Source organism: Enterococcus sp. C50 (genome assembly GCF_040887505.1).
Taxonomy (GTDB): domain Bacteria; phylum Bacillota; class Bacilli; order Lactobacillales; family Enterococcaceae; genus Enterococcus_B; species Enterococcus_B thailandicus.
This window is the reverse complement of the sequence record NZ_JBFOFW010000004.1, coordinates 115,344-173,014: the sequence shown is the minus strand read 5'-3', so window position 1 is coordinate 173,014 and position 57,671 is coordinate 115,344. Positions and strand designations below refer to the sequence as shown.

The 57,671-nt window shown below is 37.5% G+C and carries 59 protein-coding genes and 2 tRNA genes (2 of these 61 cut by a window edge); 57 read left to right on the top strand and 4 right to left on the bottom strand.

Annotation, left to right across the window (positions count from 1 at the left end):
- The 28 genes from tpiA to AB3I20_RS06995 all read left to right on the top strand — a co-directional run.
- Positions 1–547: the 3' portion of a triose-phosphate isomerase gene (gene tpiA / locus AB3I20_RS07130; protein ID WP_067483743.1), read on the top strand. The gene continues 209 nt to the left of window position 1, outside the view; the window shows 547 of its 756 coding nt (coding positions 210–756); the start codon falls outside the window, past its left edge; the stop codon is at positions 545–547.
- A 117-nt stretch (positions 548–664) separates the two neighbouring features.
- A complete protein-coding gene (gene eno / locus AB3I20_RS07125) occupies positions 665–1,963 on the top strand; it encodes a phosphopyruvate hydratase (protein WP_067483744.1) in 1,299 nt (432 codons plus the stop codon).
- A gap of 145 nt (positions 1,964–2,108) precedes the next feature.
- Entirely contained in the window at positions 2,109–2,468 is a 360-nt protein-coding gene (locus tag AB3I20_RS07120; RefSeq protein WP_067483746.1) for a DUF1304 domain-containing protein, read from the top strand.
- A gap of 153 nt (positions 2,469–2,621) precedes the next feature.
- Positions 2,622–3,593, top strand: coding sequence for an alpha/beta hydrolase (locus AB3I20_RS07115; protein ID WP_067484142.1), 972 nt, complete (start codon positions 2,622–2,624; stop codon positions 3,591–3,593).
- Positions 3,594–3,847: 254 nt separating this feature from the next.
- Positions 3,848–4,123 (top strand): (4Fe-4S)-binding protein, encoded by a 276-nt coding sequence (locus AB3I20_RS07110; protein ID WP_067483748.1) that lies wholly within the window; start codon positions 3,848–3,850, stop codon positions 4,121–4,123.
- A gap of 1 nt (position 4,124) precedes the next feature.
- Positions 4,125–4,400 carry a GNAT family N-acetyltransferase gene (locus AB3I20_RS07105; protein ID WP_067483750.1) on the top strand — a complete coding sequence of 92 codons (276 nt, stop codon included), beginning with the start codon at positions 4,125–4,127 and terminating at the stop codon, positions 4,398–4,400.
- Positions 4,401–4,865: 465 nt separating this feature from the next.
- On the top strand, positions 4,866–5,102 hold the full coding sequence (secG, locus tag AB3I20_RS07100) for a preprotein translocase subunit SecG (RefSeq protein ID WP_067483752.1): 237 nt from the start codon (positions 4,866–4,868) through the stop codon (positions 5,100–5,102).
- Between the two features lie 111 nt (positions 5,103–5,213).
- Positions 5,214–5,969 carry a carboxylesterase gene (locus AB3I20_RS07095; protein WP_067484143.1) on the top strand — a complete coding sequence of 252 codons (756 nt, stop codon included), beginning with the start codon at positions 5,214–5,216 and terminating at the stop codon, positions 5,967–5,969.
- Positions 5,966–8,326, top strand: coding sequence for a ribonuclease R (gene rnr / locus AB3I20_RS07090; protein WP_075491432.1), 2,361 nt, complete (start codon positions 5,966–5,968; stop codon positions 8,324–8,326). Before AB3I20_RS07095 ends, rnr begins: the two co-directional genes overlap by 4 nt.
- A gap of 20 nt (positions 8,327–8,346) precedes the next feature.
- Positions 8,347–8,811, top strand: a complete 465-nt coding sequence (smpB, locus tag AB3I20_RS07085; RefSeq protein WP_067483756.1) for an SsrA-binding protein SmpB — start codon at positions 8,347–8,349, stop codon at positions 8,809–8,811.
- 311 nt (positions 8,812–9,122) lie between these two features.
- A complete protein-coding gene (gene atpB / locus AB3I20_RS07080; RefSeq protein WP_067483758.1) occupies positions 9,123–9,842 on the top strand; it encodes a F0F1 ATP synthase subunit A in 720 nt (239 codons plus the stop codon).
- A 46-nt stretch (positions 9,843–9,888) separates the two neighbouring features.
- Positions 9,889–10,101 (top strand): ATP synthase F0 subunit C, encoded by a 213-nt coding sequence (gene atpE / locus AB3I20_RS07075; RefSeq protein ID WP_067483760.1) that lies wholly within the window; start codon positions 9,889–9,891, stop codon positions 10,099–10,101.
- 67 nt (positions 10,102–10,168) lie between these two features.
- Complete coding sequence (atpF, locus tag AB3I20_RS07070) at positions 10,169–10,693, top strand: F0F1 ATP synthase subunit B (RefSeq protein ID WP_067483762.1); 525 nt, start codon at positions 10,169–10,171, stop codon at positions 10,691–10,693.
- Positions 10,680–11,222 (top strand): ATP synthase F1 subunit delta, encoded by a 543-nt coding sequence (atpH, locus tag AB3I20_RS07065; protein ID WP_067483764.1) that lies wholly within the window; start codon positions 10,680–10,682, stop codon positions 11,220–11,222. The genes atpF and atpH overlap by 14 nt, the downstream gene beginning before the upstream one ends.
- Before the next feature lie 22 nt (positions 11,223–11,244).
- Positions 11,245–12,801, top strand: coding sequence for a F0F1 ATP synthase subunit alpha (gene atpA / locus AB3I20_RS07060; RefSeq protein ID WP_067483766.1), 1,557 nt, complete (start codon positions 11,245–11,247; stop codon positions 12,799–12,801).
- A 13-nt stretch (positions 12,802–12,814) separates the two neighbouring features.
- On the top strand, positions 12,815–13,717 hold the full coding sequence (locus tag AB3I20_RS07055; protein ID WP_067483768.1) for a F0F1 ATP synthase subunit gamma: 903 nt from the start codon (positions 12,815–12,817) through the stop codon (positions 13,715–13,717).
- Between the two features lie 22 nt (positions 13,718–13,739).
- A complete protein-coding gene (gene atpD / locus AB3I20_RS07050) occupies positions 13,740–15,146 on the top strand; it encodes a F0F1 ATP synthase subunit beta (protein ID WP_067483770.1) in 1,407 nt (468 codons plus the stop codon).
- 13 nt (positions 15,147–15,159) lie between these two features.
- A complete protein-coding gene (locus AB3I20_RS07045; protein WP_067483772.1) occupies positions 15,160–15,582 on the top strand; it encodes a F0F1 ATP synthase subunit epsilon in 423 nt (140 codons plus the stop codon).
- Between the two features lie 180 nt (positions 15,583–15,762).
- Entirely contained in the window at positions 15,763–15,996 is a 234-nt protein-coding gene (locus AB3I20_RS07040) for a DUF1146 family protein (RefSeq protein ID WP_368027145.1), read from the top strand.
- Between the two features lie 96 nt (positions 15,997–16,092).
- Positions 16,093–17,394 (top strand): UDP-N-acetylglucosamine 1-carboxyvinyltransferase, encoded by a 1,302-nt coding sequence (gene murA / locus AB3I20_RS07035; RefSeq protein ID WP_067483776.1) that lies wholly within the window; start codon positions 16,093–16,095, stop codon positions 17,392–17,394.
- A gap of 12 nt (positions 17,395–17,406) precedes the next feature.
- Complete coding sequence (locus AB3I20_RS07030; protein ID WP_067483778.1) at positions 17,407–17,583, top strand: DNA-directed RNA polymerase subunit beta; 177 nt, start codon at positions 17,407–17,409, stop codon at positions 17,581–17,583.
- A 70-nt stretch (positions 17,584–17,653) separates the two neighbouring features.
- On the top strand, positions 17,654–17,926 hold the full coding sequence (gene yidD, locus AB3I20_RS07025) for a membrane protein insertion efficiency factor YidD (protein ID WP_067483780.1): 273 nt from the start codon (positions 17,654–17,656) through the stop codon (positions 17,924–17,926).
- A 48-nt stretch (positions 17,927–17,974) separates the two neighbouring features.
- A complete protein-coding gene (locus AB3I20_RS07020) occupies positions 17,975–18,436 on the top strand; it encodes an N-acetyltransferase (protein ID WP_086270627.1) in 462 nt (153 codons plus the stop codon).
- A gap of 89 nt (positions 18,437–18,525) precedes the next feature.
- A complete protein-coding gene (locus AB3I20_RS07015; protein ID WP_368027130.1) occupies positions 18,526–19,410 on the top strand; it encodes an ROK family protein in 885 nt (294 codons plus the stop codon).
- Positions 19,411–19,510: 100 nt separating this feature from the next.
- Positions 19,511–19,747 (top strand): DUF2969 domain-containing protein, encoded by a 237-nt coding sequence (locus AB3I20_RS07010; RefSeq protein ID WP_172843719.1) that lies wholly within the window; start codon positions 19,511–19,513, stop codon positions 19,745–19,747.
- An 87-nt stretch (positions 19,748–19,834) separates the two neighbouring features.
- Positions 19,835–19,915 (top strand) — tRNA-Tyr (locus AB3I20_RS07005).
- Between the two features lie 9 nt (positions 19,916–19,924).
- Positions 19,925–19,996, top strand: a tRNA-Gln gene (locus AB3I20_RS07000).
- A 135-nt stretch (positions 19,997–20,131) separates the two neighbouring features.
- Positions 20,132–20,302, top strand: coding sequence for a hypothetical protein (locus AB3I20_RS06995; RefSeq protein WP_086270628.1), 171 nt, complete (start codon positions 20,132–20,134; stop codon positions 20,300–20,302).
- 51 nt (positions 20,303–20,353) lie between these two features.
- Here the strand turns inward: AB3I20_RS06995 and AB3I20_RS06990 are convergent, their stop codons facing one another.
- Positions 20,354–20,962, bottom strand: a complete 609-nt coding sequence (locus AB3I20_RS06990; RefSeq protein WP_067483786.1) for a TetR/AcrR family transcriptional regulator — start codon at positions 20,960–20,962, stop codon at positions 20,354–20,356.
- Positions 20,963–21,138: 176 nt separating this feature from the next.
- On the opposite strand from AB3I20_RS06990, the gene AB3I20_RS06985 reads away from it, so the two are divergent.
- Positions 21,139–25,380, top strand: coding sequence for an acyl-CoA dehydratase activase-related protein (locus tag AB3I20_RS06985; protein ID WP_368027129.1), 4,242 nt, complete (start codon positions 21,139–21,141; stop codon positions 25,378–25,380).
- 181 nt (positions 25,381–25,561) lie between these two features.
- The gene (locus tag AB3I20_RS06980) at positions 25,562–26,269 is read left to right on the top strand and encodes a GntR family transcriptional regulator (RefSeq protein ID WP_067483789.1); all 708 of its coding nucleotides are present in this window, start codon (positions 25,562–25,564) and stop codon (positions 26,267–26,269) included.
- A 44-nt stretch (positions 26,270–26,313) separates the two neighbouring features.
- Here AB3I20_RS06980 and AB3I20_RS06975 read toward each other — a convergent pair whose 3' ends face one another.
- Positions 26,314–26,961, bottom strand: coding sequence for a YigZ family protein (locus tag AB3I20_RS06975; RefSeq protein WP_067483791.1), 648 nt, complete (start codon positions 26,959–26,961; stop codon positions 26,314–26,316).
- A 131-nt stretch (positions 26,962–27,092) separates the two neighbouring features.
- On the opposite strand from AB3I20_RS06975, the gene AB3I20_RS06970 reads away from it, so the two are divergent.
- The 25 genes from AB3I20_RS06970 to AB3I20_RS06850 all read left to right on the top strand — a co-directional run bounded on the left by AB3I20_RS06970 (position 27,093) and on the right by AB3I20_RS06850 (position 51,412).
- Positions 27,093–27,380 carry a hypothetical protein gene (locus AB3I20_RS06970; RefSeq protein ID WP_067483793.1) on the top strand — a complete coding sequence of 96 codons (288 nt, stop codon included), beginning with the start codon at positions 27,093–27,095 and terminating at the stop codon, positions 27,378–27,380.
- A 107-nt stretch (positions 27,381–27,487) separates the two neighbouring features.
- Positions 27,488–27,811 (top strand): PTS sugar transporter subunit IIB, encoded by a 324-nt coding sequence (locus AB3I20_RS06965; RefSeq protein ID WP_067483795.1) that lies wholly within the window; start codon positions 27,488–27,490, stop codon positions 27,809–27,811.
- 88 nt (positions 27,812–27,899) lie between these two features.
- Positions 27,900–29,216 carry a DEAD/DEAH box helicase gene (locus tag AB3I20_RS06960; protein ID WP_368027128.1) on the top strand — a complete coding sequence of 439 codons (1,317 nt, stop codon included), beginning with the start codon at positions 27,900–27,902 and terminating at the stop codon, positions 29,214–29,216.
- 320 nt (positions 29,217–29,536) lie between these two features.
- The gene (locus AB3I20_RS06955) at positions 29,537–29,920 is read left to right on the top strand and encodes a ComF family protein (RefSeq protein ID WP_368027127.1); all 384 of its coding nucleotides are present in this window, start codon (positions 29,537–29,539) and stop codon (positions 29,918–29,920) included.
- 137 nt (positions 29,921–30,057) lie between these two features.
- Positions 30,058–30,612: a ribosome-associated translation inhibitor RaiA gene (raiA, locus tag AB3I20_RS06950; protein ID WP_067483801.1), complete on the top strand. Its 555-nt coding sequence runs from the start codon at positions 30,058–30,060 to the stop codon at positions 30,610–30,612.
- A gap of 207 nt (positions 30,613–30,819) precedes the next feature.
- On the top strand, positions 30,820–33,354 hold the full coding sequence (gene secA, locus AB3I20_RS06945) for a preprotein translocase subunit SecA (protein ID WP_071868689.1): 2,535 nt from the start codon (positions 30,820–30,822) through the stop codon (positions 33,352–33,354).
- A gap of 150 nt (positions 33,355–33,504) precedes the next feature.
- Positions 33,505–34,606, top strand: a protein-coding gene (gene prfB / locus AB3I20_RS06940) for a peptide chain release factor 2 (RefSeq protein WP_179189241.1) whose coding sequence is annotated in 2 segments (ribosomal slippage) — positions 33,505–33,576 and positions 33,578–34,606 — 1,101 coding nt in all. Because the reading frame shifts where the segments join, the coding sequence is not laid out codon by codon here.
- A 110-nt stretch (positions 34,607–34,716) separates the two neighbouring features.
- Entirely contained in the window at positions 34,717–35,403 is a 687-nt protein-coding gene (gene ftsE / locus AB3I20_RS06935; RefSeq protein ID WP_067483807.1) for a cell division ATP-binding protein FtsE, read from the top strand.
- Entirely contained in the window at positions 35,396–36,280 is an 885-nt protein-coding gene (gene ftsX / locus AB3I20_RS06930; RefSeq protein WP_067483808.1) for a permease-like cell division protein FtsX, read from the top strand. The genes ftsE and ftsX overlap by 8 nt, the downstream gene beginning before the upstream one ends.
- Positions 36,281–36,452: 172 nt before the next feature.
- Positions 36,453–37,901, top strand: coding sequence for a cardiolipin synthase (gene cls, locus AB3I20_RS06925; RefSeq protein WP_067483809.1), 1,449 nt, complete (start codon positions 36,453–36,455; stop codon positions 37,899–37,901).
- Between the two features lie 352 nt (positions 37,902–38,253).
- Positions 38,254–39,111 carry a phosphate ABC transporter substrate-binding protein PstS family protein gene (locus tag AB3I20_RS06920; RefSeq protein ID WP_067483810.1) on the top strand — a complete coding sequence of 286 codons (858 nt, stop codon included), beginning with the start codon at positions 38,254–38,256 and terminating at the stop codon, positions 39,109–39,111.
- 114 nt (positions 39,112–39,225) lie between these two features.
- Positions 39,226–40,146, top strand: a complete 921-nt coding sequence (pstC, locus tag AB3I20_RS06915) for a phosphate ABC transporter permease subunit PstC (RefSeq protein ID WP_067483811.1) — start codon at positions 39,226–39,228, stop codon at positions 40,144–40,146.
- A 1-nt stretch (position 40,147) separates the two neighbouring features.
- Positions 40,148–41,032, top strand: coding sequence for a phosphate ABC transporter permease PstA (gene pstA / locus AB3I20_RS06910; protein ID WP_067483814.1), 885 nt, complete (start codon positions 40,148–40,150; stop codon positions 41,030–41,032).
- A 15-nt stretch (positions 41,033–41,047) separates the two neighbouring features.
- Complete coding sequence (gene pstB, locus AB3I20_RS06905) at positions 41,048–41,854, top strand: phosphate ABC transporter ATP-binding protein PstB (protein WP_075491427.1); 807 nt, start codon at positions 41,048–41,050, stop codon at positions 41,852–41,854.
- Between the two features lie 15 nt (positions 41,855–41,869).
- A complete protein-coding gene (gene pstB / locus AB3I20_RS06900; protein ID WP_067483817.1) occupies positions 41,870–42,628 on the top strand; it encodes a phosphate ABC transporter ATP-binding protein PstB in 759 nt (252 codons plus the stop codon).
- Between the two features lie 12 nt (positions 42,629–42,640).
- Complete coding sequence (gene phoU, locus AB3I20_RS06895; RefSeq protein ID WP_067483819.1) at positions 42,641–43,318, top strand: phosphate signaling complex protein PhoU; 678 nt, start codon at positions 42,641–42,643, stop codon at positions 43,316–43,318.
- 517 nt (positions 43,319–43,835) lie between these two features.
- Complete coding sequence (liaX, locus tag AB3I20_RS06890; protein ID WP_067483821.1) at positions 43,836–45,407, top strand: daptomycin-sensing surface protein LiaX; 1,572 nt, start codon at positions 43,836–43,838, stop codon at positions 45,405–45,407.
- Between the two features lie 171 nt (positions 45,408–45,578).
- Positions 45,579–45,884, top strand: coding sequence for a PspC domain-containing protein (locus AB3I20_RS06885; protein ID WP_067483823.1), 306 nt, complete (start codon positions 45,579–45,581; stop codon positions 45,882–45,884).
- Positions 45,884–46,237, top strand: coding sequence for a phage holin family protein (locus AB3I20_RS06880; protein ID WP_067483825.1), 354 nt, complete (start codon positions 45,884–45,886; stop codon positions 46,235–46,237). Before AB3I20_RS06885 ends, AB3I20_RS06880 begins: the two co-directional genes overlap by 1 nt.
- Positions 46,238–46,440: 203 nt before the next feature.
- Entirely contained in the window at positions 46,441–47,376 is a 936-nt protein-coding gene (gene hprK / locus AB3I20_RS06875) for an HPr(Ser) kinase/phosphatase (protein WP_067483827.1), read from the top strand.
- Between the two features lie 18 nt (positions 47,377–47,394).
- Positions 47,395–48,228 (top strand): prolipoprotein diacylglyceryl transferase, encoded by an 834-nt coding sequence (lgt, locus tag AB3I20_RS06870; protein ID WP_071868691.1) that lies wholly within the window; start codon positions 47,395–47,397, stop codon positions 48,226–48,228.
- Between the two features lie 39 nt (positions 48,229–48,267).
- Positions 48,268–49,299: an NAD(P)H-dependent glycerol-3-phosphate dehydrogenase gene (locus tag AB3I20_RS06865; protein WP_368027125.1), complete on the top strand. Its 1,032-nt coding sequence runs from the start codon at positions 48,268–48,270 to the stop codon at positions 49,297–49,299.
- A 14-nt stretch (positions 49,300–49,313) separates the two neighbouring features.
- The gene (gene galU, locus AB3I20_RS06860; RefSeq protein WP_067483833.1) at positions 49,314–50,228 is read left to right on the top strand and encodes a UTP--glucose-1-phosphate uridylyltransferase GalU; all 915 of its coding nucleotides are present in this window, start codon (positions 49,314–49,316) and stop codon (positions 50,226–50,228) included.
- A 159-nt stretch (positions 50,229–50,387) separates the two neighbouring features.
- A complete protein-coding gene (locus AB3I20_RS06855; RefSeq protein ID WP_067483835.1) occupies positions 50,388–50,828 on the top strand; it encodes a DUF948 domain-containing protein in 441 nt (146 codons plus the stop codon).
- 2 nt (positions 50,829–50,830) lie between these two features.
- Entirely contained in the window at positions 50,831–51,412 is a 582-nt protein-coding gene (locus AB3I20_RS06850) for a YtxH domain-containing protein (RefSeq protein ID WP_071868692.1), read from the top strand.
- A gap of 467 nt (positions 51,413–51,879) precedes the next feature.
- On the opposite strand, the gene AB3I20_RS06845 is transcribed toward AB3I20_RS06850, so the two are convergent.
- Positions 51,880–52,983, bottom strand: coding sequence for an aminopeptidase P family protein (locus AB3I20_RS06845; protein ID WP_368027124.1), 1,104 nt, complete (start codon positions 52,981–52,983; stop codon positions 51,880–51,882).
- A gap of 210 nt (positions 52,984–53,193) precedes the next feature.
- Here AB3I20_RS06845 and ccpA point away from each other — a divergent pair, with 210 nt between their 5' ends.
- Positions 53,194–54,195 carry a catabolite control protein A gene (ccpA, locus tag AB3I20_RS06840; RefSeq protein ID WP_067483841.1) on the top strand — a complete coding sequence of 334 codons (1,002 nt, stop codon included), beginning with the start codon at positions 53,194–53,196 and terminating at the stop codon, positions 54,193–54,195.
- 475 nt (positions 54,196–54,670) lie between these two features.
- On the opposite strand, the gene AB3I20_RS06835 is transcribed toward ccpA, so the two are convergent.
- Positions 54,671–57,016 (bottom strand): transglycosylase domain-containing protein, encoded by a 2,346-nt coding sequence (locus AB3I20_RS06835; protein ID WP_075491423.1) that lies wholly within the window; start codon positions 57,014–57,016, stop codon positions 54,671–54,673.
- A gap of 245 nt (positions 57,017–57,261) precedes the next feature.
- On the opposite strand from AB3I20_RS06835, the gene AB3I20_RS06830 reads away from it, so the two are divergent.
- Positions 57,262–57,671 carry the start of a deoxyribonuclease IV gene (locus tag AB3I20_RS06830; RefSeq protein ID WP_067483845.1) on the top strand. Its footprint extends 484 nt past the window's final position, so 410 of the gene's 894 nt are visible here — the first part of the coding sequence; the start codon lies at positions 57,262–57,264; the stop codon falls past the right edge of the window.

The window sequence follows — 57,671 nt, the reverse complement described above, 5'->3', positions numbered from 1 at the left end:
CTCAGGTGCATTCACTGGTGAAACTTCACCAGCTGCATTAGCAGATCTTGGTGTTCAATATGTCATCATTGGTCACTCAGAACGTCGTGAATACTTCCATGAAACTGATGAAGATATCAACAAAAAAGCAAAAGCAATTTTTGCAAACGGCATGACACCTATCTTATGTTGTGGTGAAACTTTAGAAACATATGAAGCAGGAAAAACTGCTGAATGGATCGAAGGTCAAATCACTGAAGGTCTTAAAGACTTAACAGACGGTCAAGTAAGCAATATGGTAATTGCTTATGAACCAATCTGGGCAATCGGTACTGGTAAATCTGCTGATGCACAAATCGCTGATGAAATTTGTGGCGTTGTTCGTCAAACAGTTGAAAAATTATATGGTAAAGAAGTTTCAGAAGCTGTACGTATCCAATACGGTGGTTCTGTTAAACCAGAAAACATCGCTGAATACATGGCTAAAGAAAACGTTGATGGTGCTTTAGTTGGCGGAGCTAGCTTAGAAGCTGATTCATTCTTATCTTTATTAGACGCTGTAAAATAATTTTTGAAAATTTGTGAAAAAAAGCAATAAATGTTTGCACTTCATCACAAAATTAACTAAAATCGTATATGAGGGAAATCCCTTAGGATAAAAACAAACTCAAAGGAGAGACAAAACATGTCAATTATTACTGATGTTTACGCTCGCGAGATCTTAGACTCACGCGGTAACCCAACAATCGAAGTAGAAGTATACACAGAAAGCGGAGCTTTTGGCCGTGGAATGGTTCCTTCAGGTGCTTCAACTGGTGAATACGAAGCAGTTGAATTACGTGATGGCGACAAAGCTCGTTACGGTGGTAAAGGTGTTACTAAAGCTGTTGACAACGTAAACAACATCATTGCTGAAGCAATCATTGGCTACGATGTACGTGACCAAATGGCTATCGACAAAGCTATGATCGCTTTAGACGGAACTCCTAACAAAGGTAAATTAGGTGCGAACGCTATTTTAGGTGTATCTATTGCTGTTGCTCGTGCAGCTGCTGACTACCTAGAAGTACCTTTATACCACTACCTAGGCGGATTTAATACAAAAGTATTACCAACTCCAATGATGAACATCATCAATGGTGGATCACATGCTGATAACTCAATCGACTTCCAAGAATTCATGATTATGCCTGTAGGAGCTCCAACGTTTAAAGAAGCTCTACGTATGGGTGCTGAAGTATTCCACGCTTTAGCTGCAATCTTAAAAGGTCGCGGATTAGCAACTTCAGTTGGTGACGAAGGCGGATTTGCTCCTAACCTTGGTTCAAATGAAGAAGGTTTCGAAGTTATTATCGAAGCTATCGAAAAAGCTGGCTATGTACCTGGTAAAGACGTTGTTCTTGCTATGGATGCTGCTTCTTCAGAATTCTACGACAAAGAAAAAGGTGTTTACGTTTTAGCTGACTCAGGCGAAGGCGAAAAAACAACTGACGAAATGATCAAATTCTACGAAGAATTAGTTTCTAAATACCCAATCATCTCAATCGAAGATGGCCTAGACGAAAACGACTGGGACGGATTCAAGAAATTAACTGACGTATTAGGCGACAAAGTTCAATTAGTTGGTGACGACTTGTTCGTAACAAACACTCAAAAATTAGCTGAAGGTATCGAAAAAGGAATTGCTAACTCAATCCTTATCAAAGTTAACCAAATCGGTACTTTGACAGAAACTTTTGAAGCAATTGAAATGGCTAAAGAAGCTGGTTACACTGCAGTTGTATCTCACCGTTCTGGTGAAACAGAAGATTCAACAATCTCTGATATCGCTGTTGCGACAAACGCTGGCCAAATCAAAACTGGTTCTCTTTCACGTACTGACCGTATTGCTAAATACAATCAATTATTACGTATCGAAGACCAACTTGGTGAAGTTGCTGAATACAAAGGTTTGAAATCTTTCTACAACTTGAAAAATAAATAATTTTTATTAATTAACTATTTTTAGACGTGGGGCTTGCCCCACGTTTTTTTTTGTCCATAAAATACTAGGTAGTTAATTGTTTTACAAGCTGGTCGAATTTTTATATGATAAATAGCATCAATAAGTAGCTAAGGAGAGGAACAACATGCATCTTTTTTCAACGATCATCATCACATTAGTAGCAATCGAATTTTTTTATATTATGTATTTAGAGACGTTCGCAACGACATCAGCAACCACTGGACGAGTGTTTCATTTATCAAAAGAAGAATTAGCACGTCCGTCAGTAAATGTTTTATTCAAGAATCAAGGAATTTACAATGGATTGATTGGAGTAGGATTGCTTTATGCGACATATGTTTCTTCCGCAGGTAGTGAGTTAGCAAAGGTTTTGCTAGTCTATATTATTTTAGTGGCTTTGTATGGAAGCATAACGAGTGATAAAAAAATTATTATTACACAAGGCGGATTAGCGATTATTGCTTTTGTTTCACTCTTTTTTTAAGTTAAGTATTTAAAAATTCAACAGTTTTATTTATTAGAATGGTACAATAAAAATATAGTTTACTTGAATTTTCTTTAAAGAAAAAATCAGTCTTGGTTAATTGATTGCATAGTGAAAAATCAAGGATAGCTGAGTGGTGGAGGTGATTAATTGATTATTATGTTGTATTTTATTTTAGTAATCGTGATTCTTGCTATTATTTTTAATGTTATTTCTTATTCTTATGCAAAAAAGTTGATCACGGTTGGTGTACAACGAGGTCATAACTGGTATGAAACAACAGGACACCTCTTAATGGATCCTGCAGCGACTGAAATTGTCGAAGAAAAACGACAACAGTTAGAAGAAGCGGCAGAATCTTTTTGGCAAACAGGTGTAACAGAAACAATCAAAAGTCACGATGGATTAAAACTAACGGGAAAATGGTTTGTTACAGATCGAAGACAAAAAAATTGGGTGATTTGTATCCATGATTACCGAAGCACGGGCAAGCGTGACATGTCTTTTGTTGGGAAAAAATATGCAGAACAAGGGTTTAATGTTTTGATTCCAGATTTACGTGCCCATGGCGAAAGTGAAGGAGAAATCATCGGAATGGGCTGGTTGGATCGTCTGGATTTGATTGCTTGGATCAAGCAACTGATGAAAGAATATCCGGATGCTTCGATTGTTTTACATGGCGGTTCAATGGGCGCTTCGACGATTATGATGGCTAGTGGTGAGAAGCTGCCCTCTTCTGTGAAAGGCTTTATCTTGGATAGCGGGTATGTTTCTGTCTATGCAGAATTTCGTTATATGCTAAGCAAGTTAACTTCATTTCCAAAGTGGTTGATTATGAGATATGCAAATTCTTACGCCCAAAAATATGCTGGTTATTCTTTGAAACAAGCATCTGCTACACGCCAACTAGGTAGTAATCATTTACCACTATTAATTATCCATGGTGAACACGATTATTTTGTGCCTGTTGAAGCAGCTTACACTGTGCAAAATGCAACAGCGGGGGAAAAAGAATTACTATTGGTTCCAAATGCAGAGCATCTAGCGGCAGTATTGAATGAGCCAAAGACTTATTGGACTGTTGTGTTTTCTTTTATCAATGAACGAATTTTAGCTGGGCAATAAATCGTGTTGCATTCTTGAATGATGAGTTGTCAAACTACTAATTAATATAGAAGAAAAAATTCGCAAAGTTTCCTATAAGCAATTTATATTTATAGTGAACTCCAAGTCAAAGATCTGACGGAGTAGTTACGTGTGATTTATTAAAAAAGAATACTTTATCTGACTACTCCTGTTTGCGAGGATAAATAGTTGCTGGTTTGAAGAGAGATTGTTAGAATGAATTGTACAAAAACACAAGTTATTTTAGGGGTGGTATGATGGGGCAACAGGTGAACAATGAACATTTTTCAACCGAAGAAGAATTGTTTGAAGCTGGTTATCGAAAATATTCGGGTGAAAAGATAGACATTTTTTATAACAAAGAGATTTGTATCCACAGTGGAAATTGTGTTCGCGGGAATGCAGCTGTTTTTGAAGTTGGTCGCAGACCGTGGATCATGCCGGATAATGCAAGTGCTGATGAAAGTAGTCGCGTTATTCAAACATGTCCGAGTGGCGCATTGAAGTTTATTCGAAAGGATGAAGTGTAAAATGGAAATCAAAGAAGAAAAAAATCGTTTTGCTTTATACAATGATGAACAACAAGAAATTGGAGAAATGACTTGGTCTGATGCTGGACCAGATATCATGATTATTGATCATACATTTGTCGAACCTACTTATCGTGGACAAAAATTAGCGGAAAAATTAGTGAATAGCGGTGTTGAATTAGCTCGTCGCGAAGGTAAAAAAATTATTCCACTATGCCCATTTGCTAAAAAAGAATTTGATACAAAACCTGAATATGGAGATGTATTACGCAAATAAATAGAAACAAGTAGAAGAGTTACGTTTGACGTGACTCTTTTTTTTTGAATAGATTGTTGAAAGTCGATTTTCATGAGGAGTTTAAACGTATGGAGCTAGCGTTGGAAAGAAAACATTGCTATTTGCGATGAAACATTGGAAGATAAAGTTTTTCGATGTTTCCCAAAAAATTCTCGCAACAAGCCATAGATCAATAAAGTAATGGGAGCTATTTTATCAGACTGTTCACTAGTTTGTAGGAACGAGATGCTTTGCGCCATAATTTTATTCACGGTGTCACCAAAGCAACTTCGCAAAATGATTTATAATTGTTCAAAAATATGAAAAAATACTTTTATCAGTTGCTTCTTATTTTTTCGAAGCTTGAAGCTACAACCTTCTTTTATAACCTTATTTTGAATTTATTTTCATTCTATGGTAAAGTTAAAGAGATGATATTTTTCAAAGAAGGAGGAGCTGAAGCGTATGTATAATTTAATTTTAGGAATCGTAATTGCCTTATCAATCGTCATGATTATCGCAATTATGATGCAGCCAAGTAAACAAAATAGTGCAGCGAGCGCATTTACTGGTGGAGCGGATCAGTTGTTTGGGAAGCAAAAAGCACGTGGCTTCGAAGCCGTGATGCAACGAACAACTGCTGTGCTGGGAGCCGTTTGGATGATTTTATTATTTGTCCTAGCGTTTTTATCTTCAAACTAATCAAGAAACCTCTCGCCGATTTGCGAGGGGCTTTTTTTATTGGTGGAGCAGGTGAAAACGAGAAGTTTCTGAGTGCAACTATGTTAAAATGAAGAGCGAGAGGTGATTGAATTGAAAGGAAGTTTACCAAAATCATTTTATGCGGAGCATGGAGAGAAAGCTGTTTTACTTTTGCACGCATATTCAGGTAGCTCAAACGATGTCCGAATGCTTTGCCGTTTTTTAGAAAAAGCAAATTATACTGTTTATGCACCGATGTTTTCGGGACATGGAACGTTGAATCCAGAAGATATTTTACATCAAGACGCCACAACTTGGTGGGAAGATGCGAAAGCAGCACTCGCGTTTTTAAAAGCAAATGGCTTTCATGAGATTGCTGTTTTTGGTTTGTCTATGGGTGGTATTTTTGCGACAAGACTACTTGAAGAAGAAAATGTGATTGGAGGCGGCTTTTTCTGTTCACCAATTTCACCAGTAGAAACGAATGTACCAGAAAACTTTCTCATTTATGCACAACAAGTATTGAATATCGCAGGACTGTCAGAAACAGAAATTCAGCAACAACTTGAAATTTATCGTCCCTTAGTTAAGGAACAATTAACAGATATACAAGAACAAGCAGCTTATGCAAATGAAAAGCTGTCAAAAATTCAAGCACCAATGTTCCTAGCTCAAGCAGGTCAAGATGAAATGATTGATCCAATGGGTGTTTATGAAACGGCTCGTCGTTTGAATAAACAGCGAGTAACGCTTCAATGGTATCCAACCAGTAAGCATGTGATTACGGTTGGAAACGCTCGGCGGGAGTTAGAACGAGATGTCTTAGAATTTTTAGAGAAATTACCCTGGAATGAGGAAAATAAATGACAAAAGAAACAATTAAAGAAAAAATTATTTTTTTTATGGAAAGTAGCCGTAAAAAAAGCTTTTCAATGGAAGAAATTGCAGAAGGCTTAGGCTTTCAAAAAAGTGAAGACTTTAAATTATTAGTTCAAACAATTGCACAAATGGAAAGAGAGCAAAGCATCGTTTTTAATAAGAAAGGTAAAGTGAAATTACCATTACAACCATTATTGATTGAAGGAACGTTTCGTGGCAATGAACGTGGCTTTGGTTTTGTAACGATTGATCCCGAAGAAGATGACGTCTATATCCCGAAAGAATCAACTGGTTATGCAATGGACGGAGACACTGTAGCAATCGATATTATTAAAACAGCAGATACGGCACTTGATCGAGGAGCTGAAGGAAAGATTGTTGAAATCCGAAAACGTGGAACAACACAACTCGTTGGTGAGTTCGTTGCTTATTCACCTGAGGAAGAAGCAGAAACGGATCTTTATGGTGTCGTGATCCCTAAAGATAAAAAATTAACAAAGTTTAAGGTGTATGCAGCTGCAGAAGGAATCCGCCCAGTAGATGGAAGTATCGTGATTGTAGAATTGACCCATTACCCAGAAAATGGCTATGCTACTAGTTTAGAAGGAATTGTCAAACAAGTAATTGGCCATAAAAATGACCCTGGTATGGATATTTTATCAATCGTTGTAGCAAACGGAATTCCAACAAAATTTCCTGATGATGTAGTGGCAGAAGCAGATAAAGTTCCTGATCATATCAATGAAAAAGATTTGGTTGGTCGACGTGATTTACGGGATCAATTGATTGTAACGATTGATGGTGAAGATGCAAAGGACTTAGATGATGCAGTAACTGTTCGCAAACTAGCAAATGGAAATTACTTTTTAGGCGTTCATATTGCAGATGTTTCTTATTATGTAACACAAGGAAGCCAGCTTGATCGAGAAGCTTATGATCGTGGAACAAGTGTCTATTTGACTGACCGTGTGATCCCAATGATTCCACAACGATTGTCAAACGGAATTTGTTCATTAAACCCACATGTGCCAAGATTGACGATGAGTTGTGAAATGGAAATTGATTCAAGTGGGCATGTCGTGAGTCATGAGATTTTCCAAAGTGTTATTCAAACAACCGAACGAATGACTTATACTGCCGTGAATGAAATTTTAGAAGATGAAGAACCTGAAACAATGAAACGTTATAAACAATTAGTGCCAATGTTTCAAGCCATGAAAGAACTACACGAGATTTTAGAGAGTATGCGGATTCGCCGTGGGGCTATTTCTTTTGAAGATCGCGAAGCGAAAGTGTTAGTGAATCCAGAAGGACATCCATTGGATATTTTGCTGCGAACACGTGGTGTAGGGGAACGCTTGATTGAATCATTTATGCTTGCTGCCAATGAGACAGTGGCGCAACATTATCATGATCTTCATTTACCATTCATCTATCGAATTCATGAACAACCTAAGGAAGAAAAAATGCAACGCTTCTTTGACTTTGCTTCAGCATTAGGAATCCTAGTTAGAGGGACAAAAGGTACGATTACGCCGAAAGACTTGCAAAAAGTAATCGAAGATGTGGAAGAAAAGCCTGAATCTGCGGTAATTAATACGATGTTGTTACGAAGCATGCAACAAGCTCGTTATTCAGAAGAAAACTACGGTCATTATGGCTTAGCAGCAGAGTACTACACACACTTTACTTCACCAATTCGCCGTTATCCAGACTTGATTGTTCACCGTTTGATTCGTTCTTATGGTGAAGATCGTAGTGAAGAAAAACAAGCAATCTGGTCTGCAGAACTTCCAGACATTGCTGAACACAGCTCAAAAATGGAACGCCGAGCAGTGGAAGCAGAACGTGAAGTTGATGCAATGAAAAAAGCAGAATACATGATGGATAAAGTCGGGGAAGAGTTTGATGGGATCATTAGCTCAGTGGTAAAATTCGGTTTGTTTATTGAACTACCTAATACAATCGAAGGTCTGATCCACATCAATGACTTGAAACAAGACTATTTCCACTTTATTGAAAATCATTTAGCATTAGTCGGCGAACGAACGGGGCTAACATTTAAAATTGGGCAAAAGGTCCGCGTCAAAGTGGTCAAAGCAAGTCCAGAAGAACGAGCAGTTGATTTTGAGTTAGTTTCGGCAGAAGAAGTGCCTCAACTTGAACGACCAAAAGCAAAGCAAAAAGGGAAAGCATCAGGCAAACAAAATCAAAATCGTGGACGCAAAGCAGCTCCACGAAATAAAAAAGTAGGCGGGAAGAGAAATGACTTCCAGCCTGCTAAGAAAAAAGGAAAAGGTGGTAAAAAACCTTTCTATAAAGGAATTAAGAAAAAGAAAAAATAAGATAGTTTGGGGGAAGTAGAATGCCAAAAGGCGAGGGAAAATTAATTGCACAAAATAAGAAGGCTCGCCATGACTACTCGATTATTGACACGATGGAAGCAGGCATGGTTTTACAAGGGACTGAGATCAAATCGATTCGAAATAGCCGAATCAATCTAAAAGATGGATTCGTACGTGTTCGAAATGGCGAAGCCTTCCTATATAATGTCCACATCAGTCCGTATGAACAGGGAAATATTTTTAACCACGATCCGTTGCGGACACGCAAACTACTTTTGCACAAAAAACAAATTGCCCGACTAGTTGGTGAAACAAAAAATGCAGGGGTAACAATCGTCCCATTAAAAGTGTACATCAAGAATGGGTACGCCAAAGTTTTGATTGGTTTAGCTAAAGGGAAAAAGTCCTACGACAAACGAGAAGATTTGAAGCGTAAAGATGTCGATCGTCAAATTGATCGGACGTTGAAAAATTTCTCCAGATAATTTCAATATCCTTTTTCGCATATTCGGTGCTTTTACTTTTACTTAGTGATAAAATTTGGTAGCATTTAATCTGATAAAGCACGATTACTAAAGGTTTTCCTAGAAAATCACCATCATAATTTAAGTGAAAACTTCATCAAATTAGACTGAAACGAAAAAGTGTCTAATTTTCATGAAAATGTTTTGTATTTTCTGTTTCATGGTGGTATGATACCGATTGGTTATGATCAGATTTTTTCAGAGAAACCAAATGCGCACTTGAAAGTTATTTCATGTGAATTTCAGGGAAAAGAGAAAAGAGGTGAAATGAATTGGATGAACGCTCGCTAACGTTCCACATTGGACCTGTGTGGTTTGATGGTACTGTTTGTATGATGGTGTTATTGACTTGTCTAATCGTTTTCTTTCTAGTGTACTTCTTTACGCGTAACTTAAAGATGAAACCAACTGGAAAACAAAATGCGATTGAATGGGTAATAGATTTTAGTCGAGGAATCGTTACAGATAACTTGCCTAGAAAAGAACTAAGTAATTTCCATTTACTTGCATTTACCTTATTCTTATTTGTATTTATTGCAAATAATATCGGTCTAATGACAAAAATCGTATTACCAGATGAAACGACACTTTGGAAAAGCCCAACAGCTGACCCATTTGTGACATTGACCTTGGCATTTATGATGATTTTACTTACACATTTGTTTGGGGTAAAACGATTTGGGTTGAAAGGCTATTTTGTAAATTCATTCTTGAAACCGTATAGTTTCATGTTACCAATGAAGATCATTGAAGAATTTACAAACTTATTAACACTTGCTTTACGTCTTTATGGGAATATTTTTGCGGGGGAAGTTTTGCTAACCTTGATTGCAAAAATGATGACAAGTCTAGGGTGGCTATCCTTGCCATTAGCGATTCCATTAGAGATGATCTGGATTGCATTTTCATTGTTTATCGGAAGCATCCAAGCATTTGTCTTTGTCACTTTATCGATGGTTTATATGAGCCATAAGATTGAAGTAGAAGAGTAATATTTATTTAAGTAATTTACTATTTATTTTAGGAGGAAAAAATATTATGAATTATATCGCAGCAGCAATCGCAATTTTAGGGGCAGCAATCGGTGCCGGTTATGGTAATGGTAAGGTAATCTCAAAAACAATCGAATCAATGGCTCGCCAACCTGAAATGTCTGGTCAATTACGTACAACAATGTTTATTGGGGTAGCCTTAGTTGAAGCTGTTCCTATTCTTGGTGTGGTTATCGCTTTAATTCTAGTATTCATGTAGAAAGAAGTTAAGTACTATATTATTCTCATTGAAACTAGAGAGACCTCAAAGAAAGGAAGGCTAGCTTATGCTGAATCAATTGGCAATTGCAGAAGTTGGCAATCCGATGTTAGGTAATATCATCGTTGTCAGCGGCTCATTTTTGATCCTACTTGCTCTTTTAAAGCATTTTGCTTGGGGACCAATTAGTGAAATTTTGAAGAAACGTGAAGATAAGATCGCCAATGATTTAGATTCTGCAGAACAATCTCGCATCAACTCAGCGAAAATGGAACAAGAACGCGAACAACAATTGTTAGCTTCTCGCTCTGACGCAGCTGAAATTATTAAAAATGCGAAAGAAAGTGGAGAACTTAGCCGCCAAAATATTTTGAAGGATACACAAGATGAAGTTATTCGTCTAAAAAACAAAGCTAAATCGGATATCACGTTAGAACGTGACAATGCGTTAAACTCTGTTAAAGACGATGTTGCTGATCTTTCACTTCAAATTGCGGAAAAAATCTTGAATAAAGAATTATCTCCAGAAATGCATGAATCATTAATCAACCAATATATCGAAGGTCTAGGTTCTTCAAATGAAACTAGATAAATATACTGTCGGTAGACGCTATGGAAAAGCTTTGTTTGAACTGGCGATCGATTCAAACAAGAGTGAAGAAATCTATCAAGAACTGTTGAGCTTGCGTAAAATTTATGAAAAAGTCCCTGAATTAGGGGAAGTGCTCAGTGATGCTCGTTTAGAACCACATGAAAAACGACTTATCATGGATAAGTTGATTAGTGGCTATGACGGTGTTGTTAAGAACTTTTTAGAAGTGGTCTACAATTACAATCGGATGGATGATCTGTTGTTCATGATTGACGAATATGAACATCGTTATAATGAGAATAATGGATTATTACTTGGAACAGTAAAAACTGCCGTTCCTTTATCTGATGAACAGTTAAAAAAATTAGAACAGAATGTAGCAAAAACAATGAACTATCAAACAGTTGAATTAGAAACAATCGTTGATTCTTCTATTCTTGGTGGCGCAATTGTTGAAGCCGACCATCGAGTGATCGACGGCAGCATTCGGACGCAATTGGAAACAATGCGTAATCAATTAAATAGATAGTACAAAGAGGTAGGTGAATCGAATGGCCATCAAAGCAGAAGAAATTAGTGCCTTGATTAAAGAACAAATTGAAAATTATCAAAGCGTGCTTTCAGTTGAAGAAATTGGTACTGTCACATACGTCGGTGACGGGATTGCTCGTGCGCATGGATTGGAAAATGCAATGAGTGGTGAGTTGCTTGAATTTTCAAACGGCTCATACGGAATGGCGCAAAACTTAGAATCAAATGATGTAGGGATTATTATCCTTGGTGATTTCGAATCCATTCGTGAAGGTGATAAAGTAAAACGTACAGGTAAAATCATGGAAGTTCCAGTTGGAGATTCTTTGATTGGACGTGTCGTGAATCCTTTAGGTCAACCGATTGATGGACTAGGAGAAATCGTTACCGATAAAGCTCGTCCCGTAGAAGCAATGGCACCAGGTGTTATGCAACGTAAATCAGTTAATGAACCAATGCAAACAGGTCTAAAAGCAATCGATGCTTTAGTACCAATTGGTCGTGGTCAACGTGAATTAGTTATCGGTGACCGTAAAACAGGTAAAACATCCATTGCAATTGATACAATTATCAACCAAAAAGGGCAAGATATGATTTGTATCTACGTTGCGATTGGACAAAAAGATTCAACTGTACGTACACAAGTTGAAACATTGAAAAAATATGGCGCTATGGACTATACAATCGTAGTCAATGCGGGTGCTTCTCAACCAGCACCATTACTTTACATTGCACCTTATGCTGGTACAGCGATGGGTGAAGAATTCATGTATAACGGCAAACATGTTTTGATTATCTTTGATGATTTATCAAAACAAGCTGTTGCTTATCGTGAACTTTCACTACTACTACGCCGTCCGCCAGGTCGTGAAGCATATCCAGGGGATGTTTTCTACTTGCATTCACGTTTGCTAGAACGCGCAGCAAAATTAAGTGATGAATTAGGTGGCGGTTCAATGACTGCTTTGCCATTCGTTGAAACACAAGCAGGAGATATCTCTGCATATATTCCAACAAATGTTATTTCAATCACTGATGGACAAATTTTCTTAGAAAGTGATTTGTTCTACGCAGGAACACGTCCAGCCGTTGATGCTGGGTTATCTGTATCCCGTGTTGGTGGTTCTGCACAAATCAAAGCAATGAAAAAAGTTGCCGGAACGCTACGTCTTGACTTAGCAAGTTACCGTGAACTTGAAGCATTTACGCAATTTGGTTCAGATTTGGATGCAGCGACACAAGCTAAATTAAATCGTGGTCGTCGTACTGTAGAAATCTTGAAACAAAAATTACATGCACCACTTGCTGTAGAAAAACAAGTAGTCATTTTATATGCATTGACGCATGGTTTCCTAGACAGCATCCCAGTGGATAGCATTCTTGACTTTGAAAGTGAATTATTTGAATACTTGGATACAAATCATCCAAATATCTTTGAAATTATCCGTACAACACAAGATCTTCCAGAAGAAGATGAGTTGAACAGCGTAATCAAAGAATATAAAGACATTTTCTTAGCTTCTAAAGGTAGTACATCCTCGACAGAAGACAAATTGAAATCCATTCAAAATGCATAGTGAGGTGAGATGAATGGGTGCTTCACTAAATGAAATTAAGACACGTATTGCTTCAACGAAAAAAACAAGTCAAATTACGCGTGCCATGCAAATGGTTTCTGCTTCAAAGTTAACGAAGTCGGAAGCTTCATCTAAGAAGTTTCAGGTCTACGCGAACAAAGTGAGAGAAATCGTTACGCATTTAACAGCAACCCAATTAAGTGATATTGCTTCTTCAAACACAAATAATGACATTAATTATAACTCAATGTTGATTAGTCGCCCTGTTAAAAAGACAGGCTATATTGTCATCACAGCTGACGGTGGTTTAGTTGGCGGTTATAATAGTTCAATTTTGAAACAAACGATGTCTATTTTGGAAGAAGATCACCAATCATCCGACGAGTATGTGATGATTGCAATTGGTGGTACTGGCGCAGACTTTTTCAAAGCTCGTGGCATTGACCTTGCGTATGAATTACGTAACTTATCTGACCAACCAAGTTTTGACGAAGTTAGAAAAATCGTAAACATGGCTACAACAATGTATCAAAATGAAGTTTTTGACGAATTATATGTGTGCTATAACCACCATATAAATTCATTAACTAGTCAATTTCGTGTAGAAAAGATGTTACCAATCTCAGATTTAGATCCAGAAGAAGCAACAAGCTTTGAGCAAGAATATATTTTTGAACCTTCAAAAGAAAAAATCTTAGCTCAATTATTGCCTCAATATGCTGAAAGTTTGATTTATGGTGCGATTGTAGATGCTAAAACTGCCGAACACGCAGCAGGCATGACTGCAATGAAAACAGCAACTGATAATGCTGCAAACATTATTGATGACTTGACGGTTTCTTATAACCGTGCAAGACAAGGGGCTATTACCCAAGAAATTACCGAAATTGTTGCCGGAGCTTCGGCACTAGAATAGTATTGAGATTGGAGGAAAAAAGATGAGTTCAGGCAAGATTGTTCAAGTAATCGGTCCCGTTGTCGACGTGGAATTTTCTTTAGACCAATCCTTACCAGATATCAACAACGCTTTAGTTGTTTATAAAAAAGATGAGAAAAAATCAAAAGTTGTTCTTGAAGCAACCCTAGAACTAGGTGACGGTGTAATCCGTACGATTGCGATGGAATCAACAGACGGTTTACAAAGAGGGATGGAAGTTGTCGATACAGGCAAAGCAATCTCTGTTCCAGTTGGTAAAGAAACATTAGGTCGCGTATTCAACGTATTAGGGGATACAATTGATTTAGAAAAACCTTTCCCAGAAGATGCTGAAAGAAGCGAAATTCATAAAAAAGCACCTAATTTTGATGAATTAAGCACAAGTACTGAGATTTTAGAAACAGGGATCAAAGTTATTGACTTATTAGCTCCTTACCTTAAAGGTGGGAAAGTTGGTTTGTTCGGTGGTGCCGGTGTTGGTAAAACCGTACTGATCCAAGAATTGATCCACAATATCGCACAAGAACATGGTGGTATTTCTGTGTTTACCGGTGTTGGTGAACGTACACGTGAAGGGAACGACCTTTACTATGAAATGAAAGATTCTGGCGTTATTGAAAAAACAGCGATGGTGTTTGGACAAATGAATGAGCCACCAGGTGCGCGTATGCGTGTTGCCTTGACTGGTTTAACAATTGCTGAATACTTCCGTGATGTTGAAGGTCAAGACGTATTACTATTTATTGATAATATTTTCCGTTTCACACAAGCTGGTTCAGAAGTATCTGCCTTACTTGGCCGTATGCCTTCTGCCGTTGGTTACCAACCAACTTTAGCAACAGAAATGGGTCAATTACAAGAACGTATTACTTCAACGAAAAAAGGTTCAATCACTTCCATCCAAGCAATCTATGTACCAGCCGATGACTATACTGACCCTGCGCCAGCTACAACATTTGCTCACTTAGATGCAACGACCAACTTGGAACGTAAATTAACTGAACAAGGGATTTATCCAGCGGTAGATCCACTTGCATCATCTTCAAGTGCACTTGCACCGGAAATCGTTGGGGAAGAACACTATAAAGTCGCTACTGAAGTCCAACACGTTTTACAACGTTACCGTGAATTGCAAGATATCATTGCAATCTTAGGGATGGATGAATTATCTGATCAAGAAAAAGTTTTAGTTTCTCGTGCACGTCGAATTCAATTCTTCTTGTCACAAAACTTTAACGTTGCAGAACAATTTACTGGTCTTCCAGGATCATACGTTCCTGTTGAAGAAACAGTTAAAGGTTTCCGTGAAATCTTGGAAGGTAAATATGACGATCTTCCTGAAGAAGCATTCCGAAGCGTAGGTCGAATTGAAGATGTCGTTGAAAAAGCGAAAAAACTAGGCTACTAGAAAGGGGTGCCCCATGGATCAATTTTTAACAGTTAATGTGGTAACACCTGACGGCTTGGTCTATGATCACCATGCAGCAATTGTCGTTGCACGTACAACTGCTGGAGAATTGGGGATTTTACCGAAACATGCTCCAATTATCGTTCCTTTAGCCATTGATGAAGTTCGCATCAAAAGAACGGACTCTGATACGCACGTTGACTGGATTGCCGTTAACGGAGGAATCATGGAAGTTCGTGATAATCTAGTTTCAATCGTCGCAGATACTGCGGAACGTGAGCGCGATATTGATGTTTCTCGTGCTGAAAGAGCAAAACAACGAGCAGAACGCCAAATCGAAGAAGCAAAACAAAAAGAAGATACGAATGAATTGAAACGTGCAACTGTTGCATTACACCGTGCAATCAATCGGATTAATGTTTCTAAGCACACGTAGATTCAAATGAACTTATTTTTTGATAAAAACTGTGCCAAAGTCAGTCCTTGATTTTGGCACAGTTTTTTTAATTGCATTTATTTTATGTAAAAAAGGCACAGTTATTTTTCCTTTTAGAAAATTTATGGTATTATCGTTTTATTGAGTTTACAGTAAATAGATGCAAGAAAGGACGTTATGATGCAAGTCTATGGAATTGACGCGATTATTCGAATGGTGAGTCATTTAGCGTTTATTTATTTAGCTTTTTGGTCTTTGCGTTCTTTGCGTACAGAAACGTTTTTTAAATATATGCAGAATACTACGCAAATCAGAATGGTAATTGTCTTTTTTTCAATTTTTTTAGGATACACTGCCAGTAATTTTTTTCTAGAAATCATAGCGTTATGTCGGAATCTTTTTGTTAGTATCTAATTTCAAAAAAGGGTACTATTTTAAAAGAAGAAATGCTATAATAAAAAAGATTTTGAGTAAGAGTATGCTCATTGGAATTTTTTTGGGGGGAACAACATGGAAGAGATCATCGTACAAGGTGGCAATCAATTAACAGGAACTGTCAAAATTGAAGGAGCTAAAAATGCTGTATTACCAATTTTAGCTGCTAGTTTATTAGCGGAAGAAGGAACAACAACATTAACAAATGTTCCAATTCTTTCAGATGTATTTACAATGAATCAAGTGATTCGTCATTTGAATGTAGATGTTGACTTTGATGAAGATCAAAATCAAGTGACACTTAATGCGTCAAGACAATTAGAAATCGAAGCGCCTTATGAATATGTTAGTCAAATGCGCGCATCAATCGTTGTTATGGGCCCATTGTTAGCCAGAAATGGTCATGCAAAAGTGGCAATGCCTGGTGGCTGTGCCATTGGCAAACGCCCAATTGATTTGCATTTAAAAGGATTTCAAGCGCTAGGCGCAAAGATTATCCAAAAAAACGGTTATATCGAAGCAATCGCTGATGAATTGATTGGTAATACTATCTACCTAGACTTTCCAAGTGTAGGTGCAACACAAAATATCATGATGGCTGCTGTGAAAGCAAAAGGTACGACGATTATCGAAAACGTTGCTCGTGAACCCGAAATTGTTGACTTAGCAAATATCTTAAATAAAATGGGTGCCAATATTTATGGTGCTGGTACAGAAACAATGCGTATTGAAGGTGTGGAGCATTTACATGCAGTGACACATTCAATCGTTCAAGACCGTATTGAAGCAGGAACATTCATGGTCGCCGCAGCAATGACAGAAGGAAATGTTTTAATTGCTGATGCAATCTCTGAACACAATCGTCCTTTGATTTCTAAGTTAACAGAAATGGGTGCGACGATTACAGATGAAGAAGGCGGCGTTCGTGTTGTTGGACCAAAACATGTATTACCAACTGACGTGAAAACAATGCCTCATCCTGGCTTTCCAACAGATATGCAAGCACAAATGACAGCCATTCAAATGGTTGCTGAAGGCACAAGTGTCGTAACTGAAACAGTCTTTGAAAATCGTTTCCAACATTTAGAAGAAATGCGTCGTATGAATGCGCACGTTAAAATTGATGGGAATGTTGCAATGATTGAAGGGGCACATGAATTACAAGGTGCAGAAGTATATGCTACGGATCTACGTGCTGCTGCTGCGTTGATTTTAGCTGGATTAAAAGCAAATGGTGTGACACGTGTTCGTAATTTGAAATATTTAGATCGTGGCTATTATAATTTCCATTTGAAATTACAACAACTTGGTGCAAATGTTGAACGTGTTGAAATGGATCAAACACCAACAGAAAAAACTGCACAAACTATCGCTTAAGGACGTGTTTGAATGAGTAACCATCGTTATATTTTAGTCAGTTTGATGAAGATTTTAATTGTAATCATCTTACTTTTTCTTCTTTTTATTGCCGGTACAATGATTGGTTACGGCGTAATCGGTGGCGGAAATCCTTTCCGAGTTTTCCAACTTGATTTGTGGCTTCATATTCGAGACTTTTTTAACTGAGATCTAAGGGGGTGTGGCAAACTTTTGTCGCAGCTCCTTTTTACATAGAATGATTAGTGAGGCAGAGTAGATGAAAAAATTTCTGATTTATTTAGTAAGAGGCTATCAACGATTCATTTCGCCAGCATTTCCACCGAGCTGTCGGTATTATCCAACGTGTTCGAATTACATGATCCGTGCGATTCAAGTACATGGGGCTGTGAAAGGAACATTGATGGGAACAGCACGAATTTTACGTTGTCATCCTTTTGTAAGAGGGGGCATTGACTATGTGCCAAAGAACTTTAAATTAACAAGGAATACAGTCGACAAAGAACAGCCAGATTATGAAGGAAAAGAGTAAAAGGGAAAAGTTTACTCTTTTTTGTCGTTGAAAGGAGAAAGGTTACCGATGATCGAGCAATTAAAACCAAATGAACTTCCTTGGGATTTGCTATTGGATGCAGATCCTGAAAAAGAAAAAGTTCTTGCTTATCTTGAGCAAGGAGAAGGAATTGTTTGGAAAGATAATGGAGAAACGCTAGGGGTCTTGATTTTTGTCGCAACAAAAAACGAATTTGAAATCATGAATGTTGCAGTAGCACCACAAAGTCAGGGAAAAGGAATCGGTGGCTTATTATTAGAAGCTGCATTCCGACAAATCATTGAAGAGGTAGATAGCCAAACACAAATCATCATTCGTACAGGCAGCATTACTTCTGCTGCTCTACATTTGTATCAAAAGAAGGGCTTTAGCGAAATTTCCCGAGAAAAGGATTATTTTATCAAAAACTATGTAGAGCCCATTTATGAAGAAGGTATTCGATTAAGAGATCAAGTGACCTTAGCCAGAACGATTCAATCGCTTCGCTAGAATTCCCTAACCATTTACGGAAAAGGCTTTCAAAAATATAAGGATTGTTTTACAATATTTTTAGGAAGCAAAAAGGAGCGAAAATAGTTATGGGAATTCTTGTATTTGATTTTGGTGGTTCGGCAGTAAAATATGGTTATTGGAATGGCCATCAGTTAGAAGCAACCAACCAATTTCCAACACCTGGTACTTGGGAAGAAATGAAACAAAAATTAAGTGAAACATACCAAGCGTTTGCTGAAACAAACGCAATTGAAGGCATTGGTATCAGCGCTCCCGGTGTGGTTAACAGTGAGCATCAAATTATTGAGGGAATTAGTGCGATTCCTTATATTCACGGATTTAATATTTTTAAAGAATTAGAAGAATTATTTGGATTACCAATTACCATTGAAAATGATGCGAATTGTGCTGGAATGGCAGAATTTTATGAAGGTGCAGCGCGCAATTACCAAGATGTTGCATTTGTTGTTATTGGGACAGGAATTGGTGGTGCAATGTTTACGAAGGGACAAATGAACAAAGGTGCTCATCTTTATGGTGGCGAGTTCGGGATGATGTTTTTAGATGGTGATCAAACATTCAGCCGCTTAGGAACTGCTGTGCAGATGGCTTGGCGTTATTGTGAACGTTTAGGTTTAGACAAGATGACCTATTCTGGAAAAGAAGTATTTCAACTGGCTGAATCAGGTGATGTGATTGCACAAGAAGAAGTGGAAAAATTTTATGATTACTTGGCAAAAGGACTGTTCAGTATTCAGTTTTCATTTGATCCAGAAGTGATTGTGCTCGGTGGTGGGATCTCTGCAAAAGAGGGGCTGATTGACGAATTGAATCAACGTATTGAAAAATTAATGGACAAGTTGGATCTACACGATTTTGTTCCAGAAATCTTATTATGTGACTATCGAAATGATGCAAATTTAGTTGGCGCTGCTGCGAATTACTATGCTCGAAGTCAAAGAGAAGCATGAAAACGAAAAGAAATGAAACAAAAGAATGATTGTATGCCCTGTTGAGTAAACAGGGTATATTTTATTGTGGAGAGTATGCTAAAATAGGTGGGAGGTGAGAATGATGTCAAAAAAGAATAAAGATATTGAAGTACGAGTAGAAGAAATCCAAAAAGTAATTAATGGCAAAAATTATGAGGTTACTCAGTTATTTATTGGTAAAAAAAATATTGGTGAAATTTTAGCATATGGCCCAAAAGAATTCGAAATATTTTTCGGTGAAGAGGATTTTGGGAAAGAAAAAAGTCTTGAAAATGCGATAGAAACAGTAATTCGCCATTGGAATTTACAAGACTAAAAAAATATCAAAAAAGTTTTCAATAAAGGGTTGCAAAAATCTGTGAAATTAGGTATTATAACTAAGTCAGGTTGATACAGACCTTTCGGAGGAGTAGCGAAGTGGCTAAACGCGACGGACTGTAAATCCGTTCCTTAGGGTTCAGTGGTTCGAATCCACTCTCCTCCATTTTTTTATTGGGGTATAGCCAAGCGGTAAGGCAAGGGACTTTGACTCCCTCATGCGTTGGTTCGAATCCAGCTACCCCAGTTATGAAATGGACGTTTACGAGATAACAGTTTCTGTTATCTCGTTTTTTTTTTGCTTACAGTGTCTTGCTTCTTGAAGTATTTGAAGAATTAGGCTAGAGTTAAATTAGGCACTTAAATGGAAAGGGTGAAGAGAATGAAATGGAAAGAAAAAGTCGATGAAACTGCTGAGAAAATATATGATTTGGTTAAATCCGGAAAATATGATGTAGAAGTCGGACTTCCAAAAAATGCAAAAAAAGCAGTCCAAATCAAGTCAAAACGTCCAACCAATCATACGAAAAAATGGTTAGCAAAAAACCGCTAATAATAACAAAAAACTGCCAAACGCTAAAAAAAGCGGCTTGGCAGTTTTTTGTTATCTTTCGACTTCGATTCCTAATACAGTTAGGTGACCGTTTCCTACTAATTTTACGACTAAAGCAGCCAATTGTTCTGCCGACATGTTCGTGTCACTAGTAATCCACCAGTGAAGAGTCCCGATAAAAATCGAAGTCATGTATTCGATGATAAAATCGATGGGCACTTCAAGTTCATTTTCTGTAATTTTCAAGCGATTGAAGATGTTTGCGTATTTATTGTATAAAAGTTCTTCTAGTTTTTTACGCAAAAGCTCGTTGGATGAACCGTCCATGATGGTCAAAAAGAAAGCTTTTCTTTCTTGGATATTTTTGTAAATATTCGTCAGTGCAGCAATGATTTGTTTGACTTTGATCCGGTTGCCATGAACAAGTTGTTCCAAATCTAACACAGAGGTAAAGGCGTTGATCGCCATTTCAAAAATTTGTTCGTAGAGATCTTGTTTGTCTTTAAAATGAGCATAAAAGGTCGCACGATTAATCATTGCTTCATCGGCAATATCTTGCACGGTCACGTTATCATATCCTTTTTCTTCCACCAAGCGAATAAATGCCTCGATAATCATTTTGTGTGTTCGCTTCACTCGAAGATCAATTTTCTTAACCATAAAAAATTCCTCACTTGTTATTCGACATTTTTGATTTGTTTGTTGCTTATCTCACAAATAGGGGGTGTTTGCCAGTTGCAAAACCAATAAATTGTTCCTAAAATATACATAAGTAGTATAACAGACACTTTGTTAGATAATCAACAAACTGTCTGTTTGAGGAGGGTGAAGAACAGATGAACTTACGAGCGGGAATTGACGTTGGGTCTACGACTGTCAAATTAGTATTACTAGATGAACGAAATCAAACAATTTTTTCTAAATATGAACGTCATTATTCAGATGTCAAGAAAGCAACAGCTAAGACTTTACGTGAAGCACAAGCCTTGGTTCAAAACCAACCAATTGCAATGGCAATTACTGGATCAGGCGGTATGGGACTTGCCGATGTATTGAACATTCCTTTTGTTCAGGAGGTGATTGCGTGTACACGCACGGTCGAAGAAATAATTCCTGAAACAGATGTGGCGATTGAATTAGGTGGAGAAGATGCGAAAATTACTTTTTTTGAAGGTGCACTGGAACAACGTATGAATGGTAGCTGTGCTGGCGGGACAGGTGCATTTATTGACCAAATGGCTGTTTTGTTGAAAACTGATTCAAATGGTGTGAATGAGCTAGCCAAGGAATATCGGCAAATCTACCCGATTGCTTCACGGTGTGGCGTGTTCGCTAAAACGGATGTACAGCCATTGATCAATGAAGGAGCAGATAAAGCGGATATTGCAGCGAGTATTTTTCAAGCTGTAGTAAATCAAACAATTGCTGGATTGGCAGCTGGACGAAAAATTAAAGGCAAAGTGGCATTTTTAGGTGGTCCACTGTACTTTATGTCAGAATTACGCAAACGATTTGTTGAAACGTTAGACATTGCGCCAGAAAATGTCATTTTTCCAGAAAATCCGCAGTTATTTGTGGCAATGGGTGCCGCGTTTTACGCTGAAGAAGCACGAGTGACGACAATTGAGTCTTTACTTGATGCTTTGGAAAATGGTAATCAAGCACAATTGACCCCGTCAACTACGTTAGCTCCGTTGTTCGAAGAAGAGGCAGATTTGACCGCTTTTCGCGAGCGTCATGCACAAGCGACTGCTTCAGAAAAATTACTTTCAGAACATCATGGTGTAGCATTTTTAGGAATCGATGCAGGTTCAACAACGACAAAAGTTACCTTGATTAATGAAGAAGGGGAGATTCTCTTTTCTTTCTATGGTAATAATGAAGGCCAGCCTTTAGAAACAACGATGAAAGTGCTAAAAGAATTATACAGTCAATTACCAGAAGACGTTTTTATCGGAAAAGCAGCAGCAACAGGTTATGGCGAATTATTGATCAAGAATGCTTTAAAAGTTGATATTGGTGAAGTGGAAACGATGGCGCATTACAAAGCGGCAAATTTTTTCCAACCTGGTGTTGATTTTATTTTAGATATTGGTGGTCAAGATATGAAAGCCATGACGATCAAAGATGGTGTGCTTTCTTCAATCCAATTAAATGAAGCCTGCTCTTCTGGCTGTGGTTCATTTATTGAAACATTTGCTAAATCATTGAATTATGATGTACGAGATTTTGCGAAAGCTGCAGTGGAATCCAAAGCACCAGTTGATTTAGGTTCTCGCTGTACAGTCTTTATGAATTCGAAAGTGAAGCAAGTTCAAAAAGAAGGTGCATCTGTAGGAGATATTTCTGCTGGGTTGTCTTATTCTGTTATCAAAAATGCTATTTATAAAGTAATTAAGATTCGTAGACCAGAAGATCTTGGCGAAAAAATTGTTTGCCAAGGTGGAACTTTTTATAACGAAGCGGTGTTGCGCGCATTTGAATTGATTAGTGGACGCGAAGTTGTTCGTCCCTCAATTGCTGGACTGATGGGGGCTTACGGAGCAGCGCTGATTGCCATGGAAAATTATGCGTTAGGTGAAGAAAGCACCATTTTGTCAGAAGAAGAGCTTGATCACTTTACTGCAGAAAAGGAATTTACGCATTGCGGTTTGTGTGAAAATAACTGTATGTTAACAGTTACGTTATTTTCTGATGGTCGCCAATTTATCACGGGAAATCGCTGTGAACGTGGCGCTCGAATCAAGATCAAGAAGGAAGATAAAAAAGTTAACCTAGTCGATTATAAGTATCGTCGTTTGTTTAAATACCGTCCATTACGTAAGAAAGAAGCAGTCAATGGTGTGATTGGTATCCCTCGAGTCTTAAATATGTATGAAAACTATCCTTTGTGGCATACTTTTTTCACTGATTTAGGATTCAGAGTAGAATTATCCCCACGCTCAAACAAAGAATTATACGAGCAAGGAATGGAAACAATTCCAAGTGACACAGCGTGTTATCCAGCTAAAATCACACACGGGCATATTCAAGCAATGATTGATGCAGGTATTCCACGAATTTTCTATCCAGGCGTTGTCTTTGAACGACAAGAATCAACTGAAGCGGATAATCATTTCAACTGTCCCATTGTCCAAAGTTATCCAGATGTTATTAAAAATAATGTGGATGACATTCGCGATGGTAAAGTTGATTATCGGAATCCATTTATCAACTTAGCGAACGAATCGGCAGTAGCAAAAGTCTTACATCAAACTTTTGCGGATTTTGATTTTTCGGAAGAACAGATTGCGAAAGCGTTGCATCATGGGTATGAAGAATTAGCAACGTTTAAGGAAGATATTCAGAAAAAAGGTGAAGAAACCTTATTGATGTTGAATCAAAAAAATGAGCGGGGAATTGTTATCTCAGGTCGTCCCTATCATTTAGATCCAGAAATCAATCATGGAATCTCAGAAGTAATTACGCAAGAAGGTTTCCATGTCTTGACAGAAGACAGCATTTCTCATTTAGGTGACGTTGGGAATTTACGCGTCGTGAATCAATGGGTGTACCACTCACGGCTATATGCGGCTGCACGAGTTGTTGCAAAATCAAAAAATCTTGAATTAGTTCAATTGAATTCATTTGGTTGTGGCTTAGATGCCGTAACAACAGACCAAGTCGAAGAAATCATGGAGCAATATGGAAAAATCTATACAGTTCTAAAAATTGATGAAGGTGCAAACCTCGGAGCAATTCGTATTCGGTTACGATCCTTAAAAGCAGCAGTCAATGAACGAGTCAAGCAAAATTTTGTTCCAGTCAAACGATTTGAAGAACCAGAAAAAATCGTCTTTACAAAAGAAATGAAAGAAAAACATACTTTATTGTTGCCAATGCTTAGCCCAATTCACCAATCTGGCTTAGTTGATGTCGCGTTAAACGCTTCTGGTTACAATGTTGTCTGCTTACCAGCAGAGGATAATGAAGCAATCAATGTTGGACTGAAATACGTGAACAATGATGCGTGTTATCCAGCAATCATCTCCATTGGTCAACTAGTGGAAGCCTTGGAAAGTGGTAAGTACGATTTGGAAAATACAAGTGTGATGATGACTCAAACTGGTGGTGGCTGTCGTGCGACAAACTATATTCCATTACTTAGAAAAGCGTTGAATGATGCTGGATTTGGAAATATTCCAGTTGTTTCAGTCTCAATGGGGAACAAAGGGGTTGAATCAAACCCTGGATTTAAATTCACGTTTCCAATGTTGAAACGTTTGGCGATTGCCTTTTTATATGGTGATTTGTTTGAAAGAGTCGTCTATCGTACGCGCCCTTACGAGTTAGAAAAAGGGACAGTTGATCGGTTACATGAAGAATGGCTACAACGAGTTGAAAAAAATGTTCGGAATGGCTCCTTAACGTTGTTTAATAGCAATATGAAAAAAATTGTCAAAGCATTTGATACCTTACCGATTTCTGATGTGAAAAAGCCAAAAGTCGGAGTCGTTGGAGAAATATTAGTTAAGTATTCTCCAACTGCTAATAACGATATTGTTCGCTTACTCGAAGCAGAAGGTGCAGAAGCGGTCGTTCCTGATATTGTTGGTTTTATGAACTATTCCTTATACAACCAAATTTGGAAATATGAAAATCTTGGGATGGCTAAACAAAGTAAGTTGCTCGCGCAATTTGCGATTCGGATGATTGAAATGATTGAAAAACCAATGGATAAAGCCTTGAGAAAATCAGAACGATTTGATGGAATCCAGTCAATTCAAGACTTAGCAGAAGATGCAAGTAAAATTTTGTCCATTGGAAATCAGACAGGTGAAGGTTGGTTCTTAACAGGAGAAATGATTGAACTGTTGAAGCATGATGTGAATAACATTGTTTGTATGCAACCATTTGGCTGTTTGCCTAACCACGTAGTTGGGAAAGGAGTCATCAAAGAATTGCGTCGTCAATACCCTAAAGCAAATATTGCAGCGATTGATTATGATCCGGGCGTTTCGATTGTCAATCAATTAAATCGCATTCGTTTAATGATGGCAACAGCTAATAAAACATTAGCAAAAGAAACGATCTCCTAAACAACTTAACTGTACCAAAAATAAAAGAGGAAAGAGTAGGTTTAAAACTTACTTTTTCCTCTTTTTCTTAAGGAAAACAAGCTGAATGGTTTCAATTACCTAACGGAGAAAATCCTTTTTTTGTTGAGAATCAGGTATATACCAGTTATAATAAAGAAAACGAAAGGAAGGATGAAATCAGATGTCAAATCAGTTACCCGTATATATACAAATTCATGATCAATTAAAAAATGAGATTGAACAAGGGGTCTGGAAAATCGGTGACCGCCTTCCCTCTGAAAGAGAATTGGCTGTGAAATTTAATGTGAGTCGAATGACTTTGCGCCAAGCAATCCAAAATTTAGCAGATGAAGGGATCTTAGAGAGAAAAATTGGTTCTGGGACTTATGTTGCGCGTGAAAAAGTTCAAGAGAAAATGTCTGGAACAACTAGTTTCACCGAAATTATGGAGTCACAAAATCGAGTACCTTCTAGTCGAACGGTTTCTTATTTCTTAACATCACCTAGTTCAAGTGAGATGGAAAAATTACAATTAGAGAAAGAGGACGTGATTCTTCGAATGGAGCGCATTCGTTATGCAGATAACGTGCCAATCTGTTTTGAAGTTGCTAGTATTCCACAGAAAATCATTGACGGCTATAGCAAATCAGAAATTACAGAATCTTTGTATCGAACGTTAGAAGAAAAAGGTGGAAAGAAAATTGGGCATGCAAACCAAACGATTTCTGCTATGTTAGCTTCAGAGCAGATTTCTGAATACTTAGAAGTCAAACGTGGGGACGCAGTTCTACGATTACGACAAGTTTCTTATTTTGAAGAAGGAACACCGTTTGAATACGTACGTACGCAATATGTTGGTAACCGATTTGAATTTTACCTAGAAAAATAAAACAAGCTGAAACAATTCGTTGTTTCAGCTTGTTTTATTTTTGCTTATTTTTTATTTAGTGTGATGAGTTTTTCGTGATAAGAAATTGGTCCTTTTTCAAAAGTGACTTGTCCATTCAATAGTTCAGTGACAGTTGCTTTAAACTGTGAGATGTCTGTTTCATCAACCATACAAACAACAATTACTTGATCAGTATAACGAGTTTCCTTGACAGTCACTTGTTGTAGCTCAAGAAAATTTTCTAGCTTTCCTAATTGAGGATAGGTAATGGCAACGGCGAGTTCTTGTTGTAAGGTACCTTCAACAATACCAACCTCAGTTAGACCGTGAGAAACAGCCTGTGTGTAAGCACGAATCAGTCCACCAGCACCTAATTTGATACCACCAAAATAACGTGTGACAACGGCAACGACATTGATGAGTTCATTCTTTTTTAAAACTTCAAGCATGGGGATGCCAGCTGTTCCGCTTGGCTCTCCGTCATCACTACTGCGTTGAATCTCACTTTTGTCACCAATGACAAAAGCACTACAGTTATGATTTGCTTTCCAGTGTTCCTTCTTGACTGCTTGGATAAACGTTTTGGCTTCTTCTTCAGTCGTCACGCGTTTAAAGGAACAAATAAATCGGGATTTTTTTATTTCAATTTCACTTTGGCCATCTTCTTTGACCGTTAGATAACGTTCAATCATTGTTTTACCTCATTTCAAATGAAGAGTTACTTTCTTTAGTATATGAAAAATCTTTTGATGTTTCAACTTCCGAAATGGTTGCGCAAATGCTGGACTATGCGATAATAAAGGAAAGGTAGGTGAAGTTGGGAATGAAAGAACGTGTGAAAAAATATGATGCTATAACCCACTACATAAAAAATAATGGTGGTTCGCAAATTACTTTGACGTTTACTCAAATGGATGAGTTGTTATTTCCTAACAGTGGGCTTCCAAAGTCTGCCAGACAGACTACGGATTGGTGGGCAAATGATTACCGTCATCCGGAAAAAGGTGCTTACGGTTGGTTGAATGCAGGGTATGAAGTTGTTGTTGTTAATTTGGCAAAGGAATATATCGTGTTCAATCAATTAGTAAAATCAAGTTGGTTATTCGATTAGTTAACCGTATTCAGAAAACGTTGACAATTGTTATCTTTTAGCTATAATAGGTTCATAGGGACGAGAAAGCGGTTACGTTCCTTGGCTTAGAAAAGGGGAGATTAACAATGTCAAAAAAAACAATTATGCTTGTCTGTTCAGCTGGTATGAGTACGAGCTTATTAGTAACTAAAATGGAAAAAGCTGCGGAAGCACAAGGGTTAGATACAGACATCTTTGCAGTATCAGCTTCTGATGCAGATAATCATTTAGCAAGCAAAGACGTTGATGTTTTATTATTAGGCCCACAAGTTCGCTTTATGAAAGGCGATTTTGAAAAGCGTGTTGAGCCAAAAGGAATTCCATTAGATATCATCAACATGGCTGATTACGGTATGATGAATGGTGAAAAAGTGTTACAACAAGCTTTGACATTAATTGGTGATAAATAAAGAGTACTGACGAATTAAAAAGTGTGAGGTTTTTTCATTTTGAAAATGCCTCGCACTTTTTTTGCGTATCTTTTTTTAGGGAAGCAAAATGCCATATAAAACAGTTTGGGGAAGGCGACTATTAACGAGAGAAGTCGCCCAACTACCAAAAGAAATACTGAACCAAGCCACCTATCAACGAATTGTAGGTATAGTAAAACAAAATAAACAGATTGTTTGTCAACGATGTGGAAGAACTACGCAGCAACAAGAAGCCAAGCTAAATGAAGAAGACTATTATTGCCCACATTGTTTGCTTTTGGGGCGAAACGATACGACCCAAGAATTATGGCTGTTTGAACAGCCATCACTGTTTCCACGCCAAATAGTTTTTACTTGGGAGAAAACATTGACGACAGAACAAGCCAAAATCGCTCATCGTTTGACTACGCAGGTAACGGATCATCATTTAATCTGGGCAGTGACCGGTGCTGGTAAAACAGAAATCCTGTATCCACTTCTGCAATTGTTGCTAGCAACTGGGAAACGAGTTGCGATTGCTTCACCGCGGGTGGACGTGTGCCAGGAACTATGGCTACGTTTTACTGCAGTTTTTCCAGAAGAAAAAATCATTTTACTTCATGGCAAACAGCAGATTCCCTATGCGTTTAGTTCCTTCGTTATTTGTACGACTCATCAGTTGTATCGTTTTTACCATGCGTTTGATTTGCTAGTGGTTGATGAAATTGATGCGTTTCCTTATGTTATCGATCAAGGACTTCGGTATGCAACAGAAACAGCAAAGAAACCTGAGGGACAATTGATTTATTTGACGGCAACACCGGATGAACGTCTGTTAAAAGAAATCAAACGAACGTTTCAGATTCATTACTTACCTCTGCGTTTTCATCAACGATTGTTACCTGAGCCTCGACTCATTTTCTGGAGTAATTGGCGCCGATGCTTAAACAAACGAAAAAAAATGGAACCATTAATCAAAGCAATCCAAAAACTAGTAAAAAAAAATCATGTCTTATTGTTTTGTCCAAGTATTGAGTTGATGAATGAGTTGCAAATGAAATTAGCAGAATGGTTACCAACAATTAAAATTTCATCTGTATCTTCAAAAGATGAAAAGCGTCCAGAGAAAGTACAAGCGATGCGGCAGCAAAAATATGATGTGCTTTTAACTACTATGATTCTTGAACGAGGTGTTACCTTCGAAAATATTTCAGTTATTGTTTTAGGGGCAGAACATGAAGTTTTTACGAAATCTTCATTGGTCCAAATTGCTGGTCGAGCTGATCGCAAGGGAGAATTCAGTAATAGTCAAGTCTGTTTCTTTTATCATGAAAAAACGAGTGCAATCAAAAAAGCGGTGAAAGAAATCAAAAGGATGAACAAAGCGGGGAAACTCTTACAATGAAATGCTGCTATTGTCAAAAATCAATCATTAAAAATTTAACCATTAAGGAACTTCTTCAACCGAAAAAATCGAGTGAACTTTGTTGGCAATGTGCCAAACTATTTACTCCTTTGTCCACAGTAAACAGTTGTGATGGTTGCCAAAAAAGTTTGTTAGAGAGTGAGAAACAATTTGCACAAAGTCAAAAAACATTTTGCACGGATTGTCTTTACTGGAAAAATCGTTACCCGACATATGATTTTTGCCATAGAAGTTTTTTTCAATATGATGAAGCGATGCAAGCTTGGTTCCAACAATACAAGTTTATTGGAGATGTTCGCTTGGCTAAAACGTTTGAAAAGCAGTGGCAAAGTTTACCAAAAAGATTTCCGGATTATCTTTTTTGTCCGATTCCATTATCAAATGAGCGGTTGGCACAACGTGGATTTAATCAAGTGAGTCAGATGTTGACCGAGGCTAGGGTAACTTTTCAGTCATTGCTTGACCGGGTCAAACATCAGTCGACTCAAACACAACATTCTCGGGAAGAAAGACTGGCAATGCCTCAGCCGTTCGCTTTACGTGTTGAGCCGGAGCAAATCAAGCAATGTAAAATTTTATTGATTGATGATGTGTATACAACAGGACAGACGTTATTTCATGCTGCGGCTTGTCTTGCAGAGCATCAACCAACTAAAATTCGGACGTTTTCTTTAGCACGATAAAAGAAAAACTAAAAAATACGTGAAATTGGTAGCGATTTAGTTTGCAAATAGATTAGAGTTCGATATAATATAAATAAGAAGAGGGAAAGAGTGGTCCTTCTCCTTCTTGATTGTGGTAGACGAAAGGGGTAATTTTTATGTTTAGATATAATGTACGCGGCGAAAATATCGAAGTAACTGAAGCGATTCGTGACTATGTTGAAAAAAAAGTAGGCAAGTTAGAACGTTATTTCAGTGATGCACCCGATGCTACAGCCCATGTAAACTTAAAAGTTTATACTGAAAAAACAGCAAAAGTGGAAGTAACGATTCCATTACCTTATCTTGTATTACGTGCGGAAGAAACTTCACCAGATTTATATGCAAGTATTGATTTGGTTGTTGATAAATTAGAACGTCAAATTCGCAAATTTAAAACAAAAATCAACCGCAAATCTCGTGAAACGGGCATGAATACTGCAAGTGCTGCAGTATTATTCAATGAAGAAAACGGTGAAGGCGAAAACGAATCTGAATTAGATATCGTTCGTACAAAACGTTTGTCATTGAAACCAATGGATAGTGAAGAAGCTGTCTTACAAATGAATATGTTAGGACACAATTTCTTTATCTTTGAAGATGCTGAAACCAATGGTACAAGTATCGTTTACCGTCGTAAAGATGGAAAATACGGTTTAATTGAAACTGACTAAAAATAACTATTTTTTAAACCCTTGTGGTGTCTGATTAGATACCACAAGGGTTTTTTTACATAAAGAAGCTGTATTTTTATTAAGAATAAAGAAGTTCAGAGAATAATATAGCTAAGATATTTCAATTATCTATAAGTAATGATAAAATGGATAGGAGAGTCTACATAAGCGAGATGGATACTGCAGAAAAAGGAGATTATACAACGAATGGCCAATTTTATACGTTCAATCATTGAAAATGATAAAAAAGAACTAAAACGTTTAGATAGCATTGCTAAAAAAGTTGAATTACACGCTGATAAAATGGCAGCTTTAACTGATGAGCAATTACAAGCAAAAACTGATGAATTTAAAGGTAGATATCAAAAAGGTGAAACTTTGGACCAACTATTGCCAGAAGCGTTCGCCGTTGTTCGCGAAGCAGCGAAACGTGTCTTGGGCTTATACCCTTATCACGTCCAATTGATGGGTGGGATCGTTCTTCATGATGGGAACATTCCAGAAATGCGTACTGGTGAAGGTAAAACGTTAACTGCGACTATGCCAGTGTATTTAAATGCATTGTCAGGTGAAGGGGTACACGTTGTAACAGTAAATGAATATTTAGCAACCCGTGACTCAACTGAAATGGGAGAACTTTATAACTTTTTGGGACTTAGCGTTGGTTTGAATATCAATTCAAAATCAGCTGATGAAAAACGTGAAGCGTATAACTGTGATATTACTTATAGTACAAATAATGAATTAGGATTTGACTATTTGCGTGACAACATGGTTGTTTATCGTAATCAAATGGTTCAACGACCATTGAACTATGCGATTGTCGATGAAGTGGATTCAATTTTGATTGATGAAGCAAGAACACCATTGATTATTTCAGGACAAGCAGAAAAATCAACTGCTTTATACACAAGAACAGATAACTTCGTTAAACGTTTGAAGGAAGAAGAAGATTATAAAATCGATGTTCAATCAAAAACCATTGGGCTAACTGAAGCGGGAATCGAAAAAGCAGAGGAAACTTTTGGATTAGAAAACTTATATGATCTTGAAAATACTGCTTTGACACATCACTTAGATCAAGCATTGCGTGCTAACTACATCATGTTACTTGATATTGATTATGTGGTTCAAGACGGAAAAGTCATGATCGTTGACCAATTTACTGGTCGTATCATGGATGGACGTCGTTACTCTGATGGGCTTCACCAAGCAATCGAAGCAAAAGAAGGCGTGGAAATCGAAGACGAAACAAAAACAATGGCTTCAATCACATTCCAAAACTATTTCCGTATGTACAAAAAACTTTCTGGGATGACTGGTACTGCGAAAACAGAAGAAGAAGAATTCAGAGAAATCTATAACATTCAAGTTATTCAAATTCCAACGAATCGCCCAGTTATTCGTGATGACCGTGCAGATTTACTTTATCCAACATTGGAAAGTAAATTCCACGCAGTTGTTCAGGATATCAAAGACCGTTATCGTAAAGGACAACCAGTCTTGGTAGGTACAGTTGCGGTTGAAACATCTGAATTACTATCAGATATGTTGAACCGTGAACGGATTCCACATGAAGTATTGAATGCTAAAAATCACTTTAAAGAAGCTGAAATTATTATGAATGCTGGTCAAAAAGGTGCAGTTACGATTGCTACCAATATGGCTGGTCGTGGGACAGATATCAAGCTAGGTCTTGGTGTACGTGAATTAGGTGGTTTAGCTGTTATTGGTACAGAACGTCATGAATCTCGTCGTATCGATAATCAGTTACGTGGACGTGCTGGACGTCAAGGAGACCCAGGTATGTCACAATTTTATCTTTCATTAGAAGATGATTTGATGAAACGTTTTGGTTCAGAACGAATCAAAGCTTTCTTGGATCGGATGAAAATTGGGGATGAAGATGCGGTTATCCAAAGTAAAATGCTAACGAAGCAAGTTGAGTCTGCTCAAAAACGCGTAGAAGGAAATAACTATGATACGCGTAAAAATGTCTTACAATATGACGATGTGATGCGTGAACAACGTGAAGTAATCTATAAACAACGTCAAGATGTAATCATGGAAGAAAATAGTTTGTCTCAACCATTGATGAATATGGTCAAACGAACAATTAGTCGAGTAGTAGATGCACACACACAACTAGAAAAAGAAAACTGGAACCTTGAAGGAATCGTCGATTTTGCGGGGAATGCAATTGTTCACGAAGACAGCATCAGCGTGAAAGATCTTGAAGGAAAAACACCAGATGAAATGAAAGTTTATTTAAATGAGTTAGCACAAGACGTGTTTAATACAAAAGCCAACCATTTAAATGGTCCAGAACAACTCTTAGAATTTGAAAAAGTTGTTATCTTACGTGTGGTTGATTCGAAATGGACAGATCATATTGATGCAATGGATCAATTACGTCAATCAATTGGGTTACGTGCGTATGGACAAAATAATCCGTTAGTTGAATATCAAACAGAAGGATATAAAATGTTTGAAGATATGGTCGGCGCAATTGAATATGAAGTAACTCGTTTATTCATGAAAGCTGAAATTCGCCAAAATGTTCAACGAGAACAAGTTTCTCAAGGTGAAGCTTCACATGCCACCGAAGCAAGTGCGGAAGAAAAAAGCAATACAAGTGCAAAAAAACAACCAGTTCAAGTGAATAAAGTTGGACGAAATGATCCTTGCCCTTGTGGAAGTGGAAAGAAATATAAAAACTGCCACGGAAAAAATGAAGCATAATCATTTTTAAATAGAAAGAAGCTGGTGAGAGAAGTTCTTTTTAGAAAGAATTTGTCTCACCTTCTTTCTGTTATCTTTAGATTCTGGTAGACTAGAAAAAGAAGTGAAAAGAAGACGAAAACGATTGTCCAGAGAAAGAAGGAAGCAAACATGGAAATTTTTGAGATTCGTAATTTGTTAGCTGACATGCAAGAGAAGGTCACAAGCTTTAGGGGGTCTCTTTGACTTAGATCAGCTGGAAGAATCGATTGCACAAGCTGAGTACAAAATGGCTGAACCGGGTTTTTGGGATGACAGTGTTGCTGCGCAACAAGTAATTAATGAAAATAATGCGAATAAAGAAGCTTACGACCAATTTCATTCTTTAGCAGGTGAATTGGAAGAGTTAGAACTTTTGACGGAGTTATTACAAGAAGAACCAGATGCAGAAATGCAAACAGAGCTGGAGACACGGTTACATGCATTAAATGAAAAAATGAATACGTATGAGTTAGCCATGTTACTTGATGGACCGTATGATCGAAACAATGCTATTCTGGAATTACATCCTGGAGCAGGCGGTACGGAATCACAAGATTGGGGCAGCATGTTGTTACGCATGTATACACGTTGGTCAGAACAGCATGGGTATCAAGTGGAAATCTTGGATTACCAAGCGGGAGACGAAGCTGGAATCAAGAGCGTCACTTTGTTAATCAAAGGGCATAATGCATTTGGTTATTTGAAATCTGAAAAAGGTGTTCACCGGTTAGTTCGAATTTCACCGTTTGATTCAGCTAAAAGACGTCATACTTCGTTTTGTTCGGTAGATGTCATGCCTGAACTGGATGAGACAATTGATATTGAGATCAATCCAGATGATTTAAAAATTGATACGTACCGTGCCAGTGGAGCTGGTGGACAACATATCAATAAAACAGAGTCTGCTGTGCGAATCACACATATCCCAACTGGAACGGTGGTTGCAAGCCAAGCACAACGTTCTCAGTTAAAAAATAGAGAGCAAGCTATGGGCATGTTGAAGGCGAAACTTTATCAACTTGAAGTAGAGAAAAAAGAACAAGAAGCTGCAGCTTTACGTGGTGAACAAAAAGAAATTGGCTGGGGTTCACAGATCCGTTCCTATGTATTCCATCCTTATTCAATGGTTAAAGATCACCGCACAAATGCAGAAACTGGGAATGTTCAAGCGGTCATGGACGGTGACTTAGACTTATTTATTGATGCTTATTTAAAAATGCATCTGGTATAACATTAGTGGATTATTATTTAATTGACATAAAATTGTAAAATTTTGCAAGCAACTTGAAACATTGCCATGCTATAATGGCTGAAGACTGAAAAAGATATGGAGAGAATGCCATGATTGAAATGAAGGATGTAATGAAGAAGTACTCCAATGGTACGACTGCCATCCGCAATCTCTCGGTCGTTATCGATCAAGGAGAATTCGTTTATGTAGTTGGACCATCAGGAGCAGGAAAATCTACATTTATCAAATTGATGTACCGAGAAGAAAAAGCAACTAAAGGAACATTGACTATTGCAGGACATGATTTGATGGCTATCAAAAATCGTGAAGTTCCTTATTTACGCAGAGAAATTGGAATCGTCTTCCAAGACTATAAATTATTGCCGCGAAAGACTGTTTATGAAAATGTAGCTTACGCTATGCAAGTAATTGGTCGTAAACCACGTGAAATTAAAAAACGTGTGATGGAAGTTTTGGATTTAGTTGGTTTAAAACATAAAGTACGTGTTTTTCCAAGTGAATTATCTGGTGGGGAACAGCAACGTGTTGCGATTGCGCGCGCGATTGTAAACACACCAAAGGTTTTGATTGCAGATGAACCAACAGGTAACTTAGATCCTGAAAATTCATGGGAAATCATGAAACTTCTTGACCGCATCAATGCACAAGGAACGACAGTTGTTATGGCAACACATAACAGTACGATCGTAAATACAATTCGTCATCGGGTAATCGCCATTGAAAACGGCCGAATTATTCGAGACCAAGCGGAAGGGGAATACGGATACGATGATTAGAACCTTTTTCCGCCACTTATTAGAAAGTATCAAAAGCTTGAAACGTAATGGCTGGATGACTGTTGCCTCAGTTAGTGCGGTAACAATCACTTTAGCACTTGTTGGTATTTTTATGGCTGTTATTATGAATGCAACTAAACTTGCACAAGATATTGAAGGAAACGTAGATGTTTCAGTTTTTGTTGATATTGGTACAAAAGAGGCGGATATCAAAAAATTAGGAACAGAATTAGAAAAGCTTGACCATGTTGAAAAAGTATCTTTTTCAAGTAAAGACCAAGAATTGAAAAAAATCCAAGCAGCAATGGGTGATTCATGGAATTTGTTTGAAGGAGATAGCAATCCTTTATATGATGTATACGTGGTAAGTGCAACAGAACCTTCTTACACCAAAGATGTCTCAAAAGAAGCGGCAAAATTGTCTAACGTTTACCGAGCAGATTACGGTGGCACTTCTTCAGACCGAATCTTTGAAATTGCGGGAGCTGTTCGTACATGGGGATTAGCAGCAGCAGCGTTGCTATTATTTGTTGCTATGTTCTTGATCTCTAACACGATTCGAATTACAATTTTATCTCGTCAAAGAGAGATTCAAATTATGCGATTAGTTGGAGCAAAAAATGGCTATATTCGTTGGCCGTTCTTCTTAGAAGGCGGTTGGATCGGTTTGATTGGAGCAATTATTCCAATGTTGATTTTAACATTTGGTTATCGTGAAATTTTCCAATTGGTTAATCCATCGTTACTACGCTCGAACTATTCCTTGTTGCAACCAGCTGATTTTGTTTGGAAAATCAATGTTTTGATGACTGGTATCGGCGTAATCATTGGTTCTTTAGGATCGACGATCTCAATGAGACGATTCTTGAAAATTTAATCAATCATTCAAAGTAAAAGAACATTGTACTCATGAAAAGTGGGTGCAATGTTTTTTTGTTGTGTCGAAAAGAATACTGAAAAATGGTGGATTGAAGCGTGTTCTTTTTTCTCTTTACTTTAAAAAAAAACTTGGTTATGCTTAGGAGGTTAGAAAATGAAGAGGTGAATCCATGAAGGTGATTGTTGATAATTTTTTTACGATCATTTTGATTGCGAACATTTTATTATCGTTAATCATTGTGTTTCGTGAAAGAAGAGAAACAGCACAGACATGGGCTTGGTTACTTGTGTTGATGTTTATCCCGATTTTAGGATTTATTCTATACATTTTTTTTGGTAGGGGAATTTCAAAAGACAAAATTTTTGATTTGAAGATGCAAGGAAAAATTGGGATGAATTTGGAAATTGAAGAAGATAAACGTGCATTAAAACGTGGATTGTATCCCCATCCACCAACAGGACAAGCCGATGTCAGGCAACTGATTTATATGTTGACTGTTTCAGAAGGAACATTATACACGACGCAAAACGAAGTTACGTTGTTTACAGATGGTCGTGAAAAATTTGATGCGTTGATTGATGATATCAATCATGCACAAAATCATATCCATCTTGAGTATTATATTTATCGAAGTGATGATTTAGGCGTAGAACTGCGAGATGCATTGATTGTTGCAGCACAACGAGGCGTAAAAGTGCGGGTTTTATTAGATGCTTGGGGATCGACGCAGGTTTCACTAAGTTTTTTTGATGAATTAAAGAAAAACGGCGGAGAAGTCGCATTCTTTTTTCCATTATTTGTTCCATACATCAATCCGCGAATCAATTATCGAAATCATCGAAAAATCGTTGTAATTGATGGACAGATTGGGTATACAGGTGGATTTAATGTGGGAAATGAGTACTTAGGTTTGGTCAAAAAATTTGGTTATTGGCGTGATAATCATTTAAGAATTTATGGCGAAGCTGTTTACAGTTTACAAAATCGATTTTTGATGGACTGGAATTCTCAACACACAAATGAAGTCAGCTATTCGCCCAATTTTTTCCCAATGATTGATTCAACAGGGGAGATGGCTGTTCAAATCGTGACCAGCGGGCCGGATTCGGAACACGAACAGATCAAGATGACCTATTTAAAAATGATTTCTTTAGCAAAACGAGAAATTTTGATTCAGACGCCTTATTACATTCCCGATGGTTCGATTCATGAAGCACTCAAGCTAGCTTTGCTGGCAGGCGTCAAAGTTCATTTGCAAATTCCAAATAAACCTGACCATCCATTGGTTTACTGGGCAACTTATTCTTTTGCAGCAGAACTGATTGAGTATGGGGCAATTGTTGAAACCTACGAGAACGGGTTTATTCATGCGAAGACGATGATTATTGATGGTGGTGTCGTTTCAGTTGGATCGGCAAATATTGATGTTCGCTCTTTCCGTTTGGATTTTGAAGTCAATACGCTAGTTTATGATGAACGAATGGCTTCACAAGTACGTAAAGCATTTTTTGATGACTCAAATGTATCGAAACAATTAACCAGAGAAATCTATGAAAATCGTGGAACGGTAATCAAACTTAAAGAAGGCTTAGCGAGATTAGTCTCACCGTTACTTTAAGAAGAATAAGCAAAAAGGACTTGAAGCATAAATCATTGATTTATGTTCCAGGTCCTTTTTTATCGGGGTCACTTCTGAATAAACTCAGAAATGAAGAAAACGTCTCAATCTACTTTCATGAACTTTGGGGTATTTCTTGTTTTTTGGGGAAAGCAAGAAATAAGTTCACTCAAGTCTTTATTCAAGAGACGCATTTCAGAAATAGTATAGCATAGTCAAAAATAATGAGATAGTTTTATTTTTATTTTATCAAGAATAACTCATCAATTCGTTATTTAATGATTTTGATTCATTTTCAATAAACAAGGAAAATGTTAGAATAAAATTACTTTATGACTAAAGGAGATTTTTAATGAAAAAATTAAAATTATTATTACCAGTATTGGGATTAGCCGTTCTTTTATCTGGATGTGCGAAATGGATTGATCGCGGGGAATCAATTACAGCGGTAGGTTCTTCTGCATTACAACCGCTAGTTGAAACGGTCGCAGAGAGCTATCAAACAGAAAATCCTGGAAAATTTGTTAATGTCCAAGGTGGCGGTAGCGGAACGGGATTATCTCAAGTTCAATCTGGTGCTGTGGACATCGGTAACTCTGACTTATTTGCGGAAGAAAAGTCTGGGATTGATGCAAAAGCTTTAGTAGATCACAAGGTTGCTGTCGTTGGAATAACACCGATTGTGAATAAAAAAGTGGGCGTTTCAGCTATTTCCATGGAAGAGTTAAAAAAACTATTTACTGGTGAAATCAAAAACTGGAAAGAACTTGGTGGAAAAGATCAAGCAGTGGTTATTTTAAACCGAGCTTCTGGAAGTGGAACCCGTAGTACGTTTGAAAAATGGGTATTGGATGGTGAGTCTGCAATCCAGGCACAGGAACAAGATTCAAGCGGCATGGTTCGCCAAATTGTTGCCGACACACCGGGGGCAATCAGTTATGTTGCCTTTTCTTATGTAACAGACGAAGTAGCAACGCTTAAAATCGATGGCGTGGAACCAACAGATGAAAATGTAACAACAAATGAATGGACCATTTGGGCATATGAACATATGTATACAAAAGGAAAACCAACGGAGTTAACGGATGAATTTTTAGCGTATATTCTTTCAGACGAAATTCAAAATAATATCGTTGGCGAATTAGGCTATATTCCAGTTTCACAGATGAAAGTGGAACGTGATTGGGAAGGAAATATCATTTCTGAATAACCTTTACAAAAAATTTACAAACTTAGCGAAACTTTTACATGTTATTAAAACCAAATTGATGTTTGTTTTGTACACTGAACAAGTATGTTAAACCTGAGCAAGGGGGAGTCATCTGTGGAGGATGTAAAAAAAGTATTATTAACAAAATCGAAGCGTTCAAAAATGGAGCAACGTGGAAAATTTATTAGTTTTCTTTGTATCGCTTTAATTGTTTTAGTGGTATTAGCTATTTTTTATTTTGTTGCAAGTAAAGGGTTAGCGACTTTCTTTGTCGACAAAGTGAATGTGTTCGACTTTTTATTTGGGACGAGTTGGAATCCAAGTCAAGTTGGTCCAGATGGAAAACCGATGGTTGGGGCATTGCCAATGATCACAGGTTCATTTATCGTGACATTTTTATCTGCCATCATCGCAACACCATTTGCTATTGGTGCTGCAGTTTTCATGACGGAAATTTCGCCGAAAAACGGAACAAAAATTTTACAGCCAGTAATTGAGCTGTTAGTTGGTATTCCATCAGTCGTTTATGGTTTTATCGGTTTATCTGTGATCGTGCCGTTTGTTCGTAACGTCTTTGGCGGTACAGGGTTCGGAATCTTAGCCGGAACATTTGTCTTGTTTGTTATGATTTTGCCAACAGTAACAACGATGACTGTAGATGCATTGAAGTCTGTTCCTCGACATTACCGAGAAGCATCATTAGCTTTGGGAGCAACGAGATGGCAAACGATTTATAAGGTAGTTCTTAGAGCAGCTGTACCTGGAATTTTGACAGCAGTTGTTTTCGGAATGGCACGTGCCTTCGGGGAAGCTTTGGCGATCCAAATGGTGATCGGGAATGCAGCGTTGATGCCAACTAGCTTAACAACACCAGCTTCAACTTTGACTTCGATTTTAACAATGGGAATCGGTAATACGATCATGGGCACGATTGAAAATAATGTGTTGTGGTCCTTAGCATTGATCCTATTATTGATGTCATTATTCTTTAATATTGTTATCCGCATGATTGGTAAGAAGGGAGCCTTAAAATAATATGAATGCAAAACGTTCCGATAAAATCGCAACTGGTATTTTATATACCGTTTCTGGAATCATTGTCTTGATTTTGGCTGCTTTGTTACTATATATTTTAGTGCGTGGAATTCCTCATATCTCTTGGTCTTTCTTGACTGAGCCATCAAAAGCTTATCAAGAAGGTGGCGGTGTAGGTATTCAATTATTCAACTCGATTTATTTATTATTGATTACAATGATTATTAGTTTCCCTTTATCACTTGGTGCGGGAATTTATCTATCCGAGTATGCAAGCAAGAACTGGATGACAGATGTGGTTCGTACTTCTATTGAAATTTTGAGTTCATTACCTTCTGTCGTAGTTGGTTTGTTTGGTTTCTTGGTCTTCGTTATTCAGTTTCAATATGGTTTTTCCATTTTGTCTGGTGCGTTAGCGTTGACTGTCTTTAATTTGCCACTTTTGACAAGAACAGTGGAAGAATCATTACAAGCTGTTCATTACACACAACGAGAAGCTGGTTTAGCTTTGGGCTTATCACGTTGGGAAACAGTTTTAAAAGTCGTAGTTCCAGAAGCAACACCTGGAATTCTAACTGGTGTAATCTTAAGTTCTGGAAGAATTTTTGGGGAAGCGGCTGCTTTGATTTACACAGCAGGACAAAGTGCGCCAGCTCTTGATTTTAGTAACTGGAATCCACTAAGTGTTTCAAGTCCGATTAGTATCTTCCGCCAAGCGGAAACATTGGCTGTTCATATTTGGAAAATCAATACTGAAGGAACGATGCCAGATGGCGCTGCTGTGTCAGCCGGAGCATCTGCCGTGTTGATCATTGCAGTCTTGCTCTTCAACTTTGGGGCACGTGCGATTGGGAAACGGTTATACCGTAAAATGACTTCAGCCTAAGGAGAAGAAGAAACTATGAAAGAATACAATTTGAATGATACAAATATCATCACGATGCCTCCTGAAAAGAACATTGCTTTACACACTGAAGATTTACATGTTTGGTATGGTGATAACGAAGCAATCAAAGGTGTTGACTTAGAATTTGAAAAAAATAAAATCACTGCATTAATTGGTCCTTCTGGTTGTGGGAAGTCAACTTATTTACGTTCGTTGAATCGAATGAATGATGGTATTGCAAACACAAAAATCACTGGGAAGATCATGTATAAGGATGTTGATGTCAACGCACCCCAAGTCGACGTTTATGAAATGCGTAAACGAATCGGTATGGTGTTCCAACGTCCGAACCCATTTAGCAAATCAATTTATGAAAATATCACGTTTGCTTTGAAGCAACATGGTGAAAAAGACAAAAAGAAGCTAGATGAAATCGTTGAAACTAGTTTAAAACAGGCTGCCCTGTGGGAACAGGTCAAAGATAACCTTGATAAAAGTGCTTTAGCCTTGTCAGGAGGGCAACAACAACGTTTATGTATTGCTCGTGCGATTGCAATGAAACCAGATATTTTATTACTGGACGAGCCAGCAAGTGCATTGGACCCTATTTCTACTGGGACAGTTGAGGAAACGTTGGTGAACTTAAAAGAAGATTTTACCATCATCATCGTGACACACAACATGCAACAGGCTGCGCGTATCAGTGACTACACGGCATTCTTTTACTTAGGAAAAGTAATCGAATATGATCAAACGAAGAAGATATTTACTAGACCGAAAATTCAAGCAACCGAAGATTATGTGTCCGGTCATTTTGGTTAAAACGGAGGCTTCATTATGACAAAAGAAATTATTTCATCAAAAGATCTTCATTTATATTATGGAAAAAAAGAAGCTTTAAAAGGAATTGACTTAAGTATCAACCAAGGTGAGATTACGGCGATGATTGGTCCTTCAGGTTGTGGAAAGTCAACCTACCTGCGTTCATTGAATCGAATGAATGACTTGATTCCTGGTGTAACGATCACCGGAAGTGTGCTGTATAAGGGAAAAGATATTTACGGTCCTAAAACTGATACCGTTGAACTACGCAAAGAAATCGGCATGGTATTCCAACAGCCTAATCCTTTTCCTTTTTCAATCTATGAGAACGTTATTTATGGATTGAAACTAAAAGGCGAAAAAGACAAAAAAGTGTTAGATCAAGTAGTTGAAGAAAGTCTAAAAGCCGCTTCAGTTTGGGATGATGTGAAGGATAAACTGCATAAGAGTGCTTTGTCTTTATCAGGTGGACAACAACAACGAGTATGTATCGCACGTGTCTTAGCAGTCAATCCAGAAATTATTTTACTAGATGAACCAACAAGTGCACTTGACCCTGTTTCAACTGGAAAAATTGAAAGTATGTTGTTAGAATTGAAAGAGAACTATACGATGATTATGGTCACACATAACATGTCACAGGCTTCTCGTATTTCAGATAAGACAGCTTTCTTCTTAGATGGTCATTTAATTGAATTCAATGATACAAAGAAAATTTTTATGAATCCAGAAAAGCAAGAAACAGAAGATTACATCTCAGGACGATTCGGATAAGGGGGAAATAAAATGCTACGAACGCAATTTGAAGAGGAATTATTAAATCTTCATAATCAATTTTATGAAATGGGTATGATGGTAAGTAGTGCGGTGCATAAGTCTGTTCGCTCTTATGTGAAGCATGACAAAGCCCTGGCACAAGAAGTAATCGAAAACGATACAAATATCAATGATATGGAAATTCGTTTAGAAAAGAAAAGCTTTGAAATGATTGCTCTGCAACAACCAGTAACGACAGACTTGCGCATGATTATTACCGTTATGAAAGCAAGTTCTGATTTGGAAAGAATGGCGGATCACGCGGTATCTGTTGCAAAATCAACGATTCGTGTCAAAGGACAAACGAGAATTCCTGAAATCGAAAAAGAAATCTCGGACATGTCAGACTATGTGAAGAAAATGGTTGATAATGTGTTGGTTGCCTATGTTAAAACGGACGAAAAAGACGCTCGGACAATTGCCAACATGGATCAACGTGTAAATGAGTATTTCAATCGAATCTACAATGCAACAATCAAAAACATGGAAGCAAATCCAGAAACAGTCATTAGCGGAACAGACTATTTGAATGTTGCTAGTTACTTGGAGCGTATTGGTGACTATGTTACAAATATTTGTGAGTGGATTGTTTACTTGGCAACAGGTAAGATTACGGAATTGAATACGACCCATGATGAGATTTTTTAAAAAGGTTGTGGCGCAAAGCGGTCAGCTCCGAAAAAATAATGAGTAACTAACAAAAATAGCTTTTCATATTTTTTGACAGTTATGAATTATTTCGAGGAGTTGTTTTGGGAACACCGTGAAAAAGGTTGTGAAAGAAGTGCACAGCTCCAATAAATAAGAATAAATTTTCAGAAATTGCTTTTCAAATTTTTGTGAAATTTAGACTTATTTAGCAGGAGTTACTTCTTGAACACCGTGGATAAAATTTGTGACGCAAAGTGTTTAGCTCTGACAAGATAGCGAGTGTTCCAAAAAGTTAGTGTCAAACAATAAAAAATGAACTTACCTTTAAGAGATTGGGGGAAAACGCACTTTGTTTTCTTCCAATCTCTTTTTTTAGTATGATTAGAATAGTAGGGAATGACGGAAGGTGGAGAAAAAGTTACATCTTAAGTCCTATGACATTTTCTTCAAATGAAGGCATAATATGGATGTAAGGAAAAGTTGCAAACAATATTTGCTCAAGGAGGCAATTTCCATGAAAGAAAGAGAACGTATTTTAGACTTAGTAAAAAAAGGAATCCTTTCGACTGAAGAAGGCTTAGATTTGTTAGAAAGTATGGCAACTGAAAAAGACGAAAAGTCAATTAAAAAAGAAGCAGACAAAGTAACTGCTAGTCATAAAGAAAAAGATCAAGTAAGTCAATTGATGGATGATTTAGAAAATGATGCAGAGGAAACCTTCACTGATTCTGAAGTGGATCCAAAGGAAAAAGAAAAACAAGATCAAGAAAACTTAGAAAAAATTCTTGATGAATTAGCAACAGAAGCAAACAAAGCATCTGCACATTTAGATGAAGTGAATGCTGAATTACAAGAAAATCGACAAGCACGCAATGACAAACAGGAAGCATTGATGCAGTTGAATACAAAAGAAGAACTAGATGAGTTAACCGCAGAAGAACTTGAACAACGTCAAGCGTTGGAAAGTGAAATCCAAACGTTAGAAGCAGAAGGCAATAAGCTAGTTGAGCAACAATTGAAGCTCGAAGCAGAATTAAAAGATATTCGTAAAAATCAATGGTCAGAAACGAAAGATTCAATTGCTGAAAAATTTGACTTACCAGATGATTGGAAAGAACAAGCAACAGACACCTTGAACCAAGTTGGCGAAAAAATGTCTGAAGCGGGTAGCCAATTAGGCAAGTTCTTGAAGAAAACGTTCCAAACGGTTTCTGATTCTGTGAACGACAACATGGAATGGAAAGATGTTAATTTACGTGTTCCTGGTATTGCAACAACGAAATTCGAACATGAATTTTACTATGAAGCACCAGAAGCAAGTATCATCGATATCAAAGCGGCAAACGGAAACGTGCTTTTGAAAACGTGGGATAGTGAAGATGTCAAAGTAGAAGCCAAAATCAAACTCTACGGAAAAATGACAGCTGAACCATTTGATGCCTTTTTAGAAAGAAGCCAAATCGAAGTCAATGAAGACCACATTTCTTTCCAAATTCCGAATAAACGTGTACGAGCAGACCTTGTTTTCTACTTACCAACACGCTTATACGACCATGTAGCAATCAAATTGCTTAACGGAAATATCACAATTAAAGGTTTAGAAACAAAAGACACTTATGCGAAATCAACGAATGGAAATATCCTAATTAATGATTTGACAGCAACTATGTTAGAAATTGAAGGAGTCAATGGCAATATTGACGTGAATCGCGGTCAAATTTTAGACTCAATCATTGAAACGGTCAACGGAACAGTCACCATGGCAACAACGCCTGAAAATGTTTCGGTATCATTAGTCAATGGGGATGTTCGCTTGACATTAACAGAGAACTCATTAAGAAAAGTCGAAGCAAGCTCTGTCAATGGAAACGTGAAAGTAGCGTTACCGGAAACATTAGGTGTCGAAGGACATGCAAAAACAAGCTTAGGCAGTATCAATAGCCGCATGAGTGAGTATGATGTTGTCCGCGAAAAGAAAGAAAGAACCAATCAAATGTTACAATTCCGCCGTATTTCTGATACAGGAATTGCCCAAGTTCAATTATCAACCACAACAGGAAACATCTTTTTGAAAGATGCTGAGTAAGGGAACTCTTATTAAATAGAAAAACAAATGTGAGATGACACAGGATAGCCCAAAAAAATGGGCTATTCTGGGTTGTTCATTCTAGTCTGTGTAGTCGCCAAAAAATACGTGGAACAGACTTTTGTTTCCCAATATTTTCGATTAAAATAGATAGGACAGAGGTGAAATAGAATGAAAAAAAAATTAACGAAATCAACTGATAATATTGTATTAACCGGTACACTTGCGGGAATTGCAGAGTTTATTGGTATTGATCCAACAATTGTTCGTGTGGTGTATGTCTTTTTGAGTCTTGTTGCATTTGGCAGTCCAATTATTTTGTACATTTTACTAGCTGTCATCATACCGTCTGGTAAATCTTCTCGTACAAACTATGGTCACAATAATGAATATTACCAAAAAAATAATTATCGCGAACAAACGAATAAACGCAAAGAAGCTGAAAAAATCGATGATGATGATTGGAGTGACTTCTAATGTCTTATTTCCAACGAATCGTTGTGAATACTTTGACATTCATTTCACTAGCAGTCCTTTTTCCCCAAATGATCCATGTGAGTAGCATTTGGACAGCGGTGTTAGCAAGTTTTGTTTTATCGGTGTTAAACATGTTCGTCAAACCGATTTTAACAATTTTATCTTTACCGCTGACCTTAGTTACTTTTGGATTGTTTAGCTTTGTAGTGAACGCAGCAATATTAAAATTGACTTCCTTCTTTGTTGGAGCAGCCAATTTTGGATTTGCATCATTTGGAGCAGCATTTCTAGTAGCAATTGTTATGTCATTAGTAAATGTTGTTGTTAGTGAGCATAATTTAAATCGTCAGTAACTACGAAAAGACACCAACTAAAAAATCATCATTTCTTTATTCAGCAAGAGAAAAAAGAGATTGCAGGGAAAGTTCAATAGACTTTTCTTGCAATCTTTTTTATTTGAAAAAGAAATAAACCGTTTTTTTTATTTGGTAGTAAGTTTGGGTAGACAATGATAAAATGAAAACGAACACCCTAATAGAAATGAGGTAGCATGAATATGGCAGAAGTAGTTAAAGTTAGCCAACTGGTTGAAAAATTATCTTTAGAAATCGTGACCGGCGATGAAAAAAGTTTAGAACGTGTCATAGTCACAGGTGACATTTCACGTCCAGGCTTAGAACTGACTGGTTATTTTAGTTATTATTCACATGATCGGCTTCAATTATTTGGAAGCAAAGAAATTAGTTTTGCAGAGCGCATGATTCCAGAGGAACGTTTGATGATTATGCGACGTTTATGCAGCGAAGATATGCCCGCGTTTATTATCTCCAGAGGTTTATCTGCACCAGAAGAAATGATTCAGGCTGCAAATGAACATGGGATGGCTGTCTTGCGCTCACCAATTTCAACATCACGTTTGTTAGGAGAACTTTCTAGCTATTTAGACGGACGATTAGCACCACGAACAAGTGTCCACGGTGTTTTAGTTGATGTCTATGGACTAGGTGTCTTGATCCAAGGAGATAGTGGAATTGGTAAGAGTGAAACAGCATTAGAATTGATCAAGCGTGGTCACCGTTTGATTGCAGATGACCGAGTGGATGTTTATCAACAAGATGAATTAACCGTGATTGGTGAGCCACCAAAAATCTTGGAGCATTTGATTGAGATTCGTGGAATTGGCATCATCGATGTCATGAACTTATTTGGTGCAAGTGCGGTACGTGGTTCGATGCAAGTCCAACTGGCTGTCTATTTAGAGGCTTGGGCGAAAGATAAGAAATATGATCGATTAGGCTCAGAGGATACGTCGGTTGAAATTGCAGAAGTCGGCATCCCACAAATCAAAATTCCAGTTAAGACTGGACGAAATGTGGCTATCATCATTGAAGTTGCTGCGATGAACTTCCGTGCGAAAACAATGGGATTCGACGCAACAAAAACATTTGAAGAACGATTAAGTCGTTTAATCGAAGAAAATTCAGGAAATTAATAAATAAGGAGTGACAAAATGCTCGCACAAATCAATCGAGTAGCGTTTGAGCTTGCCGGAATCCCTATTTATTGGTATGCATTGATCATTGTTTCAGGGATCATTATTGCCATGTGGCTAAGCACTAGAGAAGCAGTCAGAGTCGGTATGAAAGCAGATGACGTGACGGATTTTATGCTATGGGGATTACCACTTTCAATCATCGGTGCTCGTTTATATTATATTCTTTTTGATTTACCTCAATATATTGCAGACCCAATCCAGATTTTTAATATTCGCTCGGGTGGGTTAGCTATTTATGGTGGATTGATTGCTGGTGGACTTACGATGTATTTCTTTACCAAGTATCACTTTATCTCACCGTGGACTTTTCTTGACATTGCAGCGCCTAGCGTGTTGCTTGCACAAGCCATTGGTCGTTGGGGAAACTTTATGAATCATGAGGCTTTTGGGCCGGAAACAACTCGTAGCTTTTTAGAAAGTCTACATTTACCACAGTTTATTATTGAAAATATGTACATTGATGGCGCGTTTCGCCAGCCGACTTTTCTCTACGAATCAGTATGGAGTTTGCTTGGCGTCATCTTATTATTGGTGTTGAGAAAACGACCACATTTGCTTAAAAAAGGAGAAGTTTTTCTTTTATATCTTATCTGGTATAGTTTCGGACGTTTCTTTATCGAAGGGCTTCGAACAGATAGCTTATACTTCCTAAATATCATTCGCATTTCTCAGTTACTCTCAGCAGTACTATTTATTGGAACCATCGTCGTATTCATTTTACGTCGTAAAAAAGATAAAAATTTAACAGATTATGATCGAAGTTTTGGTGATAATCAATCAATTATTTAATGATCAAGCAAACAATGTTCCGTGCAAAGGAGTGGTTAAATGCAACAAAAAATCGCAGTGTTAGGTCCTGGTTCATGGGGGACGGCACTAGCCCAAGTGCTTGCAGAAAATGGTCATGATGTAAGAATCTGGGGACACCGAGCAGAACAAGTAGCTGAAATCAACACAAAGCATACGAATCAACGATATTTACCAGAACTGAAATTAGCAACAGCTATTCGGGCGTTTACCGAAATGGCAGAAGCCTTAGCTGACGTAGACGCTATTTTATTCGTGGTGCCAACGAAAGCGATTCGTTCTGTAGCGCAAGAAGTTGTGATGAAAATGACGCCGAATACGAAACCTGTCATCATTCATGCCAGCAAAGGATTGGAACAAAAGACACATAAGCGTATTTCAGAAATCTTATTAGAAGAAATTCCAGTGGAACAAAGAAAAGCAGTCGTTGTCTTATCTGGTCCAAGTCATGCTGAAGAAGTAGCCAACCGTGATATTACGACAGTTACAGCAGCAAGTACGAATACAGAAGCTGCAAAATATGTCCAACGATTATTTATGAATGACTATTTCCGAATTTACACCAACCCTGACGTCATTGGAGTTGAGATGGGGGCAGCGTTAAAAAACATTATTGCAATCGGCACAGGAGCAATTCATGGGCTAGGCTTTGGTGATAATGCAAAAGCTGCAATCATGACAAGAGGATTAGCTGAAATCAGTCGCTTAGGTGTTGCAATGGGTGCTAACCCTTTAACTTTCATTGGGTTAAGTGGTGTTGGTGATTTGATTGTCACAGGGACTAGTGTTCATTCTCGTAACTGGCGTGCCGGCAATTTATTAGGGCAAGGTCAAAAATTACCCGAAGTATTAGAAAACATGGGAATGGTAGTCGAAGGTGTTAATACGACGCAAGCAGCTATGGAATTGGCCAATAGTATGGGCGTGGAAATGCCAATAACACAAACGATTTATGAAGTCCTTTATGAGGGAAAAGACATCAAAAAAGCAGCAAAAGAAATTATGTTACGTGATGGAAAAGTTGAAAATGAATTTTCATTAACTATTTTTTAAAGGAGTCGTCAATCATGAAAGTAAAAAAAGCAGTTATTCCAGCAGCAGGATTAGGAACAAGATTTTTACCGGCTACGAAAGCAATGGCAAAAGAAATGTTACCAATCGTGGATAAACCAACGATTCAATTTATCGTCGAAGAGGCATTGAAATCTGGAATTGAAGATATTTTGATTGTTACTGGAAAAGCTAAACGTCCAATCGAAGATCATTTTGATGCCAATATTGAACTAGAAACAAATCTTCGTGAAAAAGGGAAAAATGATTTATTGAAATTGGTTGAAGAAACAACAGATGTCAATCTACATTTTATCCGACAATCTCATCCTAAAGGGTTAGGACATGCTGTTTTGCAAGCAAAAGCTTTTATTGGGAACGAACCATTTGTTGTAATGCTTGGTGACGACATCATGGAGGACGACATTCCATTAACACAACAACTAATCAATGACTACGAAGAAACCCATGCTTCAACCATTGCTGTAATGGAAGTCCCACATGAAGAAACATCAAAATACGGTATTATCAATCCTGGTGGCGAGCTAGAAAAAGGTCTTTACAATGTGAAAAATTTTGTAGAAAAACCAGATCCAAGCAAAGCACCAAGTGATTTAGCAATCATTGGTCGTTACTTATTGACTCCAGAAATTTTTGAAGTGCTAGAAAACCAAGAACCTGGTGCGGGAAATGAAATCCAATTAACGGATGCAATTGACACGCTGAATAAAACGCAACGTGTCTTCGCTCGTCAGTTTACTGGTCAACGTTTTGATGTAGGAGACAAATTTGGGTTTATGAAAACAAGTATTGAATATGGATTAAAACATCCAGAAGTCGGTGCACCATTAAAAGAATATATTATTGAGTTGAGCAAAACATTAGCAACTCCAGCAAAAGAAACAAAAAAAGTTGAATCAAAAGAAAAATAAGTTACTTTTGCGTAAGTAAGAAAAAGCTTCAACTACTCATAGTTTACTGGTAGTTGAGGCTTTCTTTTTTGATAAAAGTAAGAATCGGTAGTATTTTATTTGTCTAAAAAAAACGTAAATGCTATTCTTAAGAGGAGAGGCAAGGGAAGGAGATTGATTATGACAGGCGGAGAAATCGCAGGATTGATTGCAGCAATAGCTTTTGCAGTGTTAGTCGTGTTTTTAGTACGTATCTTGATGCAAGTATCAAAAACATTAGAAAAAGTTGATAAGACTGTTGCAGAAGCGAATACAACGATTGCAGTTGTAACAAAGGATGTAGATATCCTTTCAAGACAAGTAGAGGGACTACTTGTGAAAAGTAATGATTTGCTTGAAGATGTCAATGGAAAAGTTGCAACGATTGATCCATTGTTTACAGCTGTAGCTGATTTAAGTGAAAGTGTTTCAGAATTGAATTCTTCAAGTAAAAATTTGGTAACAAAAGTTGGCGGCTTAGGAAAAACAACTGCGCAAGCGACAGTTGCTGGTAAAGTCGGTGGAACAGCAATGAAATTTTTTAAAAATAAAAAACAGAATGAACAGACAGGAGGAAAATAAATATGGCTAAAAAAGGTGGATTTCTATTAGGTGCAGTGATTGGTGGAACAGCAGCGGCAGTTGCAGCATTATTGTTAGCACCAAAATCAGGAAAAGAGTTACGCGATGACTTAGCAGCACAAGCAGATGATCTATTAGACGCAGCTTCAGATTATACTGACCTTGCAAAAGAAAAATCTGCAGAGCTAACGGATATTGCAAAAGAAAAGGCGGCTGATCTTTCACAACAAGCTGGTGAGTTAGCCGGCAACATCAAAAACAAAGTTGACCAAACTGCGGAGCAAGCAAGCGATGAATCAGATGATATTTTATTGAATCTGAAAGAACAATCAGCAGATTTATCTGATCGTTTTAAAAAATCAGCAGATGAATTAAAAGCACAAACTGCAGATTTAGGTAGTCTTGCAAAAGACACAACAGCAGATATTGCAGAAGATGTGAAGGATTCTGCAGTGCAAGCAAAGGAAACAGTGAAAGATGGTGTTGCAGAAGCAAAACCTGTCGTTGAAGATACAAAAGATTTAGCAGACATGGCAAAAGAAGATGTGAAAGATGCTGCTAAAAAAGTTGTAGAAGAAAAGTAAGCTACACTGATAAAAAGACGGATCGGAAATTATTCCGACCCGTCTTTTTTGCTAGATATCGTGGTGTTCCCAAAGCAACTCCTCGACATAGCTTACATTCACTTCAAAATATGGAAAGCTATTTTGTGTTTCTACTCGACATAGCTCACACTCACTTCAAAATATGAAATGCTATTTTGAGTGCCTACTCGCTATCTTTTCGGAGCTAATCGCTTGGTGTCACAACCTTATCCACGGTGTTCAAGAAGTAACTCCTTCAAAATAAGCCTAAATTTCACAAAAATTTGAAAAGCAATTTCCGAAAATTTATTCTTATTTATTGAAGTTGGGCACTTCTTTTACAACCTCATACACGGTGTTCCCCAAGCAGCTTCTTCGACAATAAGTTTTCTTTTCTTAAAAATATGGGGAACTATTTTTAGAAAAGCATTCTTATTGCTTGAAGCTAATCGCTTGGTGCCACAACCTTATTCCAAAATCAACAATTCTTTTGGTGTTGTTGTAAATGGCACACAACCATCTTTTGTCACATAAACACAATCTTCAATACGCACACCCACTTGTTCAGGAATGTAAATACCTGGTTCAAGAGAGAAACACATACCTTCCTCAATAACCAAATCATTTCCTTCGACTAAAGATGGGTACTCATGAACAGTTGTACCAATCCCATGTCCTAAACGATGATTGAAGTATTCACCATAGCCATAGCTATCAATTACACCGCGTGCAATCTGATCTAATTCGCCAGCCGTAATTCCAGGACGAACAGCATCATGAGCTGCTAGTTGAGCTTCTAATGTAATATTGTAGATTTTTTCTTGGAATTCAGTTGGTTTTTTGTAAGCAATTGTTCGAGTTGCATCACTACAGTAACCGTCCCAAACAACACCTAAATCAAATAGAACAAGTTCATTTGGTTTAACTTGTGTATTCCCTGGTGCACCATGAGGACTAGCCGCATTTTTTCCAGCTAAAACCAATGTATCAAAAGACATTTGTGAAACACCTTGTTTTTTCAATTGGTACTCAATTTCGGCAATGATTGCTTGTTCTGTAATGTCTTCCTTTACTGCTTTAAATCCAATTTCAAAAGCAACATCTGCCCATTTTCCAGCTGCAATTAATTTATCTTTTTCTTCCACTGTTTTGATCAATTGCAAACGTTGAATAACCGGAGTCAAGTCAGTAAAGAAATCTGTTCCAGATAAAATATCCGACATATAATCAAAACGTTCAACAGTCAAAGCATTTTTTTCAATTCCAACATTACCGGGTTGACCATAACGCGTACGAATTTCTTTGCCAATGATTTCCCAAGGGTTTTCACTATCAAGGTAACCGCGAACATCAAAAGTCCAACCACTATTTTTGGCATCATCAACTTCTAAAGCTGGTGTGAATAAAAATGGGTCTTGTTCTAATGGAATAAATAACGCAAGCACACGTTCATGTGGATCACTTTCGTAACCTGAGAAATATGCGATGTGTCCAGGGTCGCTGATATAAGCAAGCTCAACCTGATTATTTGCCATCCATTGACGCAATTCATTGATTTTTACATTGTTCATTTAGCTTCCTTCTTTCTGATAATTCAAACTATTTATCATTGTAACATTAAATTTTTCGAAAGACCATTCCGATAAATTGAAAGAAAAACATAATTTTCATGAAAACACTGTTAAAACGGTTGCAATCCATAAAATAATTTGATATTCTAATTTAGAAATGTAAGTCGTATTTTCAGAAAAAATCAGATAAATAAGAACGGGAGAACACAAATGGAAAAACAAACAATTACTATCTACGATGTAGCTAGAGAAGCAAATGTGTCAATGGCAACTGTTTCACGCGTTGTGAACGGAAACCCAAATGTTAAACCTGCGACACGAAAGAAAGTTTTGGAAGTAATCGATCGTCTTGATTATCGACCAAATGCTGTTGCGCGTGGATTAGCAAGCAAGAAAACTACTACTGTTGGTGTAATCATTCCTGATGTCAGCAATATGTTTTTCGCTTCATTGGCTCGAGGAATCGATGATGTTGCGACAATGTACAAATACAATATTATTTTGGCTAACTCAGATGGTAATGACCAAAAAGAAGTAAACGTACTAAACAACTTGTTAGCAAAACAAGTTGATGGTGTAATTTTTATGGGACATCATATTACTGATGAAATCCGTGGCGAATTTTCTCGCTCAAAAACACCAGTTGTTTTAGCGGGCTCAATTGACCCAGATGAACAAGTAGGTAGCGTAAACATTGATTATACTTCTGCAACAAAAGATGCAGTGAATCAATTAGCAAAAAACGGCAACGAAAAAATTGCGTTTGTTAGTGGTGCACTAATTGACCCAATCAATGGTCAAAACCGTTTGAAAGGTTATAAAGATGCATTGAAAGAAAATAACTTACCTTATAGTGAAGGTCTGATTTTTGAAGCAAGTTATAACTTCAAAGATGGCTTGTCATTAGTTGATCGTATCCATAACAGTGGAGCAACTGCTGTATATGTTTCAGATGATGAACTAGCAATTGGTATCTTGGATGGCATGCTGGATAAAGGAATCAAAGTTCCTGAAGAATTTGAGATCATCACAAGCAACAACTCATTATTAACTGAAGTAGCTCGTCCTCGTTTGACAAGTATTACACAACCTTTATATGATATTGGTGCGGTTTCAATGCGTTTGTTGACAAAAATGATGAACAAAGAAGAAGTTGAAGAAAAAACAATTGTTTTACCTTATGGAATTGAAGAAAAAGGTTCAACAAAATAATTTTTGATTGAAAAAGTAGCCATGAGCAATCATTTTGATTGTTCGTGGCTTTTTTGATAAAAGGTTGTGGCGCAAAACGCTTAACTCCGACAAGATAGCGAGCAAGTACTCAAAATAGTTTTACATATTTTGAAGTGAATGCAAGCTATATGGAGGAGTTGTTTTGGGAACACCGTGGATAAGGTTGTGGCGCCAAGCGTTTAGCTTCAAGCAATAAGAAGGCTTTTCTAAAAACAGTTCCCCATATTTTTAAGAAAAGAGAACTTATTGCCGAAGAAGTTGCTTTGGGAACACCGTGGATAAAGCTTGTAGCACAAAACACTGCACTCAAAAGATAGCGAACAAGCACTCAAAAAATAGTAAACAAACATAAAAAACACCCACTTTTGAGAGCACAGTAGTTAGGAATTAAAAATAAGGACCAAAAGAAAATAGAACCAAAAGAAAAGCCACAGCATATGCCGTGGCTTTTCTTTTAGTCATTGTTGTTTCGTGCATTTTTTGTCTTGGAAGTTGTACGTGCATAAGTAGAAGCTGTCTTCCAATAATCAGTATAATTGTCATCTGTTCCACCAATACCGAATTTAAAGGTACTCTTTTCTGGTTCATTTTTTGCCCAAAGAGATTCAACCGTATTACTTGGTGTTTGAATCGAACGCTTATTGACTGTGACTTTTCCAGGAAGTTGACCAGTAAAGGAAGCCACTTTTTCTTTTTTCACATCAGAGGAAAGTTCGAATTTTTCTTGTGTTGCAAAAACAGTTGGATTGGTCTGATAGACACGGTTAATTAAATAGGCTAAATAGTTTGCGGAACGTTTTCCAGCCTGATTATCCATTGGCGTGTTATCATCGTGTCCCGACCAACTACTAATTGTAATTGATGGCGTTGAAACAATTAACCAAGAATCACGATATTCATTGGTCGAACCAGTTTTCCCAACCCAATCAGCATTTCCTAATGTACCATCTAAATTCGTAATCACTTCTTTAAATGGTGTAGTGATTTTTTGATCTAATACACTACGCATTAAGTTATTCATAATTGAAGCGGCTGCTTCTGAATAGACGCGAACAGGTTTTTCTTCATGTTGGTAAATAACGTTACCTTCGTTATCTGTAATCGAGTCGATTAGGTAACCTTCTTGGTAAACTCCATTATTAGCTAATGTTTGAAACCCATTTGTTTGCTGAAGGGTAGTCACTTCTACAGTTCCTAGTGGTGCAGATTCAACACCCCAATTATCATTTTTTGGATAATTCATTTTGGCTAAATAGTTATCATAAGCAGCTTGCTTTGAGCCACCTGAATCAAGTACATCTTGATATAAATGATAGGCAGGTATGTTATTTGACCAATCTAAAGATTCCCGAATCGTTTGGAAAGTGTTGAGATGTTGATTTGTCGCATTCACGATCTCTTCACCAGAGTTTGCGCCTTCTTTCCAAGTTGTGGTGTAGTTGGAAATTCGTGATTCGGAACCAACTAAGCCCATATCAATCGCGGGTCCATAAACCAATACTGGCTTGATTGACGAACCGGCTTGGCGCATCATATCAAAGGCATGATTATTTTGACTTTGCGCGTAATCACGACTGCCAACGAAGCCATAAATCCGACCCGTTCGATTGTCCATCAATACATTCCCAGTTTCGACACGAGTACCAGAAACGTCATCTAATAAATAACCGTAATTTGCAACGGCATCTTGCATAGCTGCATAAATATCTTTATCAATGGTTGAATGAACTGTATATCCTTTGTTTTGAATCGTTTGTTGCGCTTTTTGATAGTAAGCATCATACGTTTTGCTGTCGGCAAGATCCGCATTGTCTTTTTCGGCTAGTTGCTTCGTTACGATTTCAGTTGCGTTGTTCATAACAGTGTAGTAGAGAAAACCCCGATCATTTTGTTCAGCAATTTGCTGCGGTAAGAAATCTTTGGTCAAATCGTAAGCTTTCGCCGCTTCGTATTCATCTTTCGTAATTTTCTTTTCACGATACATACTAAACAAAACAAAATCTTTTCGGTCAAGTCCGTCTGAAACGTCTTCTTTCAAAGCACCAGTATTAGTGTAAGGGCTATAAGTAATTGGGCTTTGTGGCAGTCCAGCAATAAAGGCAGCCTGTGGTAAAGAAACATCTTTTGCATCTACCCCAAAAATCCCTTTCGCTGCTTCTTGTACACCGGCGATGTTTTGTCCTTTGTTATTTCGGCCAAAAGGAGAGACATTCAAATAAGTTGAAATAATCTCGTCTTTAGAAAAATATTTCTCGACTTGTGCCGAAAGTAAAATTTCATTGGCTTTTCTTTTAAATGTTGTTTCGTCAGTTAAAATTTGTTGCTTAACTAACTGTTGTGTCAACGTTGATCCACCAGAAGAACCAATTCCAGTAGCTTCAGAAACTAAGGCACGTAAGACTGCTTTAGGTACAAAGCCGTCATGTTCATCAAAATACTCATCTTCTGTACTAATAATCGCTGTTTTTAATAAGGGAGAAATCTTGTCTGAAGCGACGGTTGTTCGCATCAAATCTGTTTGAATGGTTGAAATCTCACTGTTATCTGAATAGACAAGTTTGGATGTTTCTGTGATATTGCCTAAGTCAGCTTGCAATTCTTCTTTTGTTGGTGTCTGGGTGTCTTCAACAAGGTAAGCAAAATAACCAGCTCCAATCCCGAGACCAAGTGCACCAGCTAGTAATAAAAGTACGACAATCACGACTGCTAACGACTGAAAAACTCTAAAAATAATTTTAGGAATGAACCATCTTTCAGTGTTGGCGTGTTTCTTCCTTTTTTTAATATCTTTTTGTGGCAAAAGAGTCACCTCAACTATTGAATTATTTCGCTAATTATAGCAAAAAAACGGGCAAAAAAACAGACTACGCATTTTTTAGGTTAAAATTACCAGTTTTAATTGAAAATAAGCAATCATTTTGAAGAATTTCTCCAACAAACAATCCTTAAACTTTTCTTTATGTACAGTTTCGGTTAAGATGAAAAAAGGGCTCAAAAGGGATCGATCATCTGGAGCAAACGACTGGAAATTAGGAGGAAAAATACATGTTACTAGGCTCACATGTTAGTATGAGTGGGAAAAAAATGCTTTTAGGCGCAGCTGAAGAAGCAGCAAGTTATGGCGCTTCAACTTTTATGATCTATACAGGTGCACCACAGAATACGAGAAGAAAAGCAATCGACGAAATGAATATTCCTGCAGGAAAAGAGTTTATGGCTGAAAACGGTCTTTCAAATATTGTGGTTCATGCACCGTATATCATTAATTTAGGAAATACGATAAAGCCGGAAATGTTTCCTTTTGCAATCCAATTTTTAAGAGAAGAAATCGAACGTGCTGAAGCATTAGGTGCGACTCAAATCACTTTACATCCAGGCGCACATGTTGGTGCTGGCCCTGAAGCCGGAATTGCGCGCATTGTCGAAGGATTGAATGAAGTATTGACGAAAGACCA

Bases quoted from the DNA above. Each gene is read 5' to 3' on its own strand.
- AB3I20_RS07030 (WP_067483778.1), top strand. From the start codon at position 17,407: ATGAGTAACCATCGTTATATTTTAGTCAGTTTGATGAAGATTTTAATT.
- AB3I20_RS06985 (WP_368027129.1), top strand. From the start codon at position 21,139: ATGAACTTACGAGCGGGAATTGACGTTGGGTCTACGACTGTCAAATTA.
- ftsE (WP_067483807.1), top strand. From the start codon at position 34,717: ATGATTGAAATGAAGGATGTAATGAAGAAGTACTCCAATGGTACGACT.
- AB3I20_RS06850 (WP_071868692.1), top strand. From the start codon at position 50,831: ATGGCTAAAAAAGGTGGATTTCTATTAGGTGCAGTGATTGGTGGAACA.
- secG (WP_067483752.1), top strand. From the start codon at position 4,866: ATGTATAATTTAATTTTAGGAATCGTAATTGCCTTATCAATCGTCATG.
- AB3I20_RS06885 (WP_067483823.1), top strand. From the start codon at position 45,579: ATGAAAAAAAAATTAACGAAATCAACTGATAATATTGTATTAACCGGT.
- atpF (WP_067483762.1), top strand. From the start codon at position 10,169: ATGCTGAATCAATTGGCAATTGCAGAAGTTGGCAATCCGATGTTAGGT.
- AB3I20_RS06990 (WP_067483786.1), bottom strand. From the start codon at position 20,962: ATGGTTAAGAAAATTGATCTTCGAGTGAAGCGAACACACAAAATGATT.
- AB3I20_RS06960 (WP_368027128.1), top strand. From the start codon at position 27,900: ATGCCATATAAAACAGTTTGGGGAAGGCGACTATTAACGAGAGAAGTC.
- AB3I20_RS07055 (WP_067483768.1), top strand. From the start codon at position 12,815: ATGGGTGCTTCACTAAATGAAATTAAGACACGTATTGCTTCAACGAAA.
- hprK (WP_067483827.1), top strand. From the start codon at position 46,441: ATGGCAGAAGTAGTTAAAGTTAGCCAACTGGTTGAAAAATTATCTTTA.
- AB3I20_RS06970 (WP_067483793.1), top strand. From the start codon at position 27,093: ATGAAAGAACGTGTGAAAAAATATGATGCTATAACCCACTACATAAAA.
- AB3I20_RS06865 (WP_368027125.1), top strand. From the start codon at position 48,268: ATGCAACAAAAAATCGCAGTGTTAGGTCCTGGTTCATGGGGGACGGCA.
- AB3I20_RS07020 (WP_086270627.1), top strand. From the start codon at position 17,975: ATGATCGAGCAATTAAAACCAAATGAACTTCCTTGGGATTTGCTATTG.
- galU (WP_067483833.1), top strand. From the start codon at position 49,314: ATGAAAGTAAAAAAAGCAGTTATTCCAGCAGCAGGATTAGGAACAAGA.
- AB3I20_RS06965 (WP_067483795.1), top strand. From the start codon at position 27,488: ATGTCAAAAAAAACAATTATGCTTGTCTGTTCAGCTGGTATGAGTACG.
- AB3I20_RS07010 (WP_172843719.1), top strand. From the start codon at position 19,511: ATGATGTCAAAAAAGAATAAAGATATTGAAGTACGAGTAGAAGAAATC.
- cls (WP_067483809.1), top strand. From the start codon at position 36,453: ATGAAGGTGATTGTTGATAATTTTTTTACGATCATTTTGATTGCGAAC.
- pstB (WP_067483817.1), top strand. From the start codon at position 41,870: ATGACAAAAGAAATTATTTCATCAAAAGATCTTCATTTATATTATGGA.
- yidD (WP_067483780.1), top strand. From the start codon at position 17,654: ATGAAAAAATTTCTGATTTATTTAGTAAGAGGCTATCAACGATTCATT.
- AB3I20_RS07040 (WP_368027145.1), top strand. From the start codon at position 15,763: ATGCAAGTCTATGGAATTGACGCGATTATTCGAATGGTGAGTCATTTA.
- phoU (WP_067483819.1), top strand. From the start codon at position 42,641: ATGCTACGAACGCAATTTGAAGAGGAATTATTAAATCTTCATAATCAA.
- AB3I20_RS06975 (WP_067483791.1), bottom strand. From the start codon at position 26,961: ATGATTGAACGTTATCTAACGGTCAAAGAAGATGGCCAAAGTGAAATT.
- raiA (WP_067483801.1), top strand. From the start codon at position 30,058: ATGTTTAGATATAATGTACGCGGCGAAAATATCGAAGTAACTGAAGCG.
- AB3I20_RS06980 (WP_067483789.1), top strand. From the start codon at position 25,562: ATGTCAAATCAGTTACCCGTATATATACAAATTCATGATCAATTAAAA.
- pstB (WP_075491427.1), top strand. From the start codon at position 41,048: ATGAAAGAATACAATTTGAATGATACAAATATCATCACGATGCCTCCT.
- AB3I20_RS06855 (WP_067483835.1), top strand. From the start codon at position 50,388: ATGACAGGCGGAGAAATCGCAGGATTGATTGCAGCAATAGCTTTTGCA.
- ccpA (WP_067483841.1), top strand. From the start codon at position 53,194: ATGGAAAAACAAACAATTACTATCTACGATGTAGCTAGAGAAGCAAAT.
- atpH (WP_067483764.1), top strand. From the start codon at position 10,680: ATGAAACTAGATAAATATACTGTCGGTAGACGCTATGGAAAAGCTTTG.
- AB3I20_RS06845 (WP_368027124.1), bottom strand. From the start codon at position 52,983: ATGAACAATGTAAAAATCAATGAATTGCGTCAATGGATGGCAAATAAT.
- smpB (WP_067483756.1), top strand. From the start codon at position 8,347: ATGCCAAAAGGCGAGGGAAAATTAATTGCACAAAATAAGAAGGCTCGC.
- AB3I20_RS06995 (WP_086270628.1), top strand. From the start codon at position 20,132: ATGAAATGGAAAGAAAAAGTCGATGAAACTGCTGAGAAAATATATGAT.
- AB3I20_RS07045 (WP_067483772.1), top strand. From the start codon at position 15,160: ATGGATCAATTTTTAACAGTTAATGTGGTAACACCTGACGGCTTGGTC.
- atpD (WP_067483770.1), top strand. From the start codon at position 13,740: ATGAGTTCAGGCAAGATTGTTCAAGTAATCGGTCCCGTTGTCGACGTG.
- pstA (WP_067483814.1), top strand. From the start codon at position 40,148: ATGAATGCAAAACGTTCCGATAAAATCGCAACTGGTATTTTATATACC.
- AB3I20_RS07105 (WP_067483750.1), top strand. From the start codon at position 4,125: ATGGAAATCAAAGAAGAAAAAAATCGTTTTGCTTTATACAATGATGAA.
- AB3I20_RS07110 (WP_067483748.1), top strand. From the start codon at position 3,848: ATGATGGGGCAACAGGTGAACAATGAACATTTTTCAACCGAAGAAGAA.
- atpE (WP_067483760.1), top strand. From the start codon at position 9,889: ATGAATTATATCGCAGCAGCAATCGCAATTTTAGGGGCAGCAATCGGT.
- atpA (WP_067483766.1), top strand. From the start codon at position 11,245: ATGGCCATCAAAGCAGAAGAAATTAGTGCCTTGATTAAAGAACAAATT.
- AB3I20_RS07120 (WP_067483746.1), top strand. From the start codon at position 2,109: ATGCATCTTTTTTCAACGATCATCATCACATTAGTAGCAATCGAATTT.
- AB3I20_RS06880 (WP_067483825.1), top strand. From the start codon at position 45,884: ATGTCTTATTTCCAACGAATCGTTGTGAATACTTTGACATTCATTTCA.
- liaX (WP_067483821.1), top strand. From the start codon at position 43,836: ATGAAAGAAAGAGAACGTATTTTAGACTTAGTAAAAAAAGGAATCCTT.
- rnr (WP_075491432.1), top strand. From the start codon at position 5,966: ATGACAAAAGAAACAATTAAAGAAAAAATTATTTTTTTTATGGAAAGT.
- ftsX (WP_067483808.1), top strand. From the start codon at position 35,396: ATGATTAGAACCTTTTTCCGCCACTTATTAGAAAGTATCAAAAGCTTG.
- murA (WP_067483776.1), top strand. From the start codon at position 16,093: ATGGAAGAGATCATCGTACAAGGTGGCAATCAATTAACAGGAACTGTC.
- AB3I20_RS07015 (WP_368027130.1), top strand. From the start codon at position 18,526: ATGGGAATTCTTGTATTTGATTTTGGTGGTTCGGCAGTAAAATATGGT.
- AB3I20_RS06920 (WP_067483810.1), top strand. From the start codon at position 38,254: ATGAAAAAATTAAAATTATTATTACCAGTATTGGGATTAGCCGTTCTT.
- lgt (WP_071868691.1), top strand. From the start codon at position 47,395: ATGCTCGCACAAATCAATCGAGTAGCGTTTGAGCTTGCCGGAATCCCT.
- eno (WP_067483744.1), top strand. From the start codon at position 665: ATGTCAATTATTACTGATGTTTACGCTCGCGAGATCTTAGACTCACGC.
- secA (WP_071868689.1), top strand. From the start codon at position 30,820: ATGGCCAATTTTATACGTTCAATCATTGAAAATGATAAAAAAGAACTA.